Origin of the sequence: Streptomyces sp. NPDC046197, from assembly GCF_040646295.1 — a bacterium.
Classification (GTDB): Bacteria; Actinomycetota; Actinomycetes; order Streptomycetales; family Streptomycetaceae; genus Streptomyces.
On record NZ_JBEYZY010000043.1, the window covers coordinates 1 to 53,729 of the forward strand.

A 53,729-nucleotide genomic window follows, 5' to 3' on the forward strand; every position below is an offset into this window, starting at 1 on the left:
CTGAACTGCTGGACCGGCATCTGCACCACCTGCCACCGACCCCTGCCCAGCAGAGCCACACCAAGATCAAGACAGACCTAACGGAGTCCTACTAGCACCCGGCCACTGGCGAGTAGCCCGAGCGTGTGGCGCCAGCCTGCGGCCACGGCCGTGACTCCTCGCCATCCGGTGACATCACATTGCCCATCGCCATTCCACCCCGTTGCCAGCACCGTGCCGTCCGACCGGAGTCCCACCGTATGAGACCTGCCTGTGTTCCTCGCGGTATGGACGTTGCCGGCTGCCACCGCGACGACGTCTTCCCATCGCTCGACACGACATTCTGCGGCTGCGGTATTGCCCGCGGCGAGAACGGTTCCGTCCCAGCGCCGTCCGACAGAATGACGCCTTCCGGCCGCCAGCACCGACGAGCTAGCGAGCATTCCGCCTCCTTGTGCTCGGCGCGAGTTCGCGACATGGGATGCCACCTTACGTTGGCCTGGAATCAGAGCGGGGTCCTCAGCCGTCGCCAGCAGATGACGGCACAACCGAGTGTGATGAAGGCGCGGTGGATGTCGTCGCGCATCTCCCAGCGGATACGTAGGCGGCGGAACCAGTGCAGTAGTGCGATGGCGCCTTCCACGGCCCAGCGGTGGACGCCGAGTCCGGAGCCGTGTTCGGTGCCGCGTCGGGCGATGTGCGGGGTGATTTCGAACCGTCGGACCTGATCGCGGTAGCTCTCGTGGTCGTAGCTGCGGTCGGCGTAGAGGTGCTTCGGGGGGCGCAGCGGTTGGCCGCGTTCGCCTCGGATCGGCGGGACAGCTCGGATCAGTGGGATCAGCTGGGTCACGTCGTTGCGGTTGCCGCCAGTCAGCGTGATGGCCAGCGGGATGCCGTGGGCGTCGACGATCACGTGGTGCTTGCTGCCGGTCTTGCCCCGGTCCACCGGAGACGGGCCGGTGGCCGCACCCCCTTTCATCGCCCGCAGATGGCTCGAGTCGACCGACGCCCGGGACAGATCCAGTACGCCGGCCGCCCGCAGTTCAGCCAGCAGCATCTCGTGCAGGCGCTGCCAGACCCCGGCCTCGTTCCACTCCCGCAGTCGCCTCCAGCAGGTCATCCCGGAGCCGAAGCCGCGTTCCTGCGGAAGGTAGCGCCAGGGGATGCCGGTGTAGAGCACGAACAGGATGCCGCACAGAACCCGCCGGTCATCGAGCCCGCCACGCCCCGGGTACCGGAAGCGCCGCTCAATCACCGGCAACACCGGCTCGATACGCTCCCACAGCCCATCGTCAACCTCCCACGGCTTGCGCCCACCACGAGTCTCGGTCGCAACCACCCCCTCCGGGCCGCATCAACGAGAACTGACATGCCGTCATTCCCGACCCCCACAGACCTCATTCTGGTTCCAGTCCTTAGCGAACAGGCCCGGTTCGGCCTCGGCAAGGACGCCCAGGCTGACCAGGCGCTTGAGCTTGTGTCGGGTGCTCTCGATGCTCTTCGGCGTGAGCGGGAGGTCCAGGGCCTGGCATAGGTCGCGGGCGCGCTTCGGCCCTGGAGTCTCGGCGAATGTTTCGAGAATCTGCTGGTAGGCCGGGTGGGCTGGCAGAGCGGGCGGCTCCTCCGTTGGTTCCGGGGCCGCCGGCGGGAGGGCGAGGAGCGTCTTGCGGGTCACCGCCAGGTTCTCGATCTCCTCGTCGAGTTCACGCAGGCGCGTGGTGAGCTCGTCGATCTGCGTGCGGAGTTGTTCCGCAGCGGCGGTGAGCTCCCGCTCGCGTGCGTCGACCCGCTCCAGGAGCGGCGTCACCTGGAACCGGGATCAGATCAGCGGGGCAGGGGGCTGGCAGGGGCTGCATCAGGTGCATCGTCCCAGCACGGGTGGGCTTTGGTGACCCCAACACGGTTGCGTTCGGTGTCGGTGCACCAGCACAGCGGAATCGTTCGCCCACTGCCTCCCACGCCTGCCCGTTCAGCCCGCTGCCCGAGTAGGACCTGACCACCGTCGGCCCAGGCCAAGCCGCCTGAGTGCCGAACCGTGAACGTGCCGGGTACCCGGGCAGGGGCCGTCATGGGAACGCCGTCAGCGCCGCCCGGGGACGACACCCTTGCGCCGGCTGCCCCGCGCTTGGCCCTCCCTCGGCGTGCTAGGAGCGGCTCTCCAGGCGGTAGCCGTGTCCCCTCAGGGTGGTGATGCGGGGCACTCGGCAGGGACGGTCGGATGCTTCGGCTGCCGAGGCGAGGCGGTGGCGCAGGCCGGCCATGGTGACGTCGAGGGTTTTGGTGGATCCGAACCAGTTCTCGTCCCAGACCTCGGCCATGAGGGTTTCGCGGGATACGGCCTCGCCGATGTGCCGACCGAGGAGGACGAGGAGTTCGAACTCCTTGGGGCGCAGTTGGACCTCTTCGCCGTGGAGGCTGCAGTGCCGCGCCGTGGTGTCGACCATGAGGTCGTCGAGCCGGAGTACTTGCTGGGGAGCCGGGGTGATGGTGTGTCGGCGCAGGTGGGCGCGCAGGCGGGCCAGCAGGACGGTGAGGCTGAAGGGCTTGACGAGGTAGTCGTCAGCTCCGGCGTCGAGGCCGGCGATCACGTCGATGTCGTCCGTGCGGGCGGTGAGGATGATGATGAGCAGGTCGGGGCAGCGGATGCGCAGGGTGCGGGCGACGTCGAGGCCGTCCATGTCGGGAAGGCCGAGGTCCAGGAGGAGGGCGTCGTAGGGGGTGTGGGCGGCTTCGGCCAGGCCGCTTGCGCCGGTGCGGCTCCAGGTGGTCGCGTAACCGTTGCTGTGCAGGCCGGTTTCCAGGTGGCGGCCGATGGTGGCGTCGTCCTCGATGACGAGGACGCGGATGCGGCTGCGGTCCGGTGCGGCGGGGGTGCGCATGGTCGACAGCGTAGGAGGGCGCGCGGGGATCGGCTTGGTCGCCAACGCAGGTGTGCTCACAGGTCACGCAGTTCCTCCACGGGCGGGCGCTTTGCGCGCCGGATTCCGTTCAGCGCGGCTGCCGTGACGGCGATCAGTGCGGCGAGCGCGGTGAGCACCAGGTAGGAGCCAGGGACCGAGAGGCTTGCGGGGGGTGGGTCGAAGACTCCTGTCAGGACCTTGACCAGCATTGCGGACAGCGCCCAGCCGATGAGGGCGCCTCCGACCAGACCGGCCGCGGCCAGGATGAGGGCTTCGGTGAGGACCATGCCGCGCAGCTGGCGTGTCTTGGCGCCGAGGACGGTGGCGATGGCGAAGGTGCGGCGGCGTTCGGCGAGGCCGAGGGCGAGGACGAGTCCTCCGGCTCCGGCGGCCAGCAGGACGGCGAAGGCGAGTTCGATGCGGGTTAGTCCGGCCAGGTCGACGGAGGTCAGGCTGGTGCCGACGGTGCCGCGGGTCTGGGTGAGGTCGGTGACGGTGGCGGCGGTGCCGAGCTGATGGCGCAGGTGGGCGGCGATCTGCTTCTGGTGCGTGCCGCCGGTGTCGAGGAGGAAGGCGCCGACCGCGTCGCTGCCGGTGGTCTTGGAGATGTAGGAGGCGTTGGCGACGAAGAAGCTGTCCTTGGGGGCGGTGGGGAACTCCTTGGCGATGCCGGCGTAGTGGAAGGGGACCGTGCGCAGGGCCTTGGTGCGGGCGTCCTGGATGCGCAGGTTGACGGTGTCGCCCGGGGAGAGCTGGAAGTCGTTGACGGTTTCGACGCTGACCAGCAGGTTGTCCGGACGCTGGGCCAGCTTCCGCATGAGCTGGTGAGCGGTGCCGCCGACGAAGTAGGCGTCCTGGAGGGAGGTGGCCTGGGCGATGGTGTCCGGGCGGACGCCGTAGAGGTCCTGCAGGTCGGAGCCGACGTAGGCGAAGCGGTGCTGGAGGGGCTCGACGTGCCTGACACCGGAAACCTTCAGCGTGCCTGCGGTGGCGGGCGGGATGCGGGCGCCGGGTGGTTCGGTGACGGTGACGTCGGCGCCGTTGGTCAGCCGGGCGTCGACCTCGGCCTGCTGTTTGTAGGTGGCGTTGAAGACGGCAGTGGACAGGGCGAAGGACACGGCGAGGGCGAGGAGGACCACGGAGCGGGCGAGCGGGCGTCGGCGTCGGGCGAGGACGGCGGCGGTGGTGCCGGCAAGGGTGGCGGTCAGCGGGCGGGCCAGCCGGGCCAGGGCGGGGCGGCCGTGGGTGAGGGCGAGGAGGGTGAGCCGCCACAGCAGCAGGGCGGCGCCGATCCACAGCAGGGCGGGGCCGAGGAAGGCCCAGTACGACACGGAGATGCTGGGGACGCCCTCCGGGGCCAGGACGAGGGCGTACTGGTTGCCGGAGGAGGCGCGGAAGATGAGCCAGGAGCAGACCAGCAGGAGGAAGTCCAAGCCGTAGCGCATCCACCGGGGGTTGCGGGTGCTGAGTGCGCCGGCTTCCTTGCGGGTGTCGGCGACGGTGACGGTGTGCAGGTCACGCAGGGCCGGCATCAGGACGGCGCCCGCGGCGCCGGCGACGCCGAGGACGAAGGCGATGCCGTACCAGACGGCCAAGGTGCCCGCGCTCCCCCCGAAGGAGGCGGCGCCGAAGGCGAGGCGTCCGGTCAGAGCCGCGATGCCCAGTCCGGCCAGGCCACCGGCAAGACCGATCAGGGCGGCTTCCAGGCCCGCGAGGGCGGTGATCTGGCTGGGGCGCAGGCCGCGCAGGCGCAGCAGCCCCTGTTCCTGGCGGCGGCGCTCGCCACCGGCGGAGGCGACCGATGCGGTCAGCGCGGCGGCCAGGACGGCTCCGGGGACACCGAGGAAGAGGAAGAGGATCTGGGCGTAGAGAGCGTCCTGGCGGGCGGAGTCGAGGGCGGCACCCACGTTGTTGCCTGCGAGTGCGGTGCCGGAGGAGCGGGCCTCCAGGTGGTGGGCGGCGCCGGTGACCGAGGTGAAGGCGGCGGCCGGGTCGGAGGGCAGGCCGGCGTTGTCGCGGGCGACGTGGATCTGGGTGGTGACGCCGGTGGCGCCGTGGGTGAGGGAGGCGAACTCGGCGGCGGGCAGGAGGACGACGTTGTCCGGGGGTGCGGTCGGCTGGGACTGGGCGGGGGCGCCGACGGTCTGGAAGAGGGAGTCGGCCTGGGGCAGGTCGACGACGCCGTCCACCTTGACCTGCCGCACTCCGATGCCGGGGAAGTGGATACCGATGGTGTCGCCGGGGGCGGCGTGCAGGTTGGATGCGGTTTGCTGGGCCAGTAGGACACCGTTCGGGGAGCCGGACAGCGTGCGGATGGCGTCGGGGAAGAGGGCGCGGTAGCCGTCCGGGAGTCCGAGCGCCATGCCGGGGCCGGTGGTCTGGGTGCTGCCCTGGACGCGGGCGGCAAAACCGGTGGTGTGGGCGTAGCCGACCGGCAGGGCGGCGCGGGTTCCGGGTGTCGTGCGGACCAGGGACAGGACCGTGTTCGGATCGGCTGCGGGCTGTACCTGGACCTGCCAGTCGACGGCGACCGAGCGCAGGGCGCGCTGGGTCATGGTCGCCTTCGATGCGGTCAGGAAGGAGCCGAGCGCGGCGATGAGAGCGACCGCGAGCGCGATCCCGGCGAGGGCGGCCAGCAGCCGCCCGGCGCGGTGACGGGTCAGGCCGCGCACCCAGGCGGTGATCACGAGACCTGCTCGGGGGCGAGCAGCCGGCCGTCGTGCATCGAGCGCCGCACGGACAGTCGGGCGGCGACGCCCGGGTCGTGGGTGGTGACGACGAGGGCGGCGCCGATGTGGTCGGCGGCGGCCAGCAGGGCGTCCAGCACATGGGCGCCGGTGGCGTGGTCGAGGCGGCCGGTGGGTTCGTCGGCGAGGATCAGCCGCGGGGCCTGGGCCAGGACCCTGGCGGCGGAAACGCGTTGGGCCTGTCCACCGGAGATCTCCTCGGGCAGCCGGTCGGCCAGATCGGCGGCGCCCACTAGGTCCAGCGCCGCAAGGGCGGCCTGCCGTGCCTCCGGTTCGCTCCGGCCGGCGAGCACGAGGGGCAGGGCGGCGTTCTCGGCCACGCTCAGAGCAGGGATCAGGCTGTCGCCTTGGAAGACCAGGCCGATGTCGTACGGCCCGAGTGACGCGGAACGGGTGACCATGCCGCTGGTGGGCTGTTCGAGCCCGGCCAGCAAGTGCAGCAGCGAGCTCTTACCCGAGCCGGACGGGCCGACAACCGCGAGCCGATCGTCGGTCCCGATCTCCAGGGTGGTTCCGTGGACGGCCACGACCGCCTGCGGACCCTCGCCGAACGTGAGGGCTGCGTCCTGGCAGGCGACGAGGACCTCATCCGGTGGCATCGCGGACCTCCTGCCGTTCAAGACGTCCGCCGTGGGCGGCCGAGGCGTCGGTCGCTGTTCCATCCACCAGGGCGATGACCCGGTCGGCCACCCGCACGGCCTGGTCGCTGTGGGTGACGATCAGGACCGCGCAGCCGTCGGCGGCCCTTTCGCGCAGCATGGCGAGCACCATGCGCTCGATGTCGCTGTCGAGTTCCCCGGTCGGCTCGTCGGCCAGGAGCACGGCGGGCGAGTTGGCCAGCGCTACGGCGAGTCCGGCCCTCGCCAGTTCCCCTCCGGACAGCTGCCTGGGCAGGGCGTGGGCCCGCTCGGCGAGCCCGACCTGGCTCAGCAGCTCTCGTGGCGAGGTGGCAGGGCCGCGGCCCTTTGCCCGCTGTGCCAGGCGGATGTTGTCCCGCAGGCTCAGATGGGGCAGGAGGTTGCGGGTCTGCAGCAGTACGCCGACGTGCCGGGCGCGCAGCCGGGCGCGCTCGGTCTCCGGCCGGTGGCTGATCCGCACCCCGTTGACGCGGACCTCGCCGCCCGAGGGTTCGTCCAGCCCCGCCAGACACGCCAGCAGGGTCGATTTGCCCGACCCGGACGGTCCGACGACCGCGACCGTCTCGCCGCGCCCGACTCGCAGCGAGACCCCGCGCAGCGCGAGCGTCTCTTCCTCCCCGGCCCGGTAGAAGCGGTACAGCTCGCGGGCTGTGAGGACGTCCTCGGCGGGGGCGTGGGTGCGCATCTCGTGGGAGATGTTGGCGGTCATGGTGGTCACTGCCAGGTGAAGGAGTCGCTGACGATCCGCCAGGGGTCGACGTTGTCGGCGTTGACTGGGCCGGACAGCGTCAGGTCCACCTCGTGACCGGAACGGTAGAAGGAGTACCGCTCGAACGCGTCCCGCACCACCTTCCCGGTGACTGGATCCTTGGCAGAGTCGCCCTGGTAGGTCAGCAGGACGACACGGCCGGCATGCCGGGTCACCTCAGACACCTTGGGTGTCGCGAACTTCGGCACATGGGTGCGCAGCTGGGGAACGACCGTGTTGGTGACCGAGCCGACCGTGGGGGCGCTGGAGGCGGAGGCCGCCGTGATCCGTACAGTGTTCAGCTTGTCCGTGAACACGGTCGTGTTCTTCTGGTCGGTGCGGGCCCAGCCCTCAGGCACCTTGACCGTGAAGCCGGTGAAGGTGAAGGTGCCGCTGCCCGGCCGGTAGGCGACGTAGACCTGGTTGTCGGGGATGTCGCCGGGCGGATTGGACTCGGTGGGCGCCGGACTGTTCGGGGTGTTTCCACCTCCTGCCGCCGCGTGCGAGGCCGGGGATGGCGGGGCGGAACCCGAGTGCGATCCGGTACCGCCGGAACAGGCGGCGGTCACCGCGGCGACCAGAGCCAGACCGACGACGGCGGACGTCCGTGCGTGTGCTGCCATGGCCACTGCCCTCCCAAGGAGCCCTTGGACCAGACGGTCATGGCACCGACGCTAGAAGCCGGCCGGTTAACGCCCGGCACGCCGACGGTTAGACGACGGCAAAAGCGCGTGGCTCATTCCGCCCGGACCAGGCCGACGGCCCGCATGATGAAAGACATGAGACAGCGCGTGGTGCGAGTCGCCGTCACCGCCGCCCTGGTCGCCGTCGTCCTCCTGGCCGTGCCCCTGGCGTGGGCCATCAGGTCGGTGCTCTACGTCGACCAGCGGGACAGCCTGGAGCGGGTCGCCCTCGCCGGCGCCGTGCAGGTGAGCCCGGACTACCAGAAGGGCGACCCAGTCGAACTCCCCAGACCCCCGGCCGGCACGCGGCTTGGCCTGTACGACCCACAGCTGCGGCTACGGACGGGCAGCGGCTCAAGATCAGGCGACACATCGGTCCGCCAAGCCCTCAAAGGGCAGGTGGTCCGGAGCCGATCGGGCGGTGACCTGGTCGTCGCCGTGCCTGTCTCCCACGCCGAGCAGGTGATCGGAGTGGTACGGGCGTCCTCGCCCGTCGCAACCGTACGCAACCGCGTTTTCGCCGTGTGGGGCGTCCTCCTGGGCGTCGCCGCTTTCGGGCTGGCTGTCGCCGTCCTCGTCGCCCACCGTCAGGCCCGCGCACTGGCCGCCCCGCTGGAAGACCTCTCGCGCCACTGCCAGGCCGTCACCGACGGCGACCTGAACGCCCGCGCGGCCCCCAGTAGCATCACCGAGATCGACCAGGTCGCCCGTACCCATAATGAGATGCTGCACAGCCTGTCCGAACTCCTCCGCCATGAACGGGACTTCACCGCCAACGCCTCCCATCAGCTGCGCACCCCGCTCACCGGTCTCCAGCTCACCCTGGAGGCGGGCCTGGAGCAAGGCGAGAACGCACGGCTCCGGCCCGTCCTGGAGGAGGCTTTGGCCACCACACGTCGGCTGCACCGCACCGTGGAGGAGGTCCTGCGCCTGTCGGGCTCACCCGGACCTCCCCGGTCCAGTGCCCTGCTCCGGCCGGTGGGACAGGTGCTGCGGGCGACGCAACAGCGCTGGCACGGCCCGTTCGCCGACGACGGCAGACGCCTGGAATACCTCACTCACGACGTGCCGGACGACCTGCCCGTGCCCGGTGGAGCCGTCACCGAAATCCTGGACGTCCTGCTGGACAACGCCCGCCTGCATGGCCGGGGCATGGTCCGCGTAACGGTGCGCGACCTTGACGACGCGCTCGCCTTCGACGTCACCGACGAGGGCGAGGTGAGCGGCGACATGGCGCGGCTGTTCGATCGGGGTCACACGGGCAGCGGGACGGGAACGGGTATCGGCCTCGCCTTCGCCCGCGACTTGGCAGACTCCCTCGGCGGCCGACTCTCCCTGACCCGCGGCACCCCGGCCGCCTTCACCCTGCTCCTGCCGGTTCACCGGGACCAACCAAAACAAGCGCCGAGGCCGAAGTGATCGCTCAGCACGAGTAGTGCCTTCACCACATAGGTCGACCGGTTTGGCCCGGTTTCCGCAGGGAGAGGGCGTCCGCCCCAGCGGATGCGTTTCCCGCTCCGGATGCGGAAGCGTTCGCGTCGTTGGGCGACGAGGACGTCGGGGTGGCGGCCCTTGGTGGTGCGTCGGCGCAGGCAGACCTGCAGGACCCGGGTCTGAGTGGTCACCCACGCCTGCTTCTGGCATCCGCCGCCACCGCGACTGACCAGCCCAGGTGACAGCGGGGCGGTCGAAGCCATTGACGCCGGCTTCGACCGCCCCACGGGACCCTGCGGATATAACCGGGCTGCCACACGCGGCCCCGGCCGCTTGTGCTGTCCGCGGCACGCCGGCGTGTGCCGAGGCGGCGCGGTTCTCTGCGCAGCCCGGCGCACTGAGCCCGTCGGCCGGGCGGGCCGGCCGGGCCGGCCGGGCGCTGTGCGGTCTGTCAGCCCATGTCCGTCAGGAGGGCGTTCAGTTCCTTCTCCTGCTGCGCAGGCGACATCGGCGGGTTCGAGTGATCGATACCGAAGGTCTCGAGCACCTTGTCCATCTGAGCGTCGATGGAGGTCCAGCCGGTGTTGTCCAGCGGCTGCAACGACGCCTGGTCGGCGTCCCACAGGTCACGCAGCGACTGGGCGGCCGCGTGCGCGCCCTTCGCGTTCCCCGAGCGTGCGTCCTTGAGCGAGGTCGAGGCGAGGGTCCGCAGCGCGGAGACCTTGGCAGGCGGGAACTTCTTCACCGCCACGCCCGGAGCCATCTGGACGGCGGAGGTGTTGTCGGCCTCCGGCGCCGGGCCGACGTGCGGCTGGCCGTGGGCCCAGACCAGCAGGCCCGTGGTCGCGACGGCGAGCAGTCCGAAGCCGGCCAGCGCGACGCGCTCCTTGCGCGGGTCGCCGGTGGCGTGTGCGGCGTGGGCCGCCTCGTAGGTCTCGGTCACGTCCGAGCGCGTCACCGTCAGGTAGACCACCGTCGCCAGGATGAGGCCGAGGAAGATCAGGCTGGTGGTGAAGGTGCCCAGCGCGAGACCGGTCGGGTCGCCCTGGTTCTGCGCGACCTTCGGGGACGCGAGCCAGTCGCCGATGTTGGCGCCCAGCGGGCGGGTCAGGATGTAGGCGAGCCAGAAGGACAGCACCGGGTTCGCGCCGAACTTCCACAGCAGCGTGATCGCCGCGATGAGGCCGAGCGGCAGCAGTACCGAGGCGCCCGGGCTCCAGCCGGTGAGCTCGAGGGTCCAGTCGCCGGTCGCGGTGCCGAGTGCGAAGGTGACGAGAACGGCGAGCCAGTAGAACGACTCACGCGGCAGCGTCGTGACCGAGTGGATCGAGAGGGTGCGCTCGCGCAGCCACCACACGCCGAAGACCACGGCGAGCAGGACCGAGAACACGGCGGAGCTGATCCACAGCGGCACGTTGAGCTGGTCGGTCAGGATGTCGGTGTACAAGGTGCCCGTGACACTGACAACGACCACGGTCAGCCAGTAGGGGAACGGGACGTACCGCTTCAGCCGCAACTGGACGGCCAGGACCACCACGAACACCGCGGTGAAGATCCAGGCCGTGTTCACCAGGCCGACGCCCAGCTTCATGTTGATCCAGTCGGCGAAGCTCTCACCGACGGTCGTGCAGAGGACCTTGATCACCCAGAACCAGATGGTGACCTCGGGGACCTTGTTGAGCATGAGGCGCCCGCTGCGCGTGCGTGCTTCCGTTGTCGTTGTCATGCAGGGAGGTTTACGGGGGGAACCTGCAAGCAACCTGACTACGTGGCCGCACGCGCGGCCGGGAGTGTCACCTCGACGTGACCGCGGCCGTCCGCGATCGCGCGGATCTCCGCACCGGCCGAGGCGGCGATGCGCCGGACCACCGGCAGCCCCAGCCCGTACCCGTCGCCGCCGGTCACACCCGCTTCGAAGACCCGCTCGACGTCCGCGGGATCGAATCCGGGGCCGTCGTCCAGGACATCGACCACGACGGCCTCGCCCTGGTTGCGCGCGGTGACCCACACCCGCGACCGCGCGTGCCGCAGGCCGTTCTCCAGCAGGGGCGACAGCAGTGACACGGCGACGTCGGGCGCCACGGCCACCTCGACCTTCGCCGGGAAGGCGACCTCGACCGCGCGGGAGCCGATCGCCTGCCGCGCGGCGGAGCGCAGATCGCACCGCGTCCCATCGTCGGTCCGTGCGCGCGCGGCGCGCAGAATCGTCGTGATCGCCGCATCGAGGCGGTCGACCTCGCTCAGCACCGCCTCCGGCGCCACCGGCTCGCCGGACAGCTGCGCAAGCTGGGCCTCACCCCGCAGGACCGTGAGCGGGGTCCGCAGCTCGTGGGCGATCTCATCGGTGAGCCGGCGCTCATCCGCCAGAGCGTTGTCGACGCGCTCCAGGAGATGGTCCAGGGTCCGCCCCAGTTCCCCGAACTCGTCGTGCGGGACCCCGAGGTTGAAGCGGCGCCCGGGTTCGTGATGGCCCCAGTCGTCGGCGAGGGCGGCCATCTCCTGCACGACCCGCAGCGCGCGGCGAACCACGAGGTGCGCGACACCGCCGGCGAGGAGGATCGTGAGGCCGCCCAGGATCAACGACAAGGTCAGACTGCGCTGCTCGGATGTCTCGTAGGGCGTGAGGTCCACCCGGACAACCACCATGACGTGGTGGCCGTCGACCGGCACCAGCCGCGCGTACAGGAGGTAGTCGCCCACCGTCGCGGTCTGCGATCGCCCCGAGTCCGCCAGCTCCTCGACGCGATCGACCACGCTCGGCGGCACGTTCCCGTCGATCAGGCGGCCGTCGGCATACACCCAGGCGACCTCGTCCAGCGCCTCGCTGCCGTTCTCCGTCAGTACGACACGGCCGCCCTTGGCGGTGACGTTCGCCGCGACCGCCTCGGCGCGGGTCCGGGCCAGATCGTGCGCGTCGGCGTCCGTCACCCGGCTCAGCAGCACGTGCGAGACCACGACCAGTACCGCGACCACGGCGGTGGCGATCAGCACGGTGAGTGCGACGACCCGCTTACGGAATCCCGTCACTGCCATCGGTAGCCCACGCCGCGGACGGTCACCAGACGCTCGGCCACGCCCAGCGGACCGAGCTTGGTCCGCAGCCGGCGCACGAAGGAGTCGAGGGTGTTGTCGCTGACCTGCGCTCCGTGCGGCCAGCCGGCGGCGATGAGGGCGTGGCGGCGTACCGCGTCGCCCTGCGAGGCGATCAGGCGGCCCAGCAGCCGGAACTCGGTCGGGGACAGGCTCATGCTCACCGAATCGTAGGTCACCACGTGCTTCGCCGGATCGAGCACGACCTCGCGCGGTGCGGGCGCCACGGTGGCCCGGCGCAGCAGCGCCCGGACGCGGACCAGCAGTTCCGGGATGTCGAAGGGTTTGGTCATGTAGTCGTCGGCGCCGGCCTCGAAGCCGCCCACCTTGTGATGCAGGCCGTCCAAAGCGGTGAGCATCAACACCGGCGCGTCGACGCCGCGAGCCCGCAGGGCCAGGCAGACGTCGCGGCCGTCGGCGTCCGGGAGCCCGAGATCCAGGACGACCAGATGAGGCGCCGGTGCGAGCTGCCGCAGCAGACTGTCGGCCGTGGCCGCGACGGAGACGGTGTGGCCGTCGTGCTCCAGGGCGCGCTTGAGGACGCCGCGGACCGCCGCGTCGTCTTCACACACCATGATGAAAGCCACGTGCTGACCCTAGATACTCCCGTCCCAATTCTCCATCTGCCCTGGTCAGCCGCCTGACGGTCGTGAGGGGCGCTGGCGCCTTGGGCAGCACGGGCCGGTGTCGGCGCCCACGATCGGACACGAAGGGAACGGGACATGGGCCGCCCGGTGTCCGGGACAACCGCCCGATCCGGTGCCGGGCATGAGGCGGGCGAGGAGTTGCCGGGTGTCGGGGTCGGTGGTGTGGACCCCTCGGCCGGCCCGGGACAGGCCGGGGCGGCCGACGAGTTGCCGGACCTCAGAGCGACGTCATGACGTGCTTGATCCGGGTGTAGTCCTCGAAGCCGTACGCGGAGAGGTCTTTGCCATAGCCGGACTTCTTGAACCCGCCGTGCGGCATCTCGGCGACGAGGGCCATGTGGGTGTTGATCCACACACAGCCGAAGTCGAGGTTCTTCGACATCCGCATCGCCCGCGCGTGGTCCTTGGTCCACACCGAGGAGGCCAGCGCGTAGTCGACGCCGTTGGCGTACCGCACGGCCTGAGCCTCGTCCGTGAAGGACTGGACGGTGATGACCGGGCCGAAGACCTCGTTCTGGATGATCTCGTCGTCCTGCCGGAGGCCGGAGACCACGGTCGGGGCGTAGAAGTAGCCCTGCTCGCCGACCCGGTGGCCGCCCGCCTCGATCCTGGCATGCTCGGGGAGGCGCTCGATGAAGCCGCTGACCTGAGCGAGCTGACCCGCGTTGTTCAGCGGTCCGTAGAGCACGTCCTCGTCGTCCGGCAGCCCCGTCCTGGTGTCGGCCGCGGCTTTGGCGAGGGCGGCGACGAACTCGTCGTGGACCGTCTCGTGGACCAGGACGCGGGTGGCGGCCGTGCAGTCCTGCCCGGCGTTGAAGAAACCGCCGATCACCAGGTCCTCGACCGCCTTCGCCAGGTCGGCGTCCTCGAAGATCACCGCCGGGGCCTTGCCTCCGAGTTCCAGGTGGACCCGCTTGACGTCCTTGGAGGCGCTCTGGGCGACCTGGATGCCGGCGCGTACCGAACCGGTGATGGACGCCATCGCGGGGGTCGGGTGCTCCACCATCAGACGGCCGGTCTCACGGTCACCGCAGACCACATTGAAGATTCCGCGGGGCAGTGCCAGCTCCTCCAGGACACCGCCGATGATCTCGGCGATCAGAACGGTGGAGGCCGGGGTGGTGTCCGAGGGCTTGAGGACCACGGCGTTGCCCGCCGCGAGCGCCGGGGCGAACTTCCACACCGCCATCAGCAGAGGGTAGTTCCATGGCGCGACCTGGGCGCACACACCGACCGGCTCGCGGCGGATGACAGAGGTCATTCCCTCCATGTACTCGCCGGCCGAGCGGCCCTCCAGCATGCGCGCCGCGCCCGCGAAGAAGCGGATCTGGTCGATTGCGGGGGCGAGTTCCTCACTGCGGGTGAGGTGGAGCGGCTTGCCGGTGTCCCGGCTCTCCGCGGCGACCAGTTCGTCGGCCCGTGCCTCCATCGCGTCGGCGATCTTCAACAGTGCGCGCTGCCGTACGGACGGTGTGGTGTCGCGCCAGATGGGGAACGCCGAGGCCGCGGCCGCCATCGCAGCGTCCACGTCCGCGGCCCCCGAGAGCGGGGAAGTCGCGTAGACGTCACCAGTGGTGGGGTCCACCACATCGAGCGTGCGGTCGTCCGAGGCGTCCGCGAACGCACCGTCGATGTAGTTGCGGAAGATGGTGCTCATGGAACGTATCCCCTGGTCAGGCGGCGGTACGGGCGGACAGGTGCTCGTGGACGGCGACCCAGCGGCCGCCGTCGGCGCGGGTGAAGACGATGGTCTCCCGTTCGTGGACCGTCTCCTCGCTGGTGTGGGTGGCGACCCGGGTCTCGACGTTGTGACTGAAGACGGCCGTGTCGCCGAAGTGCTGGATCAGCTGTGCGGACGAAGTGCAGCCGAGGATCCGGAAGCCGTCCTGTTCCACCCACTGCTGCCACAGCGCCCGGTACTCGGCCGTGGAGCCGAGCCGCTGCGGGGTGGTGTGAAAGACGAAGGTAGCGTCGGGGGCGAAGGCGCCGAAGTAGTCGTCGAGACGGCCCTCGGCGAAGGCTGCGACAAGCGCGTCCGCAGCGGTCCGGACCTCCTGGACAGTGGTGGTGCTCATGCACGGCTCCTGGTCACGGGCGTTCGGCGGTCGAGGCCGGAACGCAAGGCGTTCGGTTACGTAGGTGACGGCAAGGCCTCAGTGGGCCACGACGGGCTCGGTGACGGTCTCCCCGGTGTCACCGGTGATCGGCGGCACCGGGGCATCCGACGCCCGCACGAATCGGGGCCCGGCCGGCCCGTACACGGCGCGCGGTTCGGGGAACACAGCGAGCAGGGCGAGGTAGAGCACGATCGCGAGGGTGAGGCCGACCAGCAGCGAGATGTCCGTGCCGCCCGCGAGATCGCCGAGCGGGCCGACGAACTGGCCGGGCAGGTTGGTGAACAGGAGCGCCACGACGGCGGAGACGAGCCAGGTGGACATGCCGCGCCAGTTCCAGCCGTGCGTGAACCAGTAGCGGCCGCCGCGCTGGCGGCGGTTGAAGACCTGCAGAGCCTCCGCGTCGTACCAGCCGCGCCGGGTGACGTAGCCGAGCGTCATGACGATCATCCACGGTGCGGTGCAGGTGATGATCAGCGTGGCGAAGGTGGAGATGGACTGCGCGAGGTTGAGCGCGAAGCGGCCGGCGAAGATGAACGCGATGGACAGGGCACCGATGAAGAAGGTGGCCTGGACGCGGCTGAAGCGCGTAAAGACGCTGGAGAAGTCGAGCCCGGTGCCGTACAGGGACGTCGTGCCGGTGGAGAGGCCGCCGATCAGGGCGATCAGGCAGAGCGGCAGGAAGTACCAGCCCGGTGAGATCGCGAGCAGTCCGCCCACGTAGTTGGGGGCGGCGGGGTCGACGTACTTCTCGGCCTTCGACGCGATGATCGACGCGGTGGCCAGGCCGAAGAGGAACGGCAGCAGGGTAGCGATCTGGGCGAGGAACGCGGCCCCCATCACCCGGCGGCGCGGAGCCCCGGCCGGGATGTAGCGGGACCAGTCACCGAGGAACGCGCCGAAGGAGACCGGGTTGGAGAGCACGATCAGCGCGGAGCCGATGAATGAAGGCCAGAACAGTGGGTCGGCCGTGGAGGCGAAGGCTCCTGCGTAACCGGGGTCGAAGTCGCCCGCGAAGGCGAAGGCGCCGAGCACGAAGAGGGCCGACGCCGCCAGCACCGCGATCTTGTTGACCAGCAGCATGAACCGGAATCCGTAGACGCAGACGACGAGGACCAGCCCGGCGAAGATCGCGTATGCGATGCCGTAGGTCACGTCCGACTCGGGGACGTGGACGAGCCGGTGCGCGCCGCCGACGAGCGCGTCCCCCGAGGACCACACCGAGATCGAGAAGAACGCGATGGCGGTGAGCAGGGAGAGGAACGAGCCGACGACCCGGCCGTGCACGCCCAGGTGCGCGGAGGAGGAGACAGCGTTGTTCGTGCCGTTGACGGGGCCGAACAACGCCATCGGGGCCAGCAGGAGCGCACCCGCCACGAGACCGAGGACGGTCGCCGCGAGACCCTGCCAGAAGGAGAGGCCGAAAAGGATCGGGAAGGCGCCCAGCACACAGGTCGCGAAAGTGTTGGCACCGCCGAAGGCGAGCCGGAACAGATCGATCGGGCGGGCTGTACGGTCCTTGTCCGGGATCCGCTCGACACCATAGGTCTCTATCTCGGTTATCGAGGTCGTCATGGGTGCTCCACCTTCCGGTCATGCAGCGGCGACGGTGCACAGTGTCGGGCCCGCGGATGACCAGCGACAATTGTGCTTGCCACAGAGCCGTACGCTGTTTTGTGTGGCAAGCAACAAACTCACCGTCGGTGATCTGCTCTCCTTCCCGGCGCTCCAGCTCTCCGTGAAGGCCGGCAGCGCCGGTCTGGACCGGTCCGTCTCCTGGGCGCACGCCAGCGAGCTTGCCGATCCGACGCCCTGGCTCCTGGGCGCCGAGGTGATCATGACGGCGGGCCTGGCGGTCCCCCGTACTGCGGCCGGACAGCGCGCCTACCTGGAGCGGCTGGACGACGCCGGGGTATCCGCTCTCGCCCTCTCCGCGCAGCTGCACATGCCCCCGCTGCACGATGCGTTCTTCCAGACGGCGGAGGAGCGGGGCTTTCCGGTCCTCGAAGTACCGCTCGCCGTCCCGTTCATCGCGGTCGCCCAGGAAGTCGCGGCCGCGGCCCGGGAGGACGCCCGGCACCGGCTGGGCGCGCAGCTCCAGGTCTTCGGCGCGCTGCGCTGGCTGGTCGCCGAGGACCTCGACACGCCCACACTTCTGCGCCGTCTCGAAGGCCTGTCGGGTTACGACGTCTATCTCTGCACACCGCAGGGCCACCCGCTCCTGCCCGGCGTTCCCGTGCCGGATCCCGCTGTCCTGCCCGTTTCCACCGACGCCCCGCCGACGATCCCCGGCGGATTCGTCCTCCCGGTGCCCGCGCCCGGCGGCCCGGCGGGCTTTCTGGTCGCATGCGAGCGTCAGGGCGCCCAGCCCGCGGGACTCGCCGTCGTCCAGCACATCGCCACGGTGGCGGCGCTGCGGCTGGCGATGGTACGCAACGAGCGCGAGACGCTGCGCCGCGAGGGCGCGGAGACACTGGCCGAACTACTGCAGGAGGTGCTCGACCCGGAGGTGGCACGCCGCCGGCTCGCCCGGCACGCGATCGAGGGCGACACCGTACTCCTCGTAGTGCGCCACACCACCGACGAGGCGCTGCTGTCCTGTCTGCAGGACCACCCCCATCTGCTGCTCACCCGAGGTGAGGACCGCTACGTCCTGGGGCCGTCGGAGCTAGCGGTGGCCGTCGGTGAGCTTCAGGCCGGGGCAGCCGGGGTCAGCCGCACCTTCCTGCCGGGCGCCCCGCTGAAGGTCGCCCAGCGCGAGGCGCTCTGGGCGGTCGCCAAGGCCGTGGAGTCGGGTCGCCCCGTCGTCCGATATGGCGACGACTCGACGGGCCGGTGGCTGCCCGACGACCCCGCTGCCCTGACCGCGCTGGTCGAGTACGTGCTTGGTGCGGTCCTGCGCTACGACGAAACCCATGACTCGCAGCTGCTGGTCTCCGCCCGCACCTGGATGGAGCGCGACCGCCGCACCGAGACGGCCGCGGCGGCGCTCCACATACACCCCAACACCCTCGCCTACCGGCTGCGCCGTTTCGGTGCTCTCGCCGACCGTGATTTGACATCGACGGGGGCCCTGGCCGAGGTCTGGCTGGCGATTCAGGCAGCGGGGGCGCTGGGCCTGACCGACTGAGCACGTTCGGGGCAGGCCGGGAGGGCAGAGCTGGGAGACTGATGAGGAAAGGATGCGACCCTGGCCGGCCTCGACGGAGACCTGCGCGCCAACATCCCTGACGCATCCTCCGTTCCCCTGCCGGATCCCTACCGGATCCGCCCCTTCGCCGAGTAGAAGAGCCAGACCACTCCCCCGTCACCGCCGCCCGCTCCCGCGGCACCGCCCCCCACTCCTGCGCTGCCGAGCCACGGCCCTGCGACCGCACTCATGCCGGGACAGAACCTGGTGCTGCCCGAGGAGGCCTGGCAAGAGCTGCGCATCGCCTTCAGCTTCGCCGGCGCCGACGCCGACCTCACCCTCTCCCTGACCGACACGGGCGGCCACGTCACCTGCGACGAGGACTTCGTCTTCTACTTCTACAACCAGCCCTCCGCCGCCCACGGCGCGGCCCGCCTGCTGGGCAAGCAGACCGAGGGCCCGCGCACCGTCGAACGCGCAGCCCTCCACCTCGCCGCCCTGCCAGCCCACATCCAGCGCGTCACGATCGCCATCAACATGGACGTCGACACCGGCCTGACCTGCAGCGCCCTCACCCACACAGCCCTGTAGATGGACTGCGTCACCGGGGCCGCGTGGACCTTCCAGCCACTGCCGACCCCGACATCCGCCCCATGGCCGTCGCCGAGCTGTACCGGCACACCACCAATGGCCACCCCGTCTGGAAACTCCGCGCCATCGGCCAAGGCTGGGCCGACGGCCTCGACGCACTCGCCCGCGCCCACGGCGTCGACATCACATAGCCAGTCAAAAACGGCGAGCTGGTGGTGTGGGAGCGAGACCGGCTGGCGCTCGAGCGGCTCCAGCAGCGTCTCACCCGGCGCGGGGGCGCTGCCGCTCAGGCGGCACGGGAATGGCCGGCGCACTTCGTGGCCTTCGACCTGGTCCAGCGAGGCGACGGGCTGGCCGTACGCCCGGCGCCGTGCGGCGTTGGAGGCACTGTCCGCGGAGCGCGGCCTGACGGCGCCGTGGGCGCTGTGCCTGCCGCGCGGCGTCATCACCCGCTGCGCGTACGTGCCCAGGTATCGGGCGAGGTCGGCTGGGTGCATCGTCGGCTGGGCCGGGTCGTTCTCGGGTCCCACTCGCGGACGTCCAGGGCGTCCCAGGCCGGGATGCGCAGCTGGACGCAGTTGCGCTTGGAGCCTTCGGCCGGTCGGTAGGTCCGCGCCCACAGGCCGAAGCCGCGCTGACTGAGCTGCCAGTTGGTCTTGGCGAGCTGCCTGACCACCTTGTGGCCGTCCGGGAGCCGTCCGGCGCGCCGCTCCTCCTCCGGCAGGGTGGCGGGCAGGCCGTAGCGCTTTCTTCGCCGTCTTCTTAGGGCCCGGGGCGCCGGGACGACGTCGCCCGCCGCCCCGGCAAGCCCCCCAGGCGAAGGGCGGGTGGGTGCCGGAGTCCCGGAACGGACCGGGCCCTGGTGGCCTCCCGGGACAAATGAGCCCCGGCCGGTGGGTGCATCCCGGCCGGGGCTCATGTGCGTGAGGTGTTACAGGGGGCGGATGTTCTCCGCCTGCGGGCCCTTCTGGCCCTGCGTGACGTCGAACTCGACCTTCTGACCCTCCTGGAGCTCACGGAAGCCCTGGCTCTGAATGTTCGAGTAGTGGGCGAACACGTCCGGCCCGCCGCCGTCCTGCTCGATGAAGCCGAAGCCCTTTTCCGCGTTGAACCACTTCACAGTGCCCTTGGCCATGTGCCTGTCTCCTTCGAAGGGACTTGGTATCGGGTCCCGCACCGTGCGGGATCCGGAGGTGATCGCCCTGGTCCGGAGAGGCGTTGAACATCAAAAACGCCCGCGATTGCGATCACGGGCGAACGGGACTTCGGAACCACGACTGCTGATCACGACGGTACACCGGCTGGTGCCGCTCGACCACACGGTTCCCGGTCAGCGTGGCGCATAGCCCATACTTGCGTGTCCGTCTGGACAACGCAGGTCAGAACCGCTTTCCCGGCCTCGGACGGAAGAAGCTCGCCAAGCTCACCGCCGAGGAAGTCCGCACCTGGCTCAACCAGCTCCGCACCACCTGCCAGTGCTGCACCCGCGGCCTCGACACCGCCCGCCACCAACCCCGCTGTTGCGCCACGGGAAAGTGCTGCTCCAAGCGGCTCTCGCGGCTGACCCCGACCTACATCCACTCCGTGCTCAAGTCCGCCCTGGAGCACTCGGTGCGCGAGGAAGAGATCCCGCGCAACGTCGCCCGCAACGTCCGCACCGTCGCCCCACGGCCCCGCCGCCTCGAACCCCTCACTACCGAGGAAGCCCGCGAGCTCCTGGCTGCCACCAGCGGCCACCGGTTGCAGCCCCTGTTCGAACTCGGAGACCGGGTGCCCGTTCGGCGACAGCAGGAGCCCGTCCGGCCTCACTGCCCCACTCCGGAGAGAGCGACATCGAAGGGCTGATGGAGCCGGAGCCGGGCTCATTTGTCCTGCCAAGCGCTTCGCCTCCGAGCCGGACTCTTTGCTCATGGGCTTCGGGGCGTCCTGCTCGGCCGGCCGGATCCACTCCAGCTTCAGTGTCCGCGCTGGTGGCGAACGAGATCGGCGATTGCCCAGGCGAGGTCGCAGGCGCGGGCAACGCTGGGCCGCCGACCTGCTGTACGAGGGCTACCTTCCAAGTCGGTGAAGCCCGTGAGCGCGGGCACCGCCCTCTTCTGAGCTCGTTTATGGAGTTCCTGAACGCCTGCAACCAACCCACAACCGGCCGCCTGCCTGCTCGATCACCTCGTCCACGACGGCCACAAGGGGCTCCACTCTCCCGCCAAGTACCTCAGCTGGACCGTGGTGCAGGCGCATGCTCAGCCCTGGCACGGTCGCCTCAAGACGGCGTGCCAACCACTTCCCACCACCGCCCCAAGAACCGCCGACGGCCAGCGCCAGCTCACCGGTCCGGCGGACCAGTTCATTCGCAATGAACAACCGTTCGCTCTGGTCGTTGCTCCCCACCAGGTCATCAAGGAGATCGGTGATCGCGTACCGGCGGTCCTCAATCTCTTCGGCCGACACCGCGGGCGGCCCTGCGGAAGTCAGCTCCCGGGCCTCTGCGGCGAGGTGCGCCCCGAGTCCGTCGGTGTCGAAGAGCAGCAGCCCTTGCGCGCACATGCACAGCAGCGGTGACCGGCGCTTGCGAAGTTCCCGTTCGACGTAGGAGTGCCACGTCGCTTCGGTATGCACAAACATCTCCACTGGCCACTCGGCGTACTGGAGGCTTGCCCGGTACGGCGCTGGGGCTCCATGAAGCAGCACCACGGTGTCGAGGTCCGACGTCGCTGTGCGACAGCCCGTCACGACGCTGCCTCCCAGGAACGCGGCTCGCGCGTCAAGGTGATGCTCATGTACGACGGCGCGTGCGGCCTCGATCGCATCCATGCGGGAACTATCAGCACCAACCCGCCCCGCACGCACACCATTTCTCGAAATTCCGACCTTTCTCGGGCCAGACGTACGCTTGAGGCGCTAAAGGTCAGCGAGCGTAACGCAGTTGATGCGGTCGGGACTCGGATCGACCCCAAGGTCCCAAAGGTCACCCTCATGATGGATGTCCCGGAGCCGAGACCGGACCACGGCCGGTCTGCCGGGCCCGGCGGACCACGCACTCATCTGCCGATGAGCGGGCGTTTCGAAGCTTGCCGGAGTCTGGTGCGGACGTGATCCCCGCCGCAGCCGTCCTGCGCGGCGCCCCTGCGACACCTCGGCCCAGGGGCGCGCCGGCTCCCAGAAGGAGTGGGTGCCGAAGTCAGGATCTCCACGCGGCGGTCAGGGCCTGGGAGGCCCCACAGGGCGGCAGCTCACGAGGAAGGGCCCGGCGCGGAGGCGGCTTTAGGATGCCCAGTGCCGGTAGGCGTCCACCCAGGCCCATCCCTCAGGCTCGGGGGCGGGCAGCGGTAGGTCGAAGATGCCGATCGCCTGAGGGTGCCGGCCGTGTCTGCACAGGGCGGCGATGCCGCTGCCGGGCCGGTCCTGGAGTGCGGTGACGGTCACGGGGATGCCGAGCACGACGGTGGTGAGCGGCAGGGCCAGGCGGTCCTCAATGACCGCTCGGAAGGCGGCGAGCTGTTCGTGCTCGTCGTAGGCATCGACGATCACGTCTTCGACCATGGCGTCGAGTGCGGCGGTGGACCTCATCGCCTCTTCTTCCCTTGCGTGCGCAGGAGTTCCGCGAGGCGGGCGCCGACCGGGGTGATGCTGGGCAAGGGCTCGTGGGCGAAGTGCTTCGCCTTGCGGCGGCGCAGCAGCTCCTCCCCGTCCCGCTCCCAGGCGAAGGTGGGCTTGCGCAGGAGTGCGCGGAAGACGGCGTCGGCGTTGTCGGGATGCCGCTGGACCAGGCGGCGGATGGCCATGGGAGCGACGGAGTCGTCGTTCAGGTAGTGCCTGAGCCGGCTCAGGTAGGTGCGGTCACGGGCCAGGGCGGGATCGGTGAACAGGGCGTCGAGGTGGCCGAAGTCGGCGTAGTAGCACAGGCCTTCGGTCTCGTCGAAGATCACGGCTACGGTGTCCGCGTCGCGGAGTTCTTCGGGCAGACTGCTGAGCTCGTCGAGGGAGGGCCTGGCGTTGATCGCCTGCTCGGGGGTTTCGTCGTCGAGTTCGGCCAGGGCCTTGTCCTGCCGGTGACGGTGGTACTCCCGCATCCGTACGGGTGCCTCGCCGGGATTCAGGACGAGCAGGTCGGTGCCGAACACCTCGATGAAGTCGGCGCGGGCTTCGGCCTGCATCTCCCAGGCCTTGCGCAGCATTTCGGGATTGCGGCGCAGCAGCTGCGGATGGGCGGTGAGCGTCTGGACGGCGAGCTGGGCCAGTTGCGGTCCGTCGCCGGGTGGGTAGGTGGTGAGGTTGCCGGTGACCAGCCAGGCGTCGGTGTCGGGGTGGACGGGCACGATGCGGCCGGCCACGAACATCCCTGTGTGCAGTTGGCCAAGGGCGCGCCGGCCCAGGTTGGAGTGGACCCGGTAGAGGAGGTCGTCGAACAGGTTGTGCAGGACGACGGCATCCCCTTGAGAGCCCTGTACTTCGAAGACTGCCTCCACCACGTCGCGCCAGCCGAGCAGCATCGCCCGCTCGTCCTCGCTCAGCGGCGGCCGCCGCTGGGCCACAAACCGCTCCAGAATGCTCGAGCCGTCCGCCAGCCGGTGCTGCAGCACGAAGCGGTCGATGGTCTCGATGACCATCGCCTCGTCCAGGAAGCCGAGCCGGTCCGCTGCCTCCTCAAGCCGGGCATCCAACCGCCGGGCAAAACGCGGACTTTGCGCAAAGGCCACCAACTCGCTCTTCAGTTCCCCGCTGCGTGACACCAGCCGGGCGATGTGGGGCAGCACCGTGGGGGAATCGCTGTGTTCCACTACTGCTTTCTTCCTGCCTGTTCTTGCTGTGGGGTTCGTTGTCGTAAGCCGCCGCCCCGGGGGGGGCGGGTGCGGTCCGTGGCTGGACGTCAGGGGCCGGGCGGCCGGGTGTGGTCCATGAGCTGTTGAGCGAGCCGTTCGGCATTCAGGGCGCGCACGGTGGCGTCGACGGCATCGCGGTCGGTGAGGTCGACGTCCCGCGCGGCGAGGACAGCCGCGATCTGCTTGGCCGGGCCCCACGCCTCCTCGTCGTCGAAGGCCGGAAGGCGGGCGTATGCGTCTCGACCGCGGCGACGACGGGAGCGATCCACGGCGTGGGGACGCCGCGTTCGGTGAGCGCGAAGGTCACCCATCGCTTCAAGACAGCGGGCAGGAGAGCGCGGTGTGCCTGATCGAGTAGCCCCTTGCGGGGCAGCCAGTCCCCCAGGAAGACGGCGACCTGGCCGGGGCTCCAGCACATCGGTCCGCGACTGAGGTAGTTCTCCGCGTAGTCCAAGAACAGCTCGGCCAGCGACCGGGCGGTGCCGGCTTCCTCCACCGCAGGGGCGCCCACCTGTGCGAACGCATCCAGCACACGGGCCCGCTCGCCCTGCACAAGCGGCTGGTGCTCGGGCCAGTCGGGCAGGTGGTCCCGGCAGCGCGCCCAGGCCAGTGCCCGCAGCCCGACGACGTCCTCATCGTCGGGCCGAGGCCAGGTCATGTCCGTCAGCCGCAGCGCCGCAGCAAGATCCGCGAGCACCTCGGCCGCGTCCTGCTCGACCAGCGGCATCGGCACCTCGCCGTCGCCCCGCGTCCCCTCCCAGGCGTGGGCCGCGTGTGGCTTAAGCAGCGCCAGCTTGTCCACCAGCGTGCCGCCGACTTCGCCGATGTACGCCATCAGCGTGTGCCGGACCGGGCCGTCGTAGTCGATGAACAGCACCCGCTCGCTGTCCCACACGTCCACCGCGCACCAGGCCCCCACCGGGCGGTGCGGGCCGGCCGCGTGCCACGCCGGCACCGGCTGTGAACCGGCCAGAACCTCCACCGTCTCATGCAGCACGGCGTGGCCGGCGGGCGGACCGACTCGCTCAAGCACGGCCACCGCGGCCAGGCCAAACGGGGACGGTTTCATCAAAGCCCGTCCCACCATCTCACGGCACAGCACCAGTTCCGGCTCGCGTTCGGTCATCCCCGCGCCCAGCCACGCCTCGCCCAGGCAGCCACTCGCCCACGCCTCCGCGGCAAGGACATCTGTGTCTTCAAGGCGCAGCGTTCGGGCCTGCCGTAGCACACGGTCCGACAACCGCACAGGGCCTGGCGAACGGCGAACTGACTGTTTGCCGCCACGCGACGTGCGGCGGCCACGACTCTTCGGCATGCCCTCGAGTCTGGCAGAGCAGCATGCGGCGCGGACCGAGTAGTTCGAGGACAACCCTCGCCAGGGTGGTGGCGGGTACCAGGAAGGCGGGCAGCCAGCCGAACAGACGCTGTTGGGCGGACGCGGTGAGCCGCGTAGGAGGTGCCGCTTGTGGCGGTGCCTGGGCCGTTTCCGGCTGTGAACTGGGGTGGCGCCGGGATCCCTGTGCTGTTCCACGGTCTGGTGCGGGGCGGGCTGAGCAGGTGGTCGCCAGGCCATAGGGAACCGCCTGCCTCGGCCCAGGCGAGGTGCTGGCGTACCTGGTCCAGGACTGCCTCGCGGTCTGGCGGGCCATAGGAGGTGCACTCCTGGGTGGCCGGGTCGACGACGCGGACCGTGCTGTCGAGGCCGCTGCACAGCAGGGTCCGCTCGATGGGCGCAAGGCCCAGGCTGAGTGCGTCGCAGCCTTCGCTGCGGATGAGCCGGACAAGGCCGGCAACCACCGCCTCCCAGTCGCCGACATCGCCCCAGTGGGCGCCGCCGTCCCAGTCTCGGGTGAGAGTGGCCAGCGGCACGATCTCGCCCGGCCGGCGGCCTCTCACCAGCTGCCGGTGGATGCGTATCCCGTCGGGCTGCTTGATGTGCGGGTGGAGCAGGCAGGCCGCGGCGACCACGGAGGTGTGGATCTCCCGGGCGGGCAGCGGGTAGTACGGTTCGTGCGCGAACAGCAGATACAGGGACATGCCCGCCGGCTGGTGGCCGTCTGGCACCCGCTCGTGCTCCGCCGGGACCGGGGGCTTGCTCGGCTCGTTCATGCGTTGCTTCCTTCCGCAGGTCGGGTCGATGCGGTGGTGCACGTGGTGCAGCGGCCGTCGCCGCCGGGGTGGGCGCGGCGGGCAGTAGGGCCCGGGCATGCGCGGCACAGCGGCCAGCCGAGGCAGGCCGGGCAGAGGTCCTCGCCGGGGGCGGTGGCGGGAACGCCGCCGCCGGCACATCTCGCCGTGATCCCGGGAGCCGCGCATCGGAACCCGGCCTCGATCACGCACCGCACAGCGCGAGGAGCTTACCCATGTCGAACCGCCTGTTCAGTGATCGCGCAGATGCTGGCCGGGTCCTCGCCAAGCTCCTGGAACGCTACCGCGGCGATCCCGATGTGATCGTGCGAGCCTGCCACGCGGCGGCGTTCCGGTGGCGTACGAGGTCGCCACGGCCCTGGGTGCCCCACTCGACGTCCTCCTGGTCCGCAAGCTCGGCGTGCCCGGTCAGGAGGAGGTGGCGATGGGAGCCATCGCGGACGGCGGAGTGGTGGTGCTCAACGAGGACGTCGTCCGAGGCCTGGGCATCGTGCCGGACACGCTGCGCAGCGCGGTCGAGCGGGAGGCCCGGGAGCTGCTGCGCCAGGAGCAGACCTACCGCGAGGGACGGCCCGCGCCCGAGCTGGAGGGCCGCACGGTGATCCTCGTCGACGACGGCCTTGTCACCGGGGCCAGCATGCGCGCCGCGATCCAGGCCCTGCGCCGCCACCGGCCGGCGCGGATCGTCGCCGCGGTACCTGCCGCCTCCGAGTCGGCCTGCCGCGAGCCGGCCGACATGGCCGACGACGTGGTCTGCGCCACCACGCCGTCGCCGTTCTTCGCCGTCGGCGCGTCCTACTGGGACTTCCACCAGATCACGGACGAGGAGGTGCGGGAGCTGCTGCGCCGGGCGGCGGGCAGGCCCGCGGAGCCGACCGAGGAGGGGGTGAGCGAGGTCGCTCTCATCAGCGCCGAGGCGTTCCCTGTCGAGGACGGCGTGCCCAGCGACGAGGCACTGTTCGACCTGGTGGGCAACGCGCACTTCGTGCTGATCGGCGAGGCCTCACACGGCACGCACGACTTCTACCAGGCGCGCGCCCGCATGACGCAGCGACTGATCGAGGAGAAGGGCTTCTGCGCGGTCGCGGCCGAGGCCGACCGGCCCGACGCCTACCGGGTCAACCGTTACGTCCGGGACCGCAGCGACGACGTCACGGCCGAGGAGTCACTGCGCGGCTTTCGGCGGTTCCCCACCTGGATGTGGCGGAACTGCGGTGCTGGACTTTGTGGGATGGCTGCGGGAACACAACGACCGGGTCTCCGGCGGCGAGCGCGCGAAAGCGGGCTTCTACGGTCTCGAATCGATCTGTACAGCCTGTACCGCTCGATCGAGGAAGTCATCAGCTACCTGGACCGCGTCGATCCCGAGGCGGCGAAGCGGGCCCGCGAGCGCTACGCCTGCTTCGATCACTGCAACAGCGACGGCGACGCCCAGACCTGGGGGTTCGAGGCCGCCTTCGGAGCGGGTGAGACCTGCGAGCGGCAGGTCGTGGACCAACTCGTCGAGCTGGAGCGCCATGCGGTGCAATACGCACGACGGGACGGACTGGTCGCCGAGGACGACCCGTTCTATGCCGAACAGAACGCGCGCACGGTCAAGAACGCGGCCGAGTACTACCGGACGATGTTCGGCGGGCAGGTGTCCTCCTGGAATCTGCGTGACCGCCACATGGTCGAGACCCTGGAGGCGCTCGCCGAGCATCTCAGCCACCGGCGGAGCAGCCCCCGCCAGGGTCGTCGTGTGGGAGCACAACTCCCACCTCGGGGATGCCCGGGGCACGGAAGCCGCGCTCCGCGGCGAGCTCAACGTCGGCCAGTTGGTGCGGCAGGCCCACCCTGATGACTGCTGTCTGCTGGGCTTCACCTCCTACACCGGCACGGTGACAGCCGCGGACGACTGGGGAGGACCGGTCATGCGCAAGGCGGTGCGCCCGGCACTCGTTGACAGCGTCGAGGACATGTTCCACCAGGTCGGCGAGAAGGAGTTCCTGCTTCCGTTCAACCGGACGCCCCTGGCCGCCGACACGCTGCGCACGGCGCGCCTTGAGCGGGCGATCGGCGTCATCCACCGGCCGGAGACCGAACGGCAGAGCCACTACTTCCGCGCACGCATGTCGGACCAGTTCGACGGCGTCATCCACATCGACGAGACCCGGGCAGTCGAACCCCTGGAGCGCACGGCCGAGTGGCGGGCAGGCGAGGTCCCCGAGACCTCCCGTTCGCCGTATGACAGCTGCCGCCCTACGAGGCACCGGAGCTGCCCGTCCCGTGCCAGAGACCCTGCACCCTGAACCACACTCCGGGACTGAACACGGACTCCACTGCCGCAGGCAGTCCGACCGGCACCCGGACCACCCTCAGAGCTCCGATGGGGTGCAGTCCTGACGACGCCCCCAGGCGAGCCGTTGCCGGCGCCACGGTGTCTCCCGACGCCCGATCATCCTGTCGGCTGTGGCTGACATCCACAGGCCGCGGGCTCCTCTAGCCGGCTCCCCTCCAGTGAAAACGCCGCCGCCGTGTCCACCCGGTCGTGCGGGGCGGATCAGGACTGGTCGAGTTCGTCCTGGACCGGTGGTTTGGGGACGTCACGCAGGTGCTGCGACTGGCCGGGGCGGCTGCCGCGCCGGGCCTGTTCCGCGCGCTGCGCCGCGCTCAGGTTCAGGTCGGACGCCGGGTCCACGCGCACCGACCTGGCCACCTCATCCCGGTTGCCGTACTCGTCTGCGCGAAGCGCCTTGACCACTTCCTCGGGCGCTCCGGCATTCTCGGCCGCCTGGACCAGTTCCTCTTTGCCCGCAGGGAAGTCGACGTCCTGCAGCGCGTCCAGCACGTCCCGTACGCTTGTGGAAGACATGCCTCCTCAGCTGTTGTCCCGGGGCACCTCGTACCGGCTCACTGGCGTTCCCCGCAAAACGGGCTGATGGGGACGTCGAAGCATTCCGGGGAATCCTGTGCCCGGCGGCGGAATCCAGGGGAGATCACATGCCCGGCAATATCGAACGTGCCGCCCTGCGCGCCGCGGCTCAGGCCGCCGAGCAGATCCTGGCGAACGCCGCCGAGCAGGGCGAGCGACAGTACCCGCAGGACCCGTCCGCCCAGTGCGTCGCCGAGGTCGGGACGCTCACCGGTGCGTTGAGGGCCCTGCTGGAGGCGGTGCGCCCCTTTACCGAGGAAGGCGAAGAGGACGGGCGGTGAACCGGCGCTTTCGACACCGGCCGCCAGGTTCGCGCCGGCATTTCGATCACCGTTTGGGGCCGTGCATGCGCGGTACCCGTGATGGGGTTGCCGGATTGGAGGCGCCGTGGACAGCGACGAGTTCATCCGGCTCGTCAGCCGGCGGGCCCACGTGCCCGAGGACCAGGCCAGGGAGCTGACCCGGACCGCGATGCTGACGCTGGCCGAGCGGATCACCGGCGGCGAGGCCAGGCACTTGGCCGGCGTCCTGCCCGCCGAGATTGCCCCGCCCCTGGTCCCACCGGAGGATGTCGCCCAGAAATTCGGCGTTGCCGAGTTCGTCCGGCGAGTGAGTGAGCGTGCGGGCGTCGATGAGACCGTGGCGCGCAGGGGCGTTGCGGCGGTTTTCATGACTCTGAGAGAGGCCGTTCCCGGCACGGAGTTCCAGGATGTGATGTCGCAACTGCCGAACGAGTTCCAGAACATCTAGGGCCCCGGCAGGCAACGTTCGCCCGTCAAGGAGTGACGTTCCGGTGCGTGCTCTCGGCGTGCCGGCCGGAAGTCCTCGTACTGGACGTACTCGGGCTTTCGGCCGGTGCGGCGAGAGTGCGTGCCGGGCGTCGCGACGGGGCGAACGTTGCCTGCCGGGGCACTAGCGTCGGACATCTCGGCGCCCGGAACACGGCTGCGCGCACGCCATGAGAATCGCTCGCAAGCGCTTGTTCGACATCAACCGGGCCGGTGGGAGGCTGGAAGAAGCGCTGGCGCGGCATATGCGCGTTTCCGGTGCCGCATTCGAGGGCCCGGCGCATGCGGCCGGCTTTTGGCGCCCGGACATCCGCGCGGGCGAGCACGCCTGGCCGGTGGTGTGTGCCACGAGCGGCCGGGGTACTCGGGGGTGCACCCACCGTGCGGGGCTCCCCGCAGGAACCCAGGCCGTCACGGTTCGACGGCTGGGGGGCACCCGGCGTACCACATCCCTCCTGCGAGGCCTCCGATGAGCCGTCTCTTCTCGCCGCTCACCCTCCGCGGCACGACCTTCCCAAACCGGGCCTGGGTGGCCCCCATGTGCCAGTACAGCTCGGTCGACGGCTATCCGCAGGACTGGCATCTGGTCCATCTCGGCTCCCTGGCACGCGGCGGGTCCGGCCTGGTCATGCAAGAGGCCACGGCAGTGGAACCTGAGGGCCGGATCACCCCTTCCGACGCCGGCATCTGGGATGACGGGCAGGCCGCCGCGTACAAGCGGATTACCGACTTCGTCCACGGGCAGGGAGCCATTGCCGGCATCCAGATCTCCCATGCCGGCCGCAAGGCGTCGACGGCACCGCCCTGGGAGGGTGACGTGTACGTCGAACCGGAGGCCGGAGGATGGCAGACGGTCGCACCGTCACCGCTGCCGTTCGGCGACTGGCCGGCCCCGCGGGAGCTCGGCGCGGACGACATCCGCGCCCTGGTCCGGGCCTTCGGCGAGGCCGCCGCGCGGGCGCTGTCCGCCGGCTTCGAGGTCCTGGAGATCCACGCCGCGCACGGCTATCTGCTGCACCAGTTCCTGTCACCGCTGTCCAACCACCGCAGCGACGAGTACGGAGGCGATCTCGACGGGCGCAGCCGTTTCCTGGTCCAGGTCACCGACGCCGTACGGGCGCAGTGGCCGGAGGACCGCCCGCTGTTCGTACGCTTCTCGGCCACGGACTGGGCCGACGGGGGCTGGACCCCGGAGGAGACGGTCGAGCTGTCGCGGCACCTGGTGGCCCACGGCGTCGATCTGGTGGACATCACCAGCGGCGGGCTCGTCCACAACGCCCGTATCGAAGTGGAGCCCGGCTACCAGGTGCCCTTCGCCCGAGCCGTCCGCGAGGGCGCGGCCCTGCCCGTCTCCGCGGTCGGCCTGATCACCGCACCGGAGCAGGCCGACCAGATCCTCGTGGACCGCTCGGCTGACGCGATCATGCTCGCGCGCGAACTGCTGCGCAACCCGACCTGGCCGCTCCGCGCGGCCCACGTGCTCGGTGACGACGTCCCGTGGCCGAAGCAGTACCAGCGTGGCCGCCCACGTCATCGCTGAGGCCGTCGTCGCCCGAGCACCCGGGAATTCGGCCCAAGGCAAGGAGGTTTCCTCCGATATGGGCGATCAATGCATCAATGCCGCTTTTCCCGCACCCCAGGGCGAGTCGATGCGGGCGCTGCTCGCGGCCGACCGTGTCGGCACGCTGCAGCAGATATCCGCCCTTAGCCGTGAGTTCGAAGGGATCGTCGAGGCGAACGCACTGGTGGCCATTGACGACGAGCACGACCCGGAGGGGGCGAGCACGGCCTTCGAGCGGGCGCACGTCGCCGCCCTGCTGTCCCAGGCGCGCGAGCATCTGAACGATCTCGATCGCGCCCTGGAACGGTTGGAGAGAGGCGACTACGGGCGCTGCGAGCAATGCGGTGAGCCGATCCCGACGGAGCGCCTCGAAGTTCGCCCGGCGGCGAAAACCTGCGTGCGCTGCGCGTCGGTAGCTCGTTGAAGGGTGCAACAGTTGAGGGCGCGACATGTCGTCCTGCCCCAACTCGGCGTGCGGGTAGATGCCGAGTTCCTCCGTCGACGGCCGTTCACCACTGACCTTCAACCGGCTTGATCAGGAGAAGAGACGGCCTGGCTCATCGGATACCGCCGACCGCACCGCCGCTACGAACGCAAGGCCGACCACCTCCTCGCTTACACGAGCATCGCCTGCACCCTCATCTGCTACCGCAAACTCGCCAAATGAGATGTCTTCTAAGGCGGATGATGTTGGTTCCAGCGGCGGTGAGCACGTGTTGGACGTGCGTCTTCGCCAGGCCGCGGTAGCGGCAATGACGCAGGCCGTGAGCGTGGACTGCCTCAGACACCGTGGCCTCGCAGCCTGCGCGGATGGCATATGGCCGCTGCCAGTTGCTGCTCTTCTGCTCTCTCCGGACCCGCGTCTGGATCCTCTGCTGCGGCTCTGGCAGCATACTGTTGGACCCAGACCTGCCGCAGGAGCTGCACGGACTTCAACTCCCGCAGCCCAGGCGGGGCATCGCCGTGATAGACAGCGCGCAAGATGTGCAGCCCGTCTTCACCCACTCGCAGCACCCAGGCGATCAATGCGTCTCCGCCACGGGGAAGCCGGTCATAGCGAACCGGCCGACCATAACGGTCCGCCCAGTCAGGAGCGACGACAGCCGCCAGCCACCCCTCGCCCTGCAGCGCGAGTTCTTCCAGAGCACAACGCAGCGTCTCAGCAACCAGTTCAGCCCGGTTCAGGCGGCGGACTGCTGCCAGAACGTGAGTGGAATCCGTCCGGATCCGTCCACGCCGCTTGACCAGCCCGGCCTCCACAAGCCGGTCCACGATCAGAACCAAGAGCCGGTCCGCACGGTCGCCTTCGGCCACCCGGGCACGGAATTCACTCAGGACCGTGAAGTCGAACCCCGGATCGTCCAGCTCAAGGCCCAGACGGTACTTCCAGTCCAGACGGCAGCGGACCGCATCCGCCGCCTGCCGGTCGGTGAGGTTCTCCGCGTACTGCAGCACCGACACGAGAGCCAGCACAGCGGGCGAAAGCCCACGCCGTCCATCAGCTGGATACCAGTCGGCGAAGTCAGCGTCCATGAACAACCCATCCAGCCGATCGCGCACCCACATCGCGGCCGTGCCATGCGGATTGCCGGCCCGCGCCATCCGCACCGTCAACGGCGGAATCACCCGCCCCAACCTCGAACCCATTGCCACCGCGGCCACCCCTCCGACCGCCGAAACCGCCCCGCTCCCACCAGAGCAGCACCACAAGAACATCAACTCAGGCACGGTCAGCAGACTTCACCCCACCGAGTGAAGATCACCAACAGCATCACTTCTGTGGACGGTGACGCTCAGTACCGACGGGGGTGCCGGTAGGACGGTCGATAATGCTGGTCATGGCAGATCGCAGTCCGGTTCCCCGGATCATCACCTCGGCGGCGCGGGAGTCCCTGAAGCCGCTCGGGCTGGCCAAGCGTGGGCGGTCACGGCTATGGATTGATGATCACGGGTGGTGGCTCGGGGTTGTGGAGTTCACCCCGCCACGCACTGCTGGCAGCGGTCTGCAAGTCGGTGCGATGTGGCTGTGGCACGACGTGGACTACCTGGCCTTCCACGTGGACGCAGTCCGAGTCAGCCCCGAGCCGTTCCGCACCGAGGACCAGTTCACGCCACTGGCGCTCGAACTCAGCCGACGGGCGGCTGCGAACGTGACCGCGCTGAGGGAGAAGTTCCCGGCTCTGCCAGACGTCGTCCGATACCTGACGTCCAGGCCAGTGCGGCGGGGATTCCTACGGGACCGCTTCGACGCCGGGATCGCGGCCGCCCTGGTCGGGGATCCGGACACAGCTCGCGATCACTTCGAGCGAATCCTTCGAGAGGACCCGCTGGCCCCGTGGGTGGTCGAAGCCCAGGAGAAGGCGCGTGAGCTTCACGCGCTCGCGCCAGATCGCACCGCCGTGACTGCCTGGGTCGCCCGGGCCGTCGACTCATGCCGGAGCAAGCTGGGCCTGGATCCTGTGCCGCTCGCGATCAGCTGAATGAACCCGCTCTTGAGCAACAGAGCTGCGGTCAGGCCAGCAGGACTCGCTTCCGCAGCAGGTCGAAGCCGGCCCGGCCATACATCTGGCGCTTGATCATTTGATCCGGTTGACGTGGCCTTCGACTACGCCGGAGCTCCACGGCAGTGGTAGGCCGGCGGTGACGGCGGCGAGATCGCGTTCGAAGCCGTTGACGAAGGTATGGAGGCTGGGCAGGTCGTCGGCACGGACCGCCTTGATCCATTGCGGGAGCTGGTCACCCTGGTGCTGGGTGAGTATCTTCCCAGAAGTTGGGCCAGAACCTGAGTTTGGGAGGCACTTGGGCTGCACGGGCCTCAAGGCTTCGCAGCTGACATAGGCGATCCGAACCGGTTGTTGCCGGTCGCCGACTGCCACGGCGAGTTCGTCGGACACCTCGTCGGTGTGCTGGGCCACGCCTCTGAGATGAAAAGGCTGGTACAACGTGCACCGGCTGCACAGCAGCCCCGGCTACCGCAGCCCCGCCGACTACGAGGCCGCCCTGGCGGCCCGGCCACCACACCGGTGGTGTCCGCCCAAGCACAGCACGCTCAAGTCCGCCCGCTGCCCCGGTTTGATGTCAGGGTCACGCACGAGCCGGGAGACCGCGGATTATGTCCGCCGCCTTTTCCGCGATCATGATCGTGGGTGCGTTGGTGTTGCCCCGCACCACGGTGGGCATCACTGAGGCGTCCACCACCCGCAGGCCCCTCACGCCGTGCACGCTGAGCCGGGGGTCCACGACGGGGCCGATGGAGCAACTGCCCGCCGGGTGGTAGAGGGTCTGCAACTCGCGCCGGGCGAAGTCGAGCAGGCCGGCTTCGTCCGTGGAACGCGGTACGCGGAAGTCGGCTCGGCGGTGCTTGCGCAGGCTGGGCCGGCCGGCGATGTCGAGCAGCATCCGGAGCGCCCGGATCATCGTGGCGCGGTCCTCTTCGGTGGTCAGGTAGTTGTGCAGGATGCGCGGTTTGGCGCTGGGGAGTGCCGACCGCAGGGAGACCTTGCCCCGGCTCGTGGGGGCGAGCAGCACCGCACCGAACATGAAGGCGTGGTCGGTCACGGGGCTGATGCCCTCCTCGTAGAACATCACCGGCGTGGCGTGCACCTGGACGTCGGGGGCGTCGAGTCCCTCGCGGGTGCGGTGGAAACCGCCGGCCTCGCCGATGTTCGAGGTGAGCGGGCCGCGGCCCTCGGTCTCCAGCAGGCGCACGTTGTCCGGTGTCTCGGCGGTGAACAGCGACTCCGTGTCAGTGAGGTAGCACAGCCCGACATGCGGATGATCCTGCAGATTCTCCCCCACTGGAAGATCGACGCGGGGCGTGATGCCGTGGGCCGCCAGCTCACCGGCCGGACCGATGCCGGAGAGCATGAGCAGCTGCGGCGAGTTGTAGGCACCGGCCGACAGCACGACCTCCCCTTCGGCGTGCAGGCACAGCAGTTCGCCGTCCCGTTCCACCTCGACGCCGGTTGCACGCTCGCCGTCGAACAGCACGCGGGTGCACTCGGCACCGGTCAGCACATCGAGGTTCGGCCGGGACAGGGCCGGCCGCAGATACGCGTCCGCCGTGCTGCAGCGCAGACCGTCGCGCTGAGTGAGGTGGTAATAGCCGACGCCGTCCTGTTCGAGACCGTTGAAGTCGCTGGTGGAGGGGTGTCCGGCCTCCTGAGCGGCCGTCACGTACGCGTCCGTCAAGGGATGCCGGGAACGGCCCTCGCTCACCGTGAGCGGCCCACCGGTGGAATGCCACGGGGACGTGGCTCCCGTGAAGTCCTCGGCGCGAAGGAAGTACGGCAGGACTTCCGGCCAGCTCCACCCGTCTGCGCCGGCCGCCGCCCAGGCGTCGTAGTCGCGGCGATTGCCGCGGATGTAGACCATCGCGTTCATCGACGAACAGCCGCCGAGCATCCGGCCGCGGGGCAGATAGCGACGGCGGCCGTCCAACCCGGGCTCGCACTCGGTGAGGTAACTCCAGTCGTACTTCGTCTGGAAGAGTTTGCTGAACGCGGCCGGAACGTGAATGTCCGGGGCATCGTCCACCGGGCCGGCCTCTATGAGAAGAACGCGCGTCCTCTCGTCCTCGGTCAGACGGCCGGCCAGGACGCACCCCGCCGACCCGGCACCCACGATGATGTAGTCGTACACCTGTCCCCCTCGCTTCACGTGGCTGCTCGACTCCCTCACTCAAGCCGCATCGGAGAGCGGACGACACCCTGCTGTCGGCCAATGTCGGCGCCGTGCTCCTGTGGTCCGTGGCTGTGCCACGGACCACCGATCGCAGCGCCGCCCGACGACGGACGGAGCGCCGCGCATCAATCGGCTCCCCCGGTCCCGTGCAGGGAGACGACGGCCTTCACCAGGGCATCGGGATCTTCCCAGTTGATCATGTGTCCGGCGTCCGGCACGGTGACCAGCCGCGCGCCCGAGGAGTTGGAGCACGGCGGCGAAGGGAACGGTGGCGTCGCCGGGTGAGCAGCGGGCGCGCAGCACCCGCATGCCCTGGTCGGCGGCGCTCTCGGCGGCGGCCTCCAGGACGGTGGTCCGGCCGGTGCCGGTGGCCCCGCGTAGCAGCACCAGGCCGCCCGCGCCGGCCGGGGCGCGCGCGACCCAGGTCGCCAGCAGCGCGGCTGCCTCGCGGTGTTCGTGCGGCTGATCACCGTGCGGTCCGGACATCCCTGCCTCCTTCTCGGCGGTTGGCACTCGTCACGGCGGTGGCCGTGCACCAGGTGTCGGCTCCTTGCGCGTTGACGAAGAAGAGCCGCCCCACGATCTTCATGGCGGTGCCCCGCCATGGCTTGGCCTTCGCCCGGTCGGGCCCAGATCCACGGACTTCCCGACGGCCTTGATGCGGGCAGGCGTCCAGTAGGCGAGGGCCTCCCGGCGTTCCTTCGCGGTGTACTTGACGACGGAGACCGGGTCGATCGAGGCGGCACGGGCCTGGCTGGTCAGGGCCGTCGCCGGGCTCGGGGCGGCGAGAGCGAGAGCGGTACCGGCCACGGCAAGCACCACGGCTCGGACGTGAAGGCGCCGGATCACAGAAGTGGACGTCTCGGGCACAGCGATTGTCTCCTCGACAGGTGCGATGGGCGACGGGGGCTGTCAGCCCGCACTGCAAGAGAGGGGAACCGCCAGTCGAGTTGCGTTGCACAGTCCTGTGACACGCGTCCGCCGGAGCCGACGGTGGTACGCCCTTGCCGGCAGCTCCGTCCCCGTCGGATCCGGCGGGCCGGCGGGCCGGCGGGCCGGCGGCCGCTGACGGGACCCGCTCACCCGGATGCCGGTTCGGTCACCCCGCCGAACCTGAACCCGCCGAACCCGGCGCCGCTTGTGCCCGGGCCCGCCACCCCCATGGAGTGCGTGGTTTACGGCTGTGACACGGGCGTGTGGTCCTCGGTGCCGGCCGGAGGCACTCAGACGCGGTAGGCGGCCGTCGCAATGTGGACGAACGACCGGATCAGCGGGTTCGCGTCGCCCTCGTTCCACGCCGCCACCACGCGGCTCGGCGCCATGTCGCTCAGCGGTACCACGACCAGCTCCTCGGGTTGGTCGTGTCCCAGCGGGGTCATCCCGACCGTGCCGTTCCAGAGCACGGCCTGCAGGCACTCCTGGACAGCGCGCACCACCGGACCCTCGCGGGTCTCGCCGCCGTTCCAGTACGACTGCCAGATCGGGTCGGTGTCCTCCGGGAACCTGAACCAGCGTCGGCCGGCCAGGTCGGCCAGCCTCAGGCGGTCGCGACGGACCAGCGGATCGTCGGCGCGCAGCACCGCGCCCACCGGGTCGGCACGCAACTCGAGCACCGCCAGGCCGGTCTCGTCGAACGGCCCGCGGGTCAGGGCCACGTCGACCAGTCCGGCGCGCAGCCCGCAGGTCGGATCGGTCAGGTCGGTCTCGCGGATGTGGACCTCGACGCCCGGGTGCCGTCGGCGGTAGGCGGCGGCCAGCCGCGTCGCGCCCGGGTCGGTGCTGTCGCCCAGGATGCCGACGGTGAGGGTGGCCGCGCCGGCCGCCGCGGCCACGCGTACGCGTACCCGGTCTGCCTGAGCGAGCAGGGTACGCGCCTCCTCGAGCAGTGCCGCCCCGACCCGGGTGAGCGTGACACCGGCGGCAGAGCGGTGAAACAACGCGGCGCCGACTTCGGTCTCCAGCCGCTTGATCGCCCGGCTCAGCGGCGGCTGGCTCATGTGCAGCCGGGCGGCGGCCCGGCCGAAGTGGAGTTCCTCGGCGACGGCTACGAAATAGCGCAGCGTGCGCAGTTCCATGACCGGCCACGATACCGGTGCGGTATCGGCATCACCCACTCGGTCTTGGACAGCCGAGTTGCTCGGGCGGTGGAATCGGAGCATGACGAACGAACCGCTGACTGGTGAACCGGTGGCCGACCCCGCCGTGTCGATGGTCGGTCCGGGTGAGGGTGAGGGTGAGGGTGAGACGATCCTCCCGGGGACCACGCAATTGCGCATTCTCGAGGACGGCAGCCCACCGGGCACCGTCTCGGGATCGGCGAGACGATCCTCGCCCCGCATGCGGACGGACCACCGCAGCACCGGCACGCCCAGCACGCCGAGAGTTTCCATGTCATCTCGGGCGCGGTGCGGTTCACGGTGGACAGAAGACCTCACGACACGACCGCGGGCACGCTCGTGATGATCCCGCCCGGAGCCCCGCACACCTTCGCCAGCGTGACCGACCAACCGGCCATCATGCTCAGCACTTTCACGCCGGACTTGTACGTGCAGTACTTCCGGAACCAGCTGCATCTGGGCCGAACGGCGTACGACTCGACGAGAACGCGGGGTCGGCACAGCAGCGGCTCAGCTCCCTCATCGGGCCGGGCGCCGCTGTGCGCAGCCAGGGGGCATTTCCCCCTGGTTGCCTCTGCCGGGCACCGAAATACTGAACGGGTGAATCTGCCTGAACTCGGAGCTTTCCTGAAGTCACGGCGAGCGAGGATCACCCCCGCGGAGGTCGGCCTTCCCACCGGCCCCCGGCGCCGGGTGCCTGGTCTGCGCCGCGAGGAGGTCGCCCAGCTCGCCGGAGCTTCGGTGGACTACTACATCGAGCTGGAACGGGGCCGCGGCCCGCAGCCGTCGACCCAGATGCTGGCCGCCCTGGCCCGTGCGCTGCGACTCGACGGCGACGAGCGTGACCACCTGTACCACCTCGCGGGCCGACCCGCACCGACGGCGATCGGCACCGCGGCGCACGTGCCACCGGCCATGCTGGCGCTGCTCGACCGGCTCGACACCAACCCGGCGCAGATCCTCACCGATCTGCACGAGACCCTGGTGCAGAACCGGCTCGCCGCAGCGCTGCTCGGTGCGCCCGTGCACACCGAGGGGCATGCGGCGAGTTTCGTGTACCGCTGGTTCACCGACCCCACCAGCCGGTCGCTCTATCCCGAGGAGGACCACCCGCACCATTCCCGGGTACTGGTGTCCGACCTGCGGGCCGCCGTGGCGCGCCGGGACCACGACCAACAGTCCGCGGACATGGTCGCCCGCCTGCGCCGGGCCAGCCGGGAGTTCGTCGCCCTGTGGGACTCCGGGGACGTCGCCGTACGCCGCGGCGACCGCAAACGCATCAACCATCCCGAGCTGGGCGTCGTCGACATCCACTGCCAGAACGTGTTCAGCGAGGACGGCCGGCAGCGCCTGCAGTTCTTCACCGCCCCGGCGGGTAGTCCGGCCGTCGAGCAGCTGCGCCTGCTCGCCGTCATCGGCACCCAGCAACTCGCCGACCATGAGCCCACCGCGCGGTAAGTAACCCGTACCGCGGCGCGCCGCCGCGCCAGACCACCGGCCCCTGGTCGGTCCGTTCCTCCCGGCGTCCACCGTGCCGTCGCGCAACACCTGCCACCGCCCAGACGTTACTGCGTTAGTCACAGACAGTAATTGATCAATGACAAAAAGTAATAACCCCCTTCTTCGTCAGGAGACAGTTATGCGTGTCATCACCCAGCAGGCCGTCGGCGACCCGGCCGTGTTGGAACTCGTCGAGGCCGCCTGCCCGGAACCGGGCTATGGACAGGTGCTGATCAGGACCGGAGCGGTCGGCGTCAATCCGGTCGACGCCCATGTGCGCTCCGGTGCCCTGCCGATGCTCGGCGAGCCGCCGTTCACCGTCGGCTGGGACATCGCCGGCACCGTGGAGACCGCCGGTCCCGGCGTGTCCGCCTTCGTCGCTGGTGACGAGGTCATGGGCATGCTGGCCCTTCCGGGGGCGGGCAACACCTATGCCGACTACGTCCTCGCCTCGGTCAACGAGATCGTCAGCAAGCCCGCCGGTCTCACCGTCGAGCAGGCGGCAGGTCTGCCGATGGCCGGACTGACCGCCTGGCAGAGTCTCGTCGGCCTAGCGCACCTCCAGCCCGGACAGCGGGTGCTGGTGCACCGCGCCGCCGGCGGGGTCGGCCATCTCGCCGTGCAGATCGCCAAGGCCCTGGGCGCCCATGTGATCGCCACGGCCAGCGCGGGCAAGCACGACCTGCTGCGCCGCCTGGGTGCGGACGAGCCGGTCGACTACCGCACCCGGGACTTCACCGAGGTCGGCAGCGTCGACGCGGTGTTCGACCTGGTCGGGGGCGAGTACGGTGCACGCTCCGCCCGCATCGTCGCCCCTGGCGGTGTGTTGGTCAGTGCCTGTCCCCAGGACACCGGGCTCACCCCGGAACTGATCACCGAGCTGGGCATCCGGCACGCCGTCACCTTCGTGCACCCGTCCGCGCCCGACCTGGCGCGGCTGACGGCCCTCGTCCAAGCCGGACGGCTCACCGTCCACGTCGACCAGGTGCTGTCGCTGGCCGAGGCGGTCAAGGCCCACGAGATCGTCGCGGCGGGCGCGGTCACCGGCAAGCTCGTCCTGGTGCCCTGATGACGGCCGCAATCGATCGTCCGGGTCCGGAAGGAGCCGCCATGAAACGGCGGACCGTGCTGTTCCTGGGTGCCGTCCTGGCGGCGGCCTCGACCGGGCGGGCGCATGCTCACCAGGACCACCCGGCGCCGCCCGGCGCGGTACCGACCGCGGCCGAGCCGTCGTACGGCACGGGATGGCGGCCGCTGGCCCCGATCGCGGGCGGGCCCCGGCAGGAACACGGCGTGGCCGCGGTCGGCGCCAAGGTCTACGTCATCGGCGGCATCATCACCGACCCGGCCGGCGGGTTCATCACCACCGGCCGGGTGGAGGTCTACGACACGCGACGTGACACCTGGTCGGACGCGGCACCGCTGCCCGTGGCCATGAATCACGCCAACGTGGCGGCAGTCGGCGGCAGGATCTACGTCCTCGGCGGGCTGTCCGGCGGGGCCTCATGGCAGTCCCTGCGCGACAGCTTCGTCTACGACCCGCGTACCGACCGGTGGGCACGGCTGCCGTCGATGCCCGCCGGCATCGCGCGGGGCAGCGCCGCGATGGGCGTGCACGGACCGAGGATCTACCTCGCGGGCGGCATGCGCACCTTGGTGCCGGGCCCCGGCGGCCTCCAGGACACCATGGACACGGTGTCGTCGTATGACGTCACAACCGGCCGGTGGGAGGCGCTGCCGAGCCTGCCGCAAGCCCGCGACCACGTCGGCGGGGCCGTCGTCGGCACGACGCTCTACGTACTCGGCGGCCGGGACCGGGGGCAGGCCAACGTGCGCGACACCGTCTACGCCCTCGACCTGCGCTCCCATCGGTGGTTCGAACGCGCCTCGATGCCGACCGCCCGCGGCGGCATCGCCACCGCGGCCGTGGGCACGAAGATCTACACTTTCGGCGGCGAGGGCAAACACGACGGTGCCGGCGCGGACGCCGTCTTCGCCGAGACCGAGGCGTACGACACCGTCCACGACCGCTGGCGACGACTCACCCCGATGCCGGTGCCGCGCCACGGTACGGCCGCCGTGGCCGTAGGTGGCACGATCCACATCCCCGGCGGCGGCATCACGGGCGGTGGCAGCCCGGTGGTCGTCAACGACGCCTACCGGCCCGCCCAGCAGTGAGCCCGCGGCCATCCGCACCGATGACCCTGTTGGTGATCGGGGACGTCGGTTGCGCTCCACAGGCCGACTGGTGAACAGGCGTTGCAGTGTCCGGGGACGATGACAGCGTCATCACGGGTCGACGTTCTTCCTCCCCTCGGCCCGCTCCCCCCCTGCATCGTGGTCACAACAACCGAGCACCACAGGGCACCGGGCATCCGCCACCGGCCCTTTCCATGAACTCATGCACGAATTCCAAGAAACGGGGACATACCACCATGGCTTCCACCCTCCACACGAGGTCCTTACTCGTCGCCGCCGCATTCCTCGCCGGCACCACGCTGCTGACCGCCTGCCAGGACAACGCCACGGGCGACCGCTCCTCGGCGAAGACCGATGCTCCCGCGGCGTCGGCGGAGGCGACGGCGGCAGCGGCGAAGTCCACGTCGAACAAGCCCAAGGGGGTCAGCGGGACCTTCACGGGCGGCACGGTGGAATACCTCGCACCCGGCAAGCACATCGTCAAGGCAGGCGGCAAGGAGCAGCAGTTCTTCGTCGCCGAGGACACCAAGATCTACGGCGCGGGCACCATCTGCGGCAAGTACAACCCCGCCGCCAACACACCCTGCACGGCTGACGACTTGGACAAGGCGCTGAATAAGGGATCCATCGCCGCAGACGTGATCATGAAGTACGGCGCTGCCGTCACGGTCACCGAGCGCCCGGCACCGGATGAGAGCACCTCTGCCGAGGACGGGGACGCCAACAGCTCGGACTCGACCATCGACGGCATCAACAAGGGCAAGGGCGTTTCCGGCACCTGGTTCGGCACCGTGAGCTACCTGGCGCCGGGCAAGTACACGGTGTCGGACCTGAAGGGCACCGAGCAGCAGTTCCTCCTCGCCGAGGACACCAAGATCTGGGGCTGGGGCGACATCTGCGGCGACGCCAACGGCGAGGAGGGCGGCCAGGGTGGCACCCAGTGCACCGAAGAGGAACTGGAGGCGGCCGCCAAGGGAGGCGGTGTGTCCGCGAAGGTCGTCGTGGTGAACGGCATCGCCACCACCATCACCGACGACCACTGACCCGGACCTCGCCGTGCCGACTGCGGGACGGGTACCCGGAGACGGAACGTCCGGGGCCGCGTGCTGCGGTGCGGAAGGAACGCCTACGCGACCGCCGTGCGGTGGACGCCGGCTCGTTCGCGAGGACGCGGGGATCGACCGACCGCGACACGCACCTTGATCTTCTCGAGGACCGGGATGAAGCGCGGGCCGCCCGGGGCCTGCCCGGGGTGAGGATGATGGACAGCGGGCGGCAGCAGTGCGGTGTGGTGTGGTGTGGTGTCGCCCGGGGCGATTGGCCGGCCGTGCAGCCCTTGCTCGCCTTCTGCCCGCCAGCGGCGGATCCACTGATGGGCCGTGGCGCGCGAGATGCCCGTCTCGGCCGCCACATGCGCGACCGGACGACCAGCGCAGACACGTTCGACGAGCAGTCGCCTGCCGTGCACGGTCAGCCGGGCATGACGGTGGGACACGAAGACCTCCGGTGCGGTGAAGACTCGACGCCTTCACCGCACCGGAGGTCTTCGCCATGATCAAGCCCGGCTGGTGTTGACAACGCTCGTGAGCAACACACCTAGCGTGCGGGGGCGCGCACGGCCGTGACGAAGCCAGTGCCGGACGGGTTGTCCGTGGGCCGGCCGTAGTGGGCTGCGACGGCGTCGAGTGGATGGAACTCGGTGCGCCAACCGTGGGCGTCCAGCCAGTCGGCGGTGCCGCAGCCCAGGCCACCCTTCCACAGCGAGGCGATGTGAGCGATGGACGGGTAGCGGTCGCGGTTCTCGGGCCGGATCGGCATGTGGTCACCGCTCCCCGGCTTCGAGCTGCTGGGGGACGGTTCCGGCCCGCAGCTCGCGGAGGTCGGGGATGTGGTGGTAGAGAGTGCCCGGGGAGACACCGAGGAGCTTGGTGATCGAGGTGATGGAACGGCCGGGGTCGGGCAGCAGGTCGCGGGCGGCCTTGATGATCCCCTCGGTGGCGACGGTGGGGCGTCCGCCGGTGCGGCCGCGGGCGCGGGCGGCGGCCAGGCCCTCGCGGGCGCCCTGGACGATGAGGTCGCGGATGAACTCGGCGAGGGCGGCGAAGACGTGGAAGACGAGCCGGCCGCCGGGTGTGATGGTGTCGAGGCTCTCGTGCAGCGAGGTGAAGCCGATGCCGCGCTCGCGCAGTACGGCGACCATGTTGATGAGGTCCTGGAGGCTGCGGCCGTAGCGATCGAGTGATGGGACCACGAGGGTCTCGCCGGCGTCGAGGAAGACGTGGCACGCCTTCAGCTCCGGGCGCAGGTCGGTCTTGCCGGACTTCTTGTCCGCGAAGATCTTCCGGCACCCGGCAGCGGTGAGGGCGTCGATCTGCCGTTCGAGCCTCTGCCCGCCGGTCCCCCTTCGCGTCGGCCACCTCCCGGCCCGGAGCGCCGTCGAAAAAGGAGAAGTTGCTGGCGCCTTCCAGCGTCCGGGTACGGTCGGCGGCCTCGCACGCCAGTCGTCGAGCATCCTCGAGATGCCCGTCCGGTGAGGCGGAGGCGGCTGCTGCAGCGAGCGCCTGCACTTGCTCGACCGGGTTCCGCAGACTCCGTGCCAACTGCGCGCCGTCACCCTGCCGGCCGCCCGAAGAGGCCGCGCACCGTGTCCGCGAGCAGCTGCACTCCCGCGCCCGCTACGGCGGAGCCGATCCCTTCGGCGAAGACTGGGACTACTTCCTCGCCGCGAGCGTGGACGCCTCTCAGCAGGGCGACTTCTGGTCCAAGGCCAGATCCAACATCCTCGCTCAACTCCTCCTCGCCGCGGCCCTCGATGAGCGGCCGATCACCGACGTCATGCAGTGGCTGGCCTTCCCCGCCGACCGCACCCCGCTCGACATCCTCCGCAACCACCAATTCGCGGCCGTCGCCGCCCAGCTCAAGGGCACCGTGGAGGGACCGCCGGAAACCCGGGACGGCATTTACGAGACCGCCCGCCAGTACGCCGCCGCGCTGCTGAACAGCGAGATCGCCGCCTGGGTCACCCATGCTCGACCTGCGCCCGTGGTACCTGGAGCCCGGAGCGCAGGAGCTGTCGGCGGCGTACGCCCGCGCGTCGAAGGCGATCACCGGCCGCGCCGTGGCTAAGCACGCGCCGACGCAGGACGACTTCGGGCTGGCCACGTGATACTCGACCTCTTCGCGGGGCCGGGCGGCTGAAGCAGAGCACTGGGCGTCCTCGGCGTGCGCGACGTCGGTCTTGAATGGGACGAGGGGGCCTGCAAAACCCGCGCTGCTGCTGGGCAGGTGACGGTCCGGACCGACGTGGACCGCCGGCTGCGCGCCGAGGTGGAGCGGTTGCGCAGCTGTCGCCGCTGCCAGGGCTGCGCCCGGGGGGGCTGCTTTGGGTGTGGTGCTCATCCGACGCTGCTTACTTGCTTTGTACCGCGACGCACAGCCGTCGACCACGTGACCGTACGCGGCCGCGGGGAGCGAGCTGTGGTGCTTGATCAGCGAACTGGACCCTACCCGTTTTCGCACTGCGAACCGTGCCAGTCCAGGATGAGGACAGTGGCGTCGTCCCTGAGGTTTCCCCGACAGGCATCCAGTACCGCGGTGGTCAGGCTGCGCACGGCTTCCCTGGGATGTGAGGTGCGGGTGTCCCACACGAGGGATGCCAGGTCGACGGCTCCGGCGCCGCGTTCCTGCATGCCGTCAGTGAGCAGGATCAGACGGTCGCCGGGGAGAAGCTGGAGTTCCTGGACACGGTAGGAAGTGGGGGCTGCCACGCCGAAGGGGAGGTTGGCTGCGAGCTGGACCTCTTCGACCTCGGTGGCGCCTTTGCGTAGGCGCAGAGGCCGGGGATGCCCTGCGTTGACCAGTTCGCAGGTCCCCGTTGTGAGGCCGATGCACAGCAATTGGCCAGTGGCCAGGCCGCGGCTGTGGGTCAGCAGGGCGTCGTGGGCGTGTTGCGCCTGCTGGAGTGCGTCACAGCCGCTGCGGCGGGCGCCGCGCATAGCGCCGACCAGGAGCGTGGCGATCAGCGCGGAGTTGGTGTCGTGGCCCATGGCGTCGGTGATGGACAGATGCAGTGTGTCGCGATCGAGTGTGTAGTTGTAGGTGTCGCCGCCGATGTCGTCGGCCGGCACCAGCCCTGCCGCGAGGGTGAATTGGGGAGCCTCGCAGCAGGAGGCCGAGGGAAGCAGTTGGTGCTGGATCTCGGCGGCCAGGCTGGTCTGGGTGGTGCGCCGACCCGCGTGGTACAGGTCGGTGAAGCGGCGATCCGTGACGATGATGTAGGCCAGTGCGTGCGCCGCGTCTTCGATCTGCGCGAGCACGGTGTCGTCGGCGTTCTGCAGCGTAGCCTCCAGCAGACCAATGCAGTCGCCGCGGTTGGTCACCGGCGAGATCACGCGCCGCCCGCCCTGGCCGTCCGGTTCCACGTGCTGGCACTGGCTGCGCAGGACTGCGTCGTAGACGCTGCTCTCCAGGTCGATCCGCTCGGCAGCGCCCCCCATGTCATCCTCGGCCTGTGTGGTCAGGCGCAGCAGCCGCCGACCCACGAGGTCGACGAACAGGAACGACACACGCTCCGCCCCGAAGCGCTTGCGCAGGTCGTCCGCAAGTACCTCGACGGACTCCCCGGGCGGTGCCGCCTCAGCGGCGGCCAGAAGCTGCCCCAGTTCCAGATCCCCGCCACCCATGGCAACCTCCTATCGGTTGCCGCTCCTTCTTCCCCGGGTTCGTCCCTCGTCACCCACTACATGCATCACGCCCGCTCGCGGTTCTCTCCTCCGGCGGAGTTAGGCGACGCGTTGAGCCCGCCTGAGCTGCGGAACGGCGATGCGTTCCCTCAGCGGCCTCGTCCGCCGGCATTGCACCAGTTGCCTCGGGTTCGGGCGTTCTGATCAGGCTGATGTCTTCGGCTGAGGCTTGCCGCCCTCGGCGCGCAGTTGCTCGTTGATGCGCTGCGCCTCTTCGAGCTGGTCTTCGAGGATAACGATGCGGCAGGCGGCCTCTATGGCGGTGCCCTGGTCGACGAGTTCGCGGGCGCGGGCGGCGATGCGCAGCTGGTACCGGGAGTACCGGCGATGGCCGCCCTCGGAGCGCAGCGGGGTGATCAGGCGGTGTTCACCGAGGGCACGGAGGAAGGCAGGGGTGGTGCCGAGCATCTCGGCGGCCCGGCCCATGGTGTAGGCAGGGTAGTCGTCATCGTCGAGAGGGCCGACGGGACGGGAACCGGCAGGCGGCATAGACCTCTTCTTTCGGGGACGCGTCGGGGGGCCCGGGTGCCAGTACGGCACCCGGGCCCCGAGCTTTCAACACCATCTACCGGCGCGCACTGCGCCGGCCTTCTTTTTCCGCAGGTGCCGCCCGGGAGGGCGGGGTTGCGGGGATCGCGAATGCGTGACCGGGGACCACCTTCCAATCCGAGGCCTTGCGGTACCCGGGCGGACTGATTCCTCGCCCGGGCGATCCTGATGGCGTCCTGCTCCTTACCTTTCGATTACGCGGATACCGCGGGTGCTGCTCACAGCCCCGCTGGGGCCGTGTCCTTCTGGTCTACCTGCACAGCAGTTCGTGCCTGCTGTGCCCACTTCGACTTCTGGGTACGGAGACAACGCTAACCCCGCAGCGGCGGAATGTCTACTGCTGCCATGACAGTTTTTCTCCGTGGATGGCGCGTGTGCTTCTACCGCAGGTACACCAGGACGAGTGCCCACTCGAATGGCGGTCCCTCTTCCTGCACAGCAGTCCTCGGTGAGACCGGCCCGGTGCTCGCCCTCGCTGAACGGCCTCCCAAGCCGCGTACATCCACCGCCACACCCACACACGGAGGCGCGGATCAGGACCGCTCTCCGACGGGAGATGCTGTGAGACGTGGCCGCGCACGAGCCACGTTCAGCTGCACAAGGACGGGGCCGGTCCCGTACTTACGAGCATTGGTGACCAGCTCGCTGATCACCAGTTTGGGTCAGGCGCACGATCCGCTCAGAGACCCCAGCCGGGGGAGGCCAGCTGCATCCTGGGTGGGGAAACGGCGGCCCGGTGGCGGGCTGCGGCGATGCTGACTCCGCCACCGGCCATGGCGATCGTCATCTCCGGGGCACCGCCCTCCACCCGGTCCGGCACCGTTCCGTTCCTGTGCACCGTCGTGCCGGGGCAGGTACCAGGCCCGTCAGCATGTGTAGGTGCCAGGGCCATCCGGGTACCCCGCGCAGACGGCCTTCCGCCCGGAAGGTGCAAGGATGCCGACGTCGGCGACGGTTGTCGAGGAGAGCGTGTAAGGCATCGACAGGCCGCGAGAAGGCAACCAATTGTCGATCACGCGCGGCACCGGGAGCCGGCTACGGCTGGCAGCACCCAGTGCCTCCGTCGCACGCCTCTTCCAGATCGTCGGTCTCGATGACGTCATAGCCTGTCACCCCACTGTTCGCGACGCCTTGCACCCCTGGCCTCGGGGCCGTGGCGCCAGATAACGCCTGATGCCCGCCACGGTTGTGGCGGGCATCGGGCGGGGTGCGGACAGCCGGCTTTCAGCCGGTGGTGAGCAGGCCCTCTCGCAAGCGAGCGAGGCAGCGGGACAGGAGCCGGGAGACGTGCATCTGGGAGACGCCCAGGCGCCCGCCGATCTGGGCCTGGGTGAGTTCTTCCACGAAGCGCATGTGGATGATCTGCCGGTCGCGCTCATCCAGGTCAGCGATCAGCGGGGCCAGGGAGTGGAAGTCCTCCACCAACTCCAGGTCGGTGTCTTCGACGCCGATGAAGTCCTGGAGGACGCTCTCGCCGTCCTCGCTGCTGCCGATGGCGGCGTCCAGGGAGGAGGAGTTGTAGCCGTTCGCGGCCAGACGGGCCTCCATCACCTCGTCCTCGGGCAGGCTCATCAGCTCCGACAGTTCCTTGACCGTCGGTGTGCGGCCCAACCGGCTTCGCAGTTCTTCCGTGGCCCGGGCCAGCTGGACGCGGGCCTCCTGCAGCCGCCGGGGAACGTGCACGGCCCAGGTGGTGTCGCGGAAGAACCGCTTGATCTCCCCGACGACGTAGGGGATCACGAAGGAGGTGAACTCCACCTCGCGGGACAGCTCGAACCGGTCGATCGCCTTGATCAGGCCGATCATGCCGACCTGGACGATGTCCTCCATCTCCTCCGGTCCGCGGCTGCGGAAGCGGCCGGCCGCGTAGCGGACCAAGGACATGTTCATCTCGATCAGCGTGTTGCGCGCGTAGCTGTACTCGGGCGTGCCCTCCTCCAGCACTGCCAGCTGCTCGAAGAACAACCTGGAGAGTTCGCGGGCATCCTTGGGCGCCACCCGGGTGGGGTCGGCGACTTCGGGCAGCTCGGTGGTCTGCCTGTCCAGCGTGCTCATGAGCGCCATGTAGGTCCTCTCCCGGATTCGAACTCGTGCCACGGCCCGCTTCGGCTACCCCTTCATTTTCCACCCATGCCTGCCACCACGCGATCGAGGGGTAGGGCTGTGAGCTGGCACGTCTCCCCGCTGAGAGGCCACCCGCCCGGTCCGGCCGGAGAACCCGCCGGCGTTCCGGAATCGGCCTGGCGGCGCTCGTGCTGCGGGTGGAGCAGGGTTGCGACCGGAGCCGGGGCGGCGCCCCGTCGGCACAGGCCAGCCAGTAAGCGGGTCACTGGTGCAGTGGCGTCGGGGTCCTCGGATTGGGCCCCCGGTCGGGGGCGTCAGAGAGCGTACCAGTAGTGGCGTCGGCCGCCGACGGCGTGCCCCACGCAGCCGAGGAGGAGCAGGATGATCCCGATGACGAGCAGGATGATCCCGATCGTCCACAGAATGCCGACGTGCACAACGAACTCGGCGATGCCCAGGCCAGCGCGGTTGCACCGAGATACGAGCAGCTGACACAGCCCCACTGGTCGTTCCACCTCATCCAGCGACCAGCGCAGCACCGACGGCCGTACATCGGCCGCGACGGCGGCCCTCCCGCGAGAAAACGAGCGACTCAGGAATGTTAGAGAAATACCGTCACACGAACGCCAGGGCCCGCGACGTGCTGATGGCTTCCCTCGGCTGTCGGCCGTCGAGCCTGGCGGTCGCTCACCTGCTGGTCCAAGCGCTGACGCCGAGCGGATCGTCCGTCAGGGCCAAGCGGGCGGTGATGCGCTTACCGACCGGCTCCCGCGTGGCTTCAAAGCCCTGGCAGACTGCCATGACGATCTCCAGACCATGCTGCCCCACCCGGCCCACATCGGCGGCCCGAGCTACCGGCAGCACTGGATCGGAGTCCCACACCTGGACCTCCACCAGATCACCGGCGATCCGCAGATCCAGCAGGATCGGGCCGACGGCATACTTCTGCGCGTTGGTGACCAGTTCGCTCACCACCAGCTGCGTCACCTCCACAGCTCGCTGGGAGACCGCGATACCGTGCTCGGCGCGCATCCGGGTCAGGAAACCGGAAGCCGTGTGGCGGGCCTCGGCGATGCAGGGGCCCTGCCCGTCCAGAGCCACCGCGAGGCTCAGGAGAGCGCCGTGTGAGTGGGGCGTCATGCTGTCCTCGCCCCCCAAGGCCCGTTTCATCCGCACCGCCTCTACTACCTCATGCCTCCAGGCCCAGGTACCCGTGATCGGGCCGGACAACCCAGGGCGATCGGACTGTTGGCCGGGCCACACAGCGGCGGCGCCTCATACGATGCCGGGCATCGCTCAGGAAAAAATGCACGTCGTAGCCGAGATCGAGGAGGCTGAGTAAACCGCTGTGGAAACCGAGAACGGCACCGGCCCGAACCTCTGGAAGTCGTGTCCACCGCCACCGATGGCGTCACCGTCGTGACCGTGACCGGCGAGATCGACCACACCAGCACCGGCCCCCTCATCCAGGCTCTGGACCTCGGCGCTCTCGGCGCCAGGCCCCACGCCGTCGTCGACATGCGGCACGTGACCTTCATGGACTCCAGTGGTATCAACGTCCTGCTCGCCGCCCGCCTCAACCTCGCCTCGACAGGCGGCTGGCTGCGCCTGGCCGACGCACAAGACTCCGTGATGAGGATTGACATGCTGTCAAAGGGTCAGGATTGGACCGGTGGCGAGAGTCGTTGCTGCGGAGTCGGGAAGCCATCAATGCGGACGGTGAGGGTAGGCGGTAGTCACTTCAACCGTTCACACGAAAGTGGTGCCCTGTCATGGCCGAGTCCCAGGACGTCGTCGAGCTCATCCTTCAGGACCACCGGCGCATGGAAGATCTGTTCCGGCTGATGCGCAGCGTCGAAGCCGACCGGGCCGACGCGCTCCAGGAATTCGCGGACCTGCTGATCGCCCACGCACTGGCCGAGGAGGCCAAGGTCTATCCGGCCCTGAAGAGGTACAAGAACATCGACGACGAAGAGGTCGAGCACGGCGAGCATGAGCACGACGAGGGCAACAAGGCCCTTCTGAACCTCCTGGAGGTGGAGGAGGTCGGCTCCGAGGAGTGGGACTCCAAGCTGGAGGAACTGGTGGAAGCCGTCACCCACCACGCCGACGAGGAGGAACGCACCATCCTCAACGGCGCGCGCGAGAACGTGGCCATGGAGCGGCGAGAGGAACTGGGAGCGGCGTTCCGGGAGGAACGCGAGCGTCAGCTGAAAGCCGGCTGCGGTTCGGCCGACAACGTACGCCGTATCGTCACCTCCTGACCGCACCCCGTCGCGAGGCGTCCCGCGCCGGGCTCAGGCCCAGGCACCGGGTCCGCCTGCAAGGCCCGGCCCGGCGCGCCGTCCCCATCTGGGGAGGGTGAACGCGATGCCCAGGAACAGGGCGATTCCCGTCGGTCACCGCTGGCATGCACTTCGCGTCTGACAACTGGTCAAGCGGCCGACGGTCGGAGTCCTTCTGATAGGAGCTGGGCGGCGGGGGGAAGCTCTATGAGCATGAGGCTGATCAGCGAGCATGGCGGTGAGAAGCTGGGCGTTCGACCGTGGATGCGCTTCGGCGCCGTCGGTGTGGCCGTGACCACCGCTGCTGCGGTGGGAGGGCGAGCCGTCGATGCCGACAGCGCCTGGTACGGGTCGCTGCGCAAGCCTGGGTGGCAGCCGCCGTCGTGGGCGTTCGGTGTCGTCTGGACACCGCTGTACGCGACGATCGCCTACGCTGGCGGTCGCGCGCTGGGCGCCGCCGGTGACCGGCGCCGGCGCACGCGCCCGGCCGCGAGTCTCGCCATCAACCTCACCCTCAATGCCGGATGGAACTGGCTCTTCTTCAGCCTGCGCAGCCCCCAAGCCGGCCTGGTCGGCACTGTACTGATCGACCTCAGCAACGTGGAACTCATCCACCGCATGGCACGGACGAACTGGGCGGCAGCCAGAGCTCTGCTGCCCTACGCAGCCTGGTGCGGCTTCGCCACAGCCCTCAACGGCTCCATCGCCCGGCAGAACCCGAAGGCAACCGCGGTGGCGCGGCACTCACCGTGAAGAAGTTCGCGCTCCGGATCACCGCTGCCAGCTCACGTTGGGGCCGCTGTGTGCCGGGCAGACGGGACAAGAACCCGATGGTTGGCTGAAGGAGAGACCGTGGCGCAGGACTCATCCCTCAGGGCTGTCGGACGGGCGCGTTCGTTGCCGATCAGCAGCGGAGTGAGGGAGGCCAGGGACTGGACGCGTACGCACATGATCACACTCGGCTGGGACCGGACAGCACCTGATCTGGTGGACTCGGTCGTACTGACCGTCTCGGAGTTGGTCACCAACGCCCATGTCCACGCCCGCAGCGCCGCGCAGCTCATCCTCACCTGAGACGAGGAATGCCTGCACGTGACCGTGCATGACGCCTCAAGGCAGTTGCCCCAGCAACGCCACGCGGACGACGGCACCCTCGGGGGGGCGCGGGCTGCTCCTGGTCGACGCCCTCGCCGACGGCCGGCAGGTCCGCCGTTGCCCCCATGGCAAAGACATCACCGCCTGCTTCCAACCGCCCACCCCAGGCAGGCGACATAGGCGGAGCCAGGGATTGTCAGAGGCCGCCGCGCAGATTCCTTCAGCGCGTACCCATCCCGCCCCCGGCCGCACCACGTCTGCCATTTCCCCTTTGAGACTCGCCTGGTGCTTCTCGTGTGCGCAGTCGTCAGCCAAGCCCGTAGGGCCTGGCCGGTAACGGCCAGGCCCTACGAAGGGGTGGGTACGGGTCAGGTCACCATCGATACCAGCGGCCGCGGCCACCCCCGGCGCTCGTGGAGCGCATGACGAAGCCGAGTAGCCACAGAACCAGGACGGCGAGGGCCACCCACCAAAGGATCTTGACGGCAAAACCGGCACCGAACAGGACGAGTGCGAGAAGCAGAACGAGCAGCAAGGGAACCATGGTTATCGACCTCCTGAGCCGCCGTATGCCCCGCGAGTGTTCCTTCATTCCACAGCTGTGGCTCGTTTGTGCAGGGAGAGCCGGGGCACAGGCGGGTTACAGCGAAAACGGCACGTAAGTAATGAGGAGGCGCATTCCATGACTGCCGGTGAAAAGGCCAAGGCGAAGACCGAGCAGGCCGAGGGCAAGGCAAAGGAGGCCGCGGGAAGCGCCATCGGGAATGACCGCATGGCCGCCGAAGGACAGGCCGAAAAGAGCACGGGCGATGCCCGTGAGGCAAAGGAGAAGGCCAAGGACGCCTTCAGGCACTGACGACACCTCTGTTCTTCGAAGGGCCTTCCCGTGCATGCCCCGGGAAGGCCCTTCCAGGTGTCTCGGCGGAAGCGGTTGCACCCGCTGTCACTCGGCCCACCCAGGCTGCGCTGCCGCGTGCCGGGCGAGGGCCTCACCGGTCTGGGCACGCCTGACCCACGGTGGCACCTATGAAGCCCCGTGCACCGGCCCGCCAGGCCCCATGCCCGCCCACGATTCAAGACCATCGGCGCACGGAGGTGAGCGCCCGCGTACAGGCGATCTACGGGCTCCCCACGGCCGGTTGGGCGTCCTATTGGTCAACAACGGCCATTGTTGTGTCACTGCCCGGTGAGCACACCCCGTCCTCAGGAATGCGGGACGGCGTCGCTGTCGCAGCGGGTGGGAAAGATCTGGTCGAGGCCGACGATGCGCAGGGTGCGTAGCGTGTGAGTGGGTACGGCTGCGAGTGCGTCTCTCAGGCCCCGCCCACTGGTCCAATTTGACCCCGGATCCTCCACATTCCGCCCGCCGCCTTCACACACCGGTTTGCGATCGCAGTAGGTCAGTGCCTTATCGCTCGTGACTCTCCGGCGCCCCCTGCTTCCTGGCGCGCTTCTGGCAGGCCGGTCCACCTAGTGCCCCGGCAGGCAACGTTCGCCCCGTCGCGACGCCCGGCACGCACTCTCGCCGCACCGGCCGAAAGCCCAAGTACGTCCAGTACGAGG

At 69.7% G+C, this 53,729-nt stretch carries 56 protein-coding genes and 10 pseudogenes; 25 read left to right on the plus strand and 41 right to left on the minus strand.

Annotated features, from left to right (window positions below; all coding sequences use genetic code 11):
- Positions 1–77: 77 nt before the first annotated feature.
- From AB0A61_RS35590 to AB0A61_RS35625, 8 genes are all read right to left on the minus strand, one after another.
- A complete protein-coding gene (locus AB0A61_RS35590; protein WP_361301979.1) occupies positions 78–422 on the minus strand; it encodes an RCC1 domain-containing protein in 345 nt (114 codons plus the stop codon).
- Positions 423–484: 62 nt separating this feature from the next.
- Positions 485–1,318, minus strand: coding sequence for an IS5 family transposase (locus AB0A61_RS35595; RefSeq protein ID WP_361301982.1), 834 nt, complete (start codon positions 1,316–1,318; stop codon positions 485–487).
- A 36-nt stretch (positions 1,319–1,354) separates the two neighbouring features.
- Positions 1,355–1,786, minus strand: a complete 432-nt coding sequence (locus tag AB0A61_RS35600; protein WP_361301985.1) for a hypothetical protein — start codon at positions 1,784–1,786, stop codon at positions 1,355–1,357.
- Between the two features lie 337 nt (positions 1,787–2,123).
- Complete coding sequence (locus tag AB0A61_RS35605) at positions 2,124–2,858, minus strand: response regulator transcription factor (protein WP_361301988.1); 735 nt, start codon at positions 2,856–2,858, stop codon at positions 2,124–2,126.
- A 56-nt stretch (positions 2,859–2,914) separates the two neighbouring features.
- Entirely contained in the window at positions 2,915–5,566 is a 2,652-nt protein-coding gene (locus AB0A61_RS35610) for an ABC transporter permease (RefSeq protein ID WP_361301991.1), read from the minus strand.
- Positions 5,563–6,225, minus strand: a complete 663-nt coding sequence (locus AB0A61_RS35615; RefSeq protein WP_361301994.1) for an ATP-binding cassette domain-containing protein — start codon at positions 6,223–6,225, stop codon at positions 5,563–5,565. The genes AB0A61_RS35610 and AB0A61_RS35615 overlap by 4 nt, the downstream gene beginning before the upstream one ends.
- Entirely contained in the window at positions 6,212–6,973 is a 762-nt protein-coding gene (locus AB0A61_RS35620; RefSeq protein WP_361301997.1) for an ABC transporter ATP-binding protein, read from the minus strand. The genes AB0A61_RS35615 and AB0A61_RS35620 overlap by 14 nt, the downstream gene beginning before the upstream one ends.
- A 5-nt stretch (positions 6,974–6,978) precedes the next feature.
- Positions 6,979–7,635: a hypothetical protein gene (locus tag AB0A61_RS35625; RefSeq protein ID WP_361302000.1), complete on the minus strand. Its 657-nt coding sequence runs from the start codon at positions 7,633–7,635 to the stop codon at positions 6,979–6,981.
- Between the two features lie 156 nt (positions 7,636–7,791).
- On the opposite strand from AB0A61_RS35625, the gene AB0A61_RS35630 reads away from it, so the two are divergent.
- Positions 7,792–9,114: a HAMP domain-containing sensor histidine kinase gene (locus AB0A61_RS35630; RefSeq protein ID WP_361302003.1), complete on the plus strand. Its 1,323-nt coding sequence runs from the start codon at positions 7,792–7,794 to the stop codon at positions 9,112–9,114.
- Positions 9,115–9,170: 56 nt separating this feature from the next.
- Here the strand turns inward: AB0A61_RS35630 and AB0A61_RS35635 are convergent.
- From AB0A61_RS35635 to AB0A61_RS35665, 7 genes and pseudogenes are all read right to left on the minus strand, one after another.
- Positions 9,171–9,263 (minus strand): annotated as a pseudogene (locus AB0A61_RS35635) (IS630 family transposase); the annotation flags it as partial.
- A 317-nt stretch (positions 9,264–9,580) separates the two neighbouring features.
- A complete protein-coding gene (locus tag AB0A61_RS35640; protein ID WP_361302006.1) occupies positions 9,581–10,855 on the minus strand; it encodes a hypothetical protein in 1,275 nt (424 codons plus the stop codon).
- Positions 10,856–10,893: 38 nt separating this feature from the next.
- Complete coding sequence (locus AB0A61_RS35645) at positions 10,894–12,162, minus strand: HAMP domain-containing sensor histidine kinase (protein ID WP_361302009.1); 1,269 nt, start codon at positions 12,160–12,162, stop codon at positions 10,894–10,896.
- Positions 12,153–12,806, minus strand: a complete 654-nt coding sequence (locus tag AB0A61_RS35650) for a response regulator transcription factor (RefSeq protein ID WP_361302012.1) — start codon at positions 12,804–12,806, stop codon at positions 12,153–12,155. Before AB0A61_RS35650 ends, AB0A61_RS35645 begins: the two co-directional genes overlap by 10 nt.
- Before the next feature lie 277 nt (positions 12,807–13,083).
- Positions 13,084–14,523 carry a gamma-aminobutyraldehyde dehydrogenase gene (locus AB0A61_RS35655; RefSeq protein WP_361302015.1) on the minus strand — a complete coding sequence of 480 codons (1,440 nt, stop codon included), beginning with the start codon at positions 14,521–14,523 and terminating at the stop codon, positions 13,084–13,086.
- 16 nt (positions 14,524–14,539) lie between these two features.
- Positions 14,540–14,941, minus strand: a complete 402-nt coding sequence (locus AB0A61_RS35660) for a nuclear transport factor 2 family protein (RefSeq protein WP_361302018.1) — start codon at positions 14,939–14,941, stop codon at positions 14,540–14,542.
- Between the two features lie 78 nt (positions 14,942–15,019).
- Complete coding sequence (locus AB0A61_RS35665) at positions 15,020–16,555, minus strand: cytosine permease (RefSeq protein ID WP_361302021.1); 1,536 nt, start codon at positions 16,553–16,555, stop codon at positions 15,020–15,022.
- Between the two features lie 103 nt (positions 16,556–16,658).
- On the opposite strand from AB0A61_RS35665, the gene AB0A61_RS35670 reads away from it, so the two are divergent.
- Positions 16,659–18,110, plus strand: coding sequence for a PucR family transcriptional regulator ligand-binding domain-containing protein (locus tag AB0A61_RS35670; protein WP_361302024.1), 1,452 nt, complete (start codon positions 16,659–16,661; stop codon positions 18,108–18,110).
- A 128-nt stretch (positions 18,111–18,238) separates the two neighbouring features.
- Here the strand turns inward: AB0A61_RS35670 and AB0A61_RS35675 are convergent, their stop codons facing one another.
- On the minus strand, positions 18,239–18,361 hold the full coding sequence (locus AB0A61_RS35675) for a hypothetical protein (protein ID WP_361302027.1): 123 nt from the start codon (positions 18,359–18,361) through the stop codon (positions 18,239–18,241).
- Between AB0A61_RS35675 and AB0A61_RS35680 the strand changes: the two genes are divergently transcribed.
- Positions 18,360–18,701: a TerD family protein gene (locus tag AB0A61_RS35680; RefSeq protein WP_361302030.1), complete on the plus strand. Its 342-nt coding sequence runs from the start codon at positions 18,360–18,362 to the stop codon at positions 18,699–18,701. The two genes, AB0A61_RS35675 and AB0A61_RS35680, sit on opposite strands and share 2 nt — an antisense overlap.
- Positions 18,702–18,724: 23 nt before the next feature.
- The gene (locus AB0A61_RS35685; protein WP_361302137.1) at positions 18,725–18,892 is read left to right on the plus strand and encodes a TerD family protein; all 168 of its coding nucleotides are present in this window, start codon (positions 18,725–18,727) and stop codon (positions 18,890–18,892) included.
- 240 nt (positions 18,893–19,132) lie between these two features.
- Here AB0A61_RS35685 and AB0A61_RS35690 read toward each other — a convergent pair.
- Positions 19,133–19,449: pseudogene (locus AB0A61_RS35690) on the minus strand (transcriptional regulator); the annotation flags it as partial.
- Between the two features lie 183 nt (positions 19,450–19,632).
- Positions 19,633–19,836, minus strand: a complete 204-nt coding sequence (locus tag AB0A61_RS35695) for a cold-shock protein (protein WP_361302033.1) — start codon at positions 19,834–19,836, stop codon at positions 19,633–19,635.
- Positions 19,837–20,084: 248 nt separating this feature from the next.
- On the opposite strand from AB0A61_RS35695, the pseudogene AB0A61_RS35700 reads away from it, so the two are divergent.
- A pseudogene (locus AB0A61_RS35700) lies at positions 20,085–20,462 on the plus strand (site-specific integrase); the annotation flags it as partial.
- A gap of 345 nt (positions 20,463–20,807) precedes the next feature.
- On the opposite strand, the gene AB0A61_RS35705 reads toward AB0A61_RS35700, so the two are convergent.
- From AB0A61_RS35705 to AB0A61_RS35725, 5 genes and pseudogenes are all read right to left on the minus strand, one after another.
- Positions 20,808–21,512 carry a nucleotidyltransferase domain-containing protein gene (locus AB0A61_RS35705; protein ID WP_361302036.1) on the minus strand — a complete coding sequence of 235 codons (705 nt, stop codon included), beginning with the start codon at positions 21,510–21,512 and terminating at the stop codon, positions 20,808–20,810.
- A 450-nt stretch (positions 21,513–21,962) separates the two neighbouring features.
- A complete protein-coding gene (locus AB0A61_RS35710; protein WP_361302039.1) occupies positions 21,963–22,268 on the minus strand; it encodes a hypothetical protein in 306 nt (101 codons plus the stop codon).
- On the minus strand, positions 22,265–23,479 hold the full coding sequence (locus AB0A61_RS35715) for a hypothetical protein (protein ID WP_361302042.1): 1,215 nt from the start codon (positions 23,477–23,479) through the stop codon (positions 22,265–22,267). The genes AB0A61_RS35710 and AB0A61_RS35715 overlap by 4 nt, the downstream gene beginning before the upstream one ends.
- 145 nt (positions 23,480–23,624) lie before the next feature.
- Positions 23,625–24,647 (minus strand): hypothetical protein, encoded by a 1,023-nt coding sequence (locus tag AB0A61_RS35720; protein ID WP_361302045.1) that lies wholly within the window; start codon positions 24,645–24,647, stop codon positions 23,625–23,627.
- 979 nt (positions 24,648–25,626) lie between these two features.
- A pseudogene (locus AB0A61_RS35725) lies at positions 25,627–25,809 on the minus strand (hypothetical protein); the annotation flags it as partial.
- 194 nt (positions 25,810–26,003) lie between these two features.
- On the opposite strand from AB0A61_RS35725, the gene AB0A61_RS35730 reads away from it, so the two are divergent.
- Positions 26,004–27,509 (plus strand): erythromycin esterase family protein, encoded by a 1,506-nt coding sequence (locus AB0A61_RS35730; RefSeq protein ID WP_361302048.1) that lies wholly within the window; start codon positions 26,004–26,006, stop codon positions 27,507–27,509.
- A complete protein-coding gene (locus tag AB0A61_RS35735) occupies positions 27,409–27,960 on the plus strand; it encodes an erythromycin esterase family protein (RefSeq protein WP_361302051.1) in 552 nt (183 codons plus the stop codon). Before AB0A61_RS35730 ends, AB0A61_RS35735 begins: the two co-directional genes overlap by 101 nt.
- 251 nt (positions 27,961–28,211) lie before the next feature.
- Here the strand turns inward: AB0A61_RS35735 and AB0A61_RS35740 are convergent, their stop codons facing one another.
- On the minus strand, positions 28,212–28,523 hold the full coding sequence (locus AB0A61_RS35740) for a DUF2795 domain-containing protein (protein WP_361302054.1): 312 nt from the start codon (positions 28,521–28,523) through the stop codon (positions 28,212–28,214).
- Between the two features lie 128 nt (positions 28,524–28,651).
- Here AB0A61_RS35740 and AB0A61_RS35745 point away from each other — a divergent pair, with 128 nt between their 5' ends.
- The 5 genes and pseudogenes from AB0A61_RS35745 to AB0A61_RS35765 all read left to right on the plus strand — a co-directional run.
- Positions 28,652–28,864: a hypothetical protein gene (locus AB0A61_RS35745; RefSeq protein WP_361302057.1), complete on the plus strand. Its 213-nt coding sequence runs from the start codon at positions 28,652–28,654 to the stop codon at positions 28,862–28,864.
- Between the two features lie 106 nt (positions 28,865–28,970).
- Entirely contained in the window at positions 28,971–29,333 is a 363-nt protein-coding gene (locus AB0A61_RS35750) for a DUF2267 domain-containing protein (RefSeq protein ID WP_361302060.1), read from the plus strand.
- A gap of 507 nt (positions 29,334–29,840) precedes the next feature.
- Positions 29,841–30,911: an NADH:flavin oxidoreductase/NADH oxidase gene (locus AB0A61_RS35755; RefSeq protein ID WP_361302063.1), complete on the plus strand. Its 1,071-nt coding sequence runs from the start codon at positions 29,841–29,843 to the stop codon at positions 30,909–30,911.
- Positions 30,912–31,020: 109 nt separating this feature from the next.
- On the plus strand, positions 31,021–31,356 hold the full coding sequence (locus tag AB0A61_RS35760) for a TraR/DksA C4-type zinc finger protein (protein ID WP_361302129.1): 336 nt from the start codon (positions 31,021–31,023) through the stop codon (positions 31,354–31,356).
- 126 nt (positions 31,357–31,482) lie between these two features.
- Positions 31,483–31,599, plus strand: a pseudogene (locus AB0A61_RS35765) (IS5/IS1182 family transposase); the annotation flags it as partial.
- Here AB0A61_RS35765 and AB0A61_RS35770 read toward each other — a convergent pair.
- Positions 31,571–31,825: a transposase gene (locus tag AB0A61_RS35770; RefSeq protein ID WP_361302066.1), complete on the minus strand. Its 255-nt coding sequence runs from the start codon at positions 31,823–31,825 to the stop codon at positions 31,571–31,573. The pseudogene AB0A61_RS35765 and the gene AB0A61_RS35770 sit on opposite strands and share 29 nt — an antisense overlap.
- Complete coding sequence (locus tag AB0A61_RS35775) at positions 31,713–32,558, minus strand: transposase (protein WP_361302069.1); 846 nt, start codon at positions 32,556–32,558, stop codon at positions 31,713–31,715. The genes AB0A61_RS35770 and AB0A61_RS35775 overlap by 113 nt, the downstream gene beginning before the upstream one ends.
- 203 nt (positions 32,559–32,761) lie before the next feature.
- Here AB0A61_RS35775 and AB0A61_RS35780 point away from each other — a divergent pair, with 203 nt between their 5' ends.
- Entirely contained in the window at positions 32,762–33,412 is a 651-nt protein-coding gene (locus AB0A61_RS35780) for a hypothetical protein (RefSeq protein WP_361302072.1), read from the plus strand.
- Between the two features lie 96 nt (positions 33,413–33,508).
- Here the strand turns inward: AB0A61_RS35780 and AB0A61_RS35785 are convergent, their stop codons facing one another.
- From AB0A61_RS35785 to AB0A61_RS35805, 5 genes and pseudogenes are all read right to left on the minus strand, one after another.
- On the minus strand, positions 33,509–33,847 hold the full coding sequence (locus tag AB0A61_RS35785) for a hypothetical protein (RefSeq protein WP_361302140.1): 339 nt from the start codon (positions 33,845–33,847) through the stop codon (positions 33,509–33,511).
- Between the two features lie 169 nt (positions 33,848–34,016).
- Entirely contained in the window at positions 34,017–35,591 is a 1,575-nt protein-coding gene (locus AB0A61_RS35790) for a GMC family oxidoreductase N-terminal domain-containing protein (RefSeq protein WP_361302075.1), read from the minus strand.
- Between the two features lie 261 nt (positions 35,592–35,852).
- Positions 35,853–36,101, minus strand: a pseudogene (locus AB0A61_RS35795) (ATP-binding protein); the annotation flags it as partial.
- A gap of 99 nt (positions 36,102–36,200) precedes the next feature.
- On the minus strand, positions 36,201–36,425 hold the full coding sequence (locus tag AB0A61_RS35800) for a hypothetical protein (protein ID WP_361302078.1): 225 nt from the start codon (positions 36,423–36,425) through the stop codon (positions 36,201–36,203).
- A 413-nt stretch (positions 36,426–36,838) separates the two neighbouring features.
- Positions 36,839–37,690 (minus strand): LysR substrate-binding domain-containing protein, encoded by an 852-nt coding sequence (locus AB0A61_RS35805; protein ID WP_361302081.1) that lies wholly within the window; start codon positions 37,688–37,690, stop codon positions 36,839–36,841.
- Between the two features lie 82 nt (positions 37,691–37,772).
- On the opposite strand from AB0A61_RS35805, the pseudogene AB0A61_RS35810 reads away from it, so the two are divergent.
- The 5 genes and pseudogenes from AB0A61_RS35810 to AB0A61_RS35830 form a co-directional block, all read left to right on the plus strand.
- A pseudogene (locus AB0A61_RS35810) lies at positions 37,773–38,179 on the plus strand (cupin domain-containing protein); the annotation flags it as partial.
- 153 nt (positions 38,180–38,332) lie between these two features.
- On the plus strand, positions 38,333–39,190 hold the full coding sequence (locus AB0A61_RS35815) for a helix-turn-helix transcriptional regulator (protein WP_361302131.1): 858 nt from the start codon (positions 38,333–38,335) through the stop codon (positions 39,188–39,190).
- A gap of 181 nt (positions 39,191–39,371) precedes the next feature.
- The gene (locus AB0A61_RS35820; protein ID WP_361302084.1) at positions 39,372–40,301 is read left to right on the plus strand and encodes an NADP-dependent oxidoreductase; all 930 of its coding nucleotides are present in this window, start codon (positions 39,372–39,374) and stop codon (positions 40,299–40,301) included.
- A 41-nt stretch (positions 40,302–40,342) separates the two neighbouring features.
- A complete protein-coding gene (locus AB0A61_RS35825) occupies positions 40,343–41,410 on the plus strand; it encodes a kelch repeat-containing protein (protein WP_361302087.1) in 1,068 nt (355 codons plus the stop codon).
- Positions 41,411–41,667: 257 nt separating this feature from the next.
- Positions 41,668–42,474 carry a hypothetical protein gene (locus tag AB0A61_RS35830; RefSeq protein WP_361302090.1) on the plus strand — a complete coding sequence of 269 codons (807 nt, stop codon included), beginning with the start codon at positions 41,668–41,670 and terminating at the stop codon, positions 42,472–42,474.
- Positions 42,475–42,716: 242 nt separating this feature from the next.
- Here AB0A61_RS35830 and AB0A61_RS35835 read toward each other — a convergent pair.
- The 3 genes and pseudogenes from AB0A61_RS35835 to AB0A61_RS35845 form a co-directional block, all read right to left on the minus strand.
- Positions 42,717–42,926, minus strand: a pseudogene (locus AB0A61_RS35835) (leucine zipper domain-containing protein); the annotation flags it as partial.
- Between the two features lie 101 nt (positions 42,927–43,027).
- Positions 43,028–43,249, minus strand: coding sequence for a hypothetical protein (locus tag AB0A61_RS35840; protein ID WP_361302093.1), 222 nt, complete (start codon positions 43,247–43,249; stop codon positions 43,028–43,030).
- Between the two features lie 4 nt (positions 43,250–43,253).
- Positions 43,254–43,943, minus strand: coding sequence for a recombinase family protein (locus tag AB0A61_RS35845; protein WP_361302096.1), 690 nt, complete (start codon positions 43,941–43,943; stop codon positions 43,254–43,256).
- Positions 43,944–44,143: 200 nt separating this feature from the next.
- Here AB0A61_RS35845 and AB0A61_RS35850 point away from each other — a divergent pair.
- A pseudogene (locus AB0A61_RS35850) lies at positions 44,144–44,455 on the plus strand (hypothetical protein); the annotation flags it as partial.
- Positions 44,456–44,934: 479 nt separating this feature from the next.
- Here the strand turns inward: AB0A61_RS35850 and AB0A61_RS35855 are convergent.
- From AB0A61_RS35855 to AB0A61_RS35865, 3 genes are all read right to left on the minus strand, one after another.
- On the minus strand, positions 44,935–46,113 hold the full coding sequence (locus tag AB0A61_RS35855) for a PP2C family protein-serine/threonine phosphatase (RefSeq protein ID WP_361302099.1): 1,179 nt from the start codon (positions 46,111–46,113) through the stop codon (positions 44,935–44,937).
- Positions 46,114–46,317: 204 nt separating this feature from the next.
- Positions 46,318–46,662 (minus strand): MerR family transcriptional regulator, encoded by a 345-nt coding sequence (locus AB0A61_RS35860; protein ID WP_361302102.1) that lies wholly within the window; start codon positions 46,660–46,662, stop codon positions 46,318–46,320.
- Between the two features lie 739 nt (positions 46,663–47,401).
- Positions 47,402–47,542 (minus strand): hypothetical protein, encoded by a 141-nt coding sequence (locus AB0A61_RS35865; protein ID WP_361302105.1) that lies wholly within the window; start codon positions 47,540–47,542, stop codon positions 47,402–47,404.
- Positions 47,543–47,727: 185 nt separating this feature from the next.
- Between AB0A61_RS35865 and AB0A61_RS35870 the strand changes: the two genes are divergently transcribed.
- Positions 47,728–47,889: an STAS domain-containing protein gene (locus AB0A61_RS35870; RefSeq protein ID WP_361302108.1), complete on the plus strand. Its 162-nt coding sequence runs from the start codon at positions 47,728–47,730 to the stop codon at positions 47,887–47,889.
- A gap of 57 nt (positions 47,890–47,946) precedes the next feature.
- On the opposite strand, the gene AB0A61_RS35875 is transcribed toward AB0A61_RS35870, so the two are convergent.
- The 3 genes from AB0A61_RS35875 to AB0A61_RS35885 form a co-directional block, all read right to left on the minus strand.
- Positions 47,947–48,777, minus strand: coding sequence for an RNA polymerase sigma factor SigF (locus AB0A61_RS35875; protein WP_361302111.1), 831 nt, complete (start codon positions 48,775–48,777; stop codon positions 47,947–47,949).
- A 323-nt stretch (positions 48,778–49,100) separates the two neighbouring features.
- On the minus strand, positions 49,101–49,244 hold the full coding sequence (locus AB0A61_RS35880) for a DUF6131 family protein (protein WP_361302134.1): 144 nt from the start codon (positions 49,242–49,244) through the stop codon (positions 49,101–49,103).
- Positions 49,245–49,473: 229 nt separating this feature from the next.
- Positions 49,474–49,926 carry an ATP-binding protein gene (locus AB0A61_RS35885; RefSeq protein ID WP_361302114.1) on the minus strand — a complete coding sequence of 151 codons (453 nt, stop codon included), beginning with the start codon at positions 49,924–49,926 and terminating at the stop codon, positions 49,474–49,476.
- Positions 49,927–50,175: 249 nt separating this feature from the next.
- Here AB0A61_RS35885 and AB0A61_RS35890 point away from each other — a divergent pair, with 249 nt between their 5' ends.
- The 4 genes and pseudogenes from AB0A61_RS35890 to AB0A61_RS35905 all read left to right on the plus strand — a co-directional run.
- The gene (locus tag AB0A61_RS35890; protein WP_361302117.1) at positions 50,176–50,631 is read left to right on the plus strand and encodes an STAS domain-containing protein; all 456 of its coding nucleotides are present in this window, start codon (positions 50,176–50,178) and stop codon (positions 50,629–50,631) included.
- Positions 50,559–51,050 (plus strand): hemerythrin domain-containing protein, encoded by a 492-nt coding sequence (locus tag AB0A61_RS35895; RefSeq protein WP_361302120.1) that lies wholly within the window; start codon positions 50,559–50,561, stop codon positions 51,048–51,050. Before AB0A61_RS35890 ends, AB0A61_RS35895 begins: the two co-directional genes overlap by 73 nt.
- A gap of 228 nt (positions 51,051–51,278) precedes the next feature.
- Positions 51,279–51,824: a TspO/MBR family protein gene (locus AB0A61_RS35900; RefSeq protein WP_361302123.1), complete on the plus strand. Its 546-nt coding sequence runs from the start codon at positions 51,279–51,281 to the stop codon at positions 51,822–51,824.
- Between the two features lie 99 nt (positions 51,825–51,923).
- A pseudogene (locus tag AB0A61_RS35905) lies at positions 51,924–52,326 on the plus strand (ATP-binding protein); the annotation flags it as partial.
- Positions 52,327–52,539: 213 nt separating this feature from the next.
- Here AB0A61_RS35905 and AB0A61_RS35910 read toward each other — a convergent pair.
- A complete protein-coding gene (locus AB0A61_RS35910; protein ID WP_184966629.1) occupies positions 52,540–52,710 on the minus strand; it encodes a hydrophobic protein in 171 nt (56 codons plus the stop codon).
- A 138-nt stretch (positions 52,711–52,848) separates the two neighbouring features.
- On the opposite strand from AB0A61_RS35910, the gene AB0A61_RS35915 reads away from it, so the two are divergent.
- On the plus strand, positions 52,849–53,022 hold the full coding sequence (locus AB0A61_RS35915) for a CsbD family protein (protein WP_361302126.1): 174 nt from the start codon (positions 52,849–52,851) through the stop codon (positions 53,020–53,022).
- The last annotated feature ends 707 nt before the right edge of the window (positions 53,023–53,729 follow it).

Coding starts and splice junctions, on each gene's coding strand:
- AB0A61_RS35590 (WP_361301979.1), bottom strand. CDS start 422: ATGCTCGCTAGCTCGTCGGTGCTGGCGGCCGGAAGGCGTCATTCTGTC.
- AB0A61_RS35605 (WP_361301988.1), bottom strand. CDS start 2,858: ATGCGCACCCCCGCCGCACCGGACCGCAGCCGCATCCGCGTCCTCGTC.
- AB0A61_RS35615 (WP_361301994.1), bottom strand. CDS start 6,225: ATGCCACCGGATGAGGTCCTCGTCGCCTGCCAGGACGCAGCCCTCACG.
- AB0A61_RS35620 (WP_361301997.1), bottom strand. CDS start 6,973: ATGACCGCCAACATCTCCCACGAGATGCGCACCCACGCCCCCGCCGAG.
- AB0A61_RS35625 (WP_361302000.1), bottom strand. CDS start 7,635: ATGGCAGCACACGCACGGACGTCCGCCGTCGTCGGTCTGGCTCTGGTC.
- AB0A61_RS35630 (WP_361302003.1), top strand. CDS start 7,792: ATGAGACAGCGCGTGGTGCGAGTCGCCGTCACCGCCGCCCTGGTCGCC.
- AB0A61_RS35640 (WP_361302006.1), bottom strand. CDS start 10,855: ATGACAACGACAACGGAAGCACGCACGCGCAGCGGGCGCCTCATGCTC.
- AB0A61_RS35645 (WP_361302009.1), bottom strand. CDS start 12,162: ATGGCAGTGACGGGATTCCGTAAGCGGGTCGTCGCACTCACCGTGCTG.
- AB0A61_RS35655 (WP_361302015.1), bottom strand. CDS start 14,523: ATGAGCACCATCTTCCGCAACTACATCGACGGTGCGTTCGCGGACGCC.
- AB0A61_RS35660 (WP_361302018.1), bottom strand. CDS start 14,941: ATGAGCACCACCACTGTCCAGGAGGTCCGGACCGCTGCGGACGCGCTT.
- AB0A61_RS35665 (WP_361302021.1), bottom strand. CDS start 16,555: ATGACGACCTCGATAACCGAGATAGAGACCTATGGTGTCGAGCGGATC.
- AB0A61_RS35680 (WP_361302030.1), top strand. CDS start 18,360: ATGCCGGGACAGAACCTGGTGCTGCCCGAGGAGGCCTGGCAAGAGCTG.
- AB0A61_RS35675 (WP_361302027.1), bottom strand. CDS start 18,361: ATGAGTGCGGTCGCAGGGCCGTGGCTCGGCAGCGCAGGAGTGGGGGGC.
- AB0A61_RS35695 (WP_361302033.1), bottom strand. CDS start 19,836: ATGGCCAAGGGCACTGTGAAGTGGTTCAACGCGGAAAAGGGCTTCGGC.
- AB0A61_RS35705 (WP_361302036.1), bottom strand. CDS start 21,512: ATGGATGCGATCGAGGCCGCACGCGCCGTCGTACATGAGCATCACCTT.
- AB0A61_RS35710 (WP_361302039.1), bottom strand. CDS start 22,268: ATGAGGTCCACCGCCGCACTCGACGCCATGGTCGAAGACGTGATCGTC.
- AB0A61_RS35720 (WP_361302045.1), bottom strand. CDS start 24,647: ATGACCGAACGCGAGCCGGAACTGGTGCTGTGCCGTGAGATGGTGGGA.
- AB0A61_RS35740 (WP_361302054.1), bottom strand. CDS start 28,523: ATGTCTTCCACAAGCGTACGGGACGTGCTGGACGCGCTGCAGGACGTC.
- AB0A61_RS35745 (WP_361302057.1), top strand. CDS start 28,652: ATGCCCGGCAATATCGAACGTGCCGCCCTGCGCGCCGCGGCTCAGGCC.
- AB0A61_RS35755 (WP_361302063.1), top strand. CDS start 29,841: ATGAGCCGTCTCTTCTCGCCGCTCACCCTCCGCGGCACGACCTTCCCA.
- AB0A61_RS35760 (WP_361302129.1), top strand. CDS start 31,021: ATGCGGGCGCTGCTCGCGGCCGACCGTGTCGGCACGCTGCAGCAGATA.
- AB0A61_RS35770 (WP_361302066.1), bottom strand. CDS start 31,825: ATGCTGCCAGAGCCGCAGCAGAGGATCCAGACGCGGGTCCGGAGAGAG.
- AB0A61_RS35780 (WP_361302072.1), top strand. CDS start 32,762: ATGCTGGTCATGGCAGATCGCAGTCCGGTTCCCCGGATCATCACCTCG.
- AB0A61_RS35805 (WP_361302081.1), bottom strand. CDS start 37,690: ATGGAACTGCGCACGCTGCGCTATTTCGTAGCCGTCGCCGAGGAACTC.
- AB0A61_RS35820 (WP_361302084.1), top strand. CDS start 39,372: ATGCGTGTCATCACCCAGCAGGCCGTCGGCGACCCGGCCGTGTTGGAA.
- AB0A61_RS35825 (WP_361302087.1), top strand. CDS start 40,343: ATGAAACGGCGGACCGTGCTGTTCCTGGGTGCCGTCCTGGCGGCGGCC.
- AB0A61_RS35830 (WP_361302090.1), top strand. CDS start 41,668: ATGGCTTCCACCCTCCACACGAGGTCCTTACTCGTCGCCGCCGCATTC.
- AB0A61_RS35840 (WP_361302093.1), bottom strand. CDS start 43,249: ATGCCGATCCGGCCCGAGAACCGCGACCGCTACCCGTCCATCGCTCAC.
- AB0A61_RS35845 (WP_361302096.1), bottom strand. CDS start 43,943: ATGCTCGACGACTGGCGTGCGAGGCCGCCGACCGTACCCGGACGCTGG.
- AB0A61_RS35855 (WP_361302099.1), bottom strand. CDS start 46,113: ATGGGTGGCGGGGATCTGGAACTGGGGCAGCTTCTGGCCGCCGCTGAG.
- AB0A61_RS35860 (WP_361302102.1), bottom strand. CDS start 46,662: ATGCCGCCTGCCGGTTCCCGTCCCGTCGGCCCTCTCGACGATGACGAC.
- AB0A61_RS35875 (WP_361302111.1), bottom strand. CDS start 48,777: ATGAGCACGCTGGACAGGCAGACCACCGAGCTGCCCGAAGTCGCCGAC.
- AB0A61_RS35885 (WP_361302114.1), bottom strand. CDS start 49,926: ATGACGCCCCACTCACACGGCGCTCTCCTGAGCCTCGCGGTGGCTCTG.
- AB0A61_RS35895 (WP_361302120.1), top strand. CDS start 50,559: ATGGCCGAGTCCCAGGACGTCGTCGAGCTCATCCTTCAGGACCACCGG.
- AB0A61_RS35900 (WP_361302123.1), top strand. CDS start 51,279: ATGAGCATGAGGCTGATCAGCGAGCATGGCGGTGAGAAGCTGGGCGTT.
- AB0A61_RS35910 (WP_184966629.1), bottom strand. CDS start 52,710: ATGGTTCCCTTGCTGCTCGTTCTGCTTCTCGCACTCGTCCTGTTCGGT.
- AB0A61_RS35915 (WP_361302126.1), top strand. CDS start 52,849: ATGACTGCCGGTGAAAAGGCCAAGGCGAAGACCGAGCAGGCCGAGGGC.